Source organism: Pseudomonas sp. GW821-FHT10C09, assembly GCF_059415465.1.
In genome coordinates, this window is the sequence record NZ_JBWKNG010000031.1 from 1 (window position 1) to 57341 (window position 57341).

A 57341-nucleotide genomic window follows, 5' to 3' on the forward strand; every position below is an offset into this window, starting at 1 on the left:
CGATGCCAGAGGTCTGGCATCGGATTTTCGATGAAGCCTTGCTGAGACTCAAATACTTAAGTGAACAGCATTACGCCCTTGCAGCGGGGCTTTTTATTGCCTGCAAAAATCAGGAAATCGAAGGATGCAGCGCCGCGATCATGTCCACTTCCACCGGCGCGTTTTTCGGCAACTGGTAAACACCCACCGTCGTGCGCGTATGTTTGCCGGCATCACCCAACACATGGGTGAAGACATCCGAGGCGCCGTTGGCCACCTCACTGAGGTCGACGAAATCGAACGTGGATTTCACATAAACGGTGACACGAAGCAGTGCCTTGACGTTATCCAGTGAACCAACGGCCTCGCGGATCAATGCCAGACCGCGTATCGCGCTGATGCTCGCGGCCTCTTGCGCATCGGCCAGATTGAGCTCCAGGCCCACCCGGCCCGGGTACTGGATTTTGCCGTTCATGCGCGGCACCAGGCCACTGACATACAGCTCATCGTCATGCCGAAGCAGTGGCGCGTAATGCCCCCCGGCCGCGTTCTCGTCGTAGATATCGAAGCCGTGCTCTTTCGCCATCTCGAGGAAACGTTCGTCGCGGGTTATTTGCTTAATCATCACTTGTTCCTCTTGATCCACCATGCAAACGCGATTTTGATGGTAGAGACAGACGCTTCTCTTGATCAGGGCAAGTTCGTATAGAATCCAGCGAACTTTACTGCCAGGGAGACCAGTAAAATGCAGGCTCAGCGCGCTGTGATCGCCGCCATCGAGTTCCAGCCGGGAGTGCCGCTGGTGCAGCAGATTGTCGATCAGCTGTCCGAGGCAATCCGCCAGGGAGGCCTGCCGCACGGGGCCAAGTTGCCGCCGATTCGCGAGCTCTCCGAGTTGATGAACGTCGGAAAATCCACCGTTGTGGACGCCCTCGACCGATTGCGGGCCAAGGGGCTGGTGGTCTCACGCCAGGGCTCGGGACATTACGTCCACCGGGCAAGCACCCAGCCCCCAACCGCTATTGCCCCGGATCTGCAACCGCAAGACACCCTCAGCCGTGTCCGCCGTGCGATTCTTTTGGATAACGGCGCGCTACGTCCCGGCTGTGGATTTCTGCCCGGTTCCTGGCTGCCCGCCGAAGATCTGCTCAAAGCCGTGCGCGGCACCCTTCGCGCGACATCGCTGCGCATGGGCGAATACGGTGAGGTCGGTGGTTATCGGCCGCTGCGCGAGGCATTGCGGGTCAAGTTATCGGGCTTTGGCATCGAAGTGCCGGTGGAACAAATCATCACCACCGCCAATACCATGCAGGCCATCGACCAACTGATGCGCCTGTTGATAAAACCCGGCGATACGGTGCTGCTCGACGATCCGTGCTACTTCAACCTGCACACCAATCTGGCGTTGCACGGCGCCAAGGTCATCACCGTTCCCCGCGATTGCAACGGGCTGGATCTGGAGGCGTTCGAGCACAGGCTGATCGCCCATCGCCCTGTGCTCTACATGACCAACAGCACCCTGCATAACCCGACCGGGCACTCGTTTTCGGCGGCGCAGGTGTATCGCCTGCTGGAGTTGAGTCACCGCTACGGTTTGCACATTGTTGAAGATGACCTGTATGGCGATCTCCAGCAACGACGCACCCCGCGCCTGGCTGCGAGCGGGCTGGACAATGTCAGTTACGTGTCCGGTTTCTCCAAGACCCTGACCGCCAACAGCCGGGTCAGCTACGCCGTGTTGTCACCGCAACTGGCGGCCCGGATGATCAACCTGAAGATGAGCATCGGCGGCGTGACCTCGGAACTGGCGGAACAGATCATCTGCACCATGCTCAGCAATGGCAGCTACGCCAAACACATCCGGCGCACGGTGGATCGCTTGTATGAATCGAGCAGTCGCGTGGCGCGCTGGCTGGTGGAGGCTGGGTGCTCGGTGTCGTCGGTGCCGGGTGAAGGGCTGTTCATCTGGGCTCGTTTGCCCAACGGGTTGAATGCCGAAACCCTTGCCGACAAAGGCCTCAAGAATGATCTGGTGCTGGCGCCCGGGGGTATGTTGAGCAAAGCGGCCGACGCCAATGGTTTTCTGCGCTTCAATGTTGCGCATAGTGATGATCCGCAGATGCGGGAGCGGTTTTTCCGGTTGCTTGATAGATGAGGTTCCCGACAGACCGAGGTGCGGCCTTCGCGAGCAGGCTCGCTCCCACATTGGACCGCGTTTCCCCAGCTGGAATGCGGTCTAGTGTGGGAGCGAGCCTGCTCGCGAAGGGGGCGACACGGACCAAAAGAAGCCCCCAACAAAAAGCCCCGCACTTCTCTCGAAGGCGGGGCTTTTGTTTACAGCATCCGACGCTTACGGCGCGTACGTCAGCAGCAGCTCGGTCGGCACTTTGAAGTCCAGGGACATCATCACGCTCAACGCGGTAATGGTGAAGATCGAGAACACGAACAGCTTGCGTGCCCAGACCGTATCATCCACTGCCTTGTAACCGGTCCAGGCCATGTACAACCAGTACATGCCCATGGCCGCGGCGACGGCGAGGTAGCTCATGCCGGCATAACCGCTGAAGGTCAGCATCAAGGTCGCCACGAGGAAGGCCAGGATGTAGATCAGGATGTGCTTCTTGGCCACCTGGATCCCGCGCTTCACTGGCAGCACCGGAATCGATGCGGCCAGGTAATCGTTGAAGCGGAAGATCGCGATGGCGTAGGAATGCGGCATCTGCCACAGGCTGAACATCACCAGCAACGTCAGTGCGGCCATGTCGAAGCTGTTGGTCACAGCGACATAGCCAATCACCGGCGGCATGGCGCCCGACAGACTGCCCACCAGCGTGCCGTGAACCGACTTGCGCTTGAGGTACAGGCTGTAGAAGCCGACGTAGATGACGAAACCGATCACTGCGAACAGCGCGGCCAACGGGTTGGCCACCTTGTACAACAACGCAACGCCGGCAACACCCAGGACGGTCGCAAAGGCCAGGGCCAGTTTCAGGGAGATCAAGCCCTGGACCAGCACCCGGTTCTTGGTGCGCTCCATCTTCAGGTCGATGTCGCGGTCGATGCAGTTGTTGAACACGCAACCGGAAGCCACCACCAGGGACGTGCCGATCATGGCGGCCAGGAAAATGGCCAGATCGACATGCCCTTTCGAGGCCAGGAAAAATCCGCCCGCCACAGAAAGCACGTTACCGAAAATGATCCCCGGTTTGGTGATTTGGATAAAGTGCTTAAAGGACATCCGGACTTTCCTCAGTGCGCCATCATGACGGTGTGGATGCTGAACATGATCCACAGCGACAGGCCTACCAACAGGACGATTACCAGTGCAGCGAAGACAAACGCGATCACGTTGTTACGCTGGGCAGCGGAGCGGTCCAGGTGGAGGAAGTACACCAGGTGCACGAGCACCTGGATCACTGCGAAGGCCAGTACGATCCACAGGGTCATGGCTTTCGGCAGCGACGGGTACATCACCAGGCCGAAAGGAATGATCGTCAGGATCACAGACAGGATGAAGCCGATGGCGTAGGACTTGACGCTGCCGTGGCTGTCGTCGTGGCCGTGGCCATCGTGGGAGTGTGCGTTAGCCATTACAGGGTCCCCATCAGGTAAACAACGGTGAATACGCAGATCCACACCACGTCCAGGAAGTGCCAGAACAGGCTCAGGCAGCTCAGACGGGTCTTGTTGGTCGCCGTCAGGCCGTTTTTCTGCACCTGATACATCATGATCGCCATCCAGATCAGACCGCTGGTCACGTGCAGACCGTGGGTACCGACCAGGGTGAAGAACCCGGACAGGAAGCCGCTGCGGTTAGGACCGTAGCCTTCGGAGATCAGCATGTGGAACTCGTTGATCTCCATGCCGATGAAGCCCAGGCCGAACAGGAAGGTGATGGCCAACCAGCCCAATACCGCCTTCTTGTTGCCCTTGAACAACGCCAGCATGGCGAAGCCGTAGGTGATCGAACTGAACAACAGGCAGGCGGTTTCGCCCAGCACGTATGGCAGCTCGAAGATGTCGTGGCCCGACGGGCCACCCGCTACGTTGTTAACCAGTACCGCGTACACCGCGAAGATCGACGCAAACAGAATGCAGTCGGTCATCAGGTAGAGCCAGAAACCGAATACGGTCATCTCGCCCGAGTCGTGGTGATGGTCATCGTGCCCATGTCCATCGACATGGGTGTGTCCAGCATTGGTCACTAAGTTCGACATGGTTTAAGCCTGTTCCAACGAGGTTTCAACACGGGTGGCAGTGGCCGGGATTTTCCCTGCGGCTACCAGACGTTTGCGCTGCTCGGCTTCGGTGCGCTCGATCACGTCGACCGGCACCATGTAGCCCTGGTCATCACGGGCAGCGTGGATCACGAAGTAGATCACGGCGCCGGCGAGGCCGAAGATGGCCATCCACCAGATGTGCCAGATCATCGCGAAACCGAACACGGTCAACAGAGCACCCATGACCAGGCCGGTCGCGGTGTTGTTTGGCATGTGGATCGGCTCGTACTTGACCGAAGTCTGGTACGCAGTACCGTCTTCCTTGGCTTCAGTGAACGGGTCGATGCAGTCGGCTTTTGGCAGTACGGCAAAGTTGTAGAACGGTGGTGGCGACGAGGTCGACCATTCCAGCGTGTGGGCATTCCACGGGTCACCGTGTTCGCACATGTTTTCCGGCTTGTTACGGTCACGAACACTGACGTACAGCTGGATCAACTGGCAGGCAATCCCGCAGGCGATCATGACCGCACCGAACATTGCAACGTACAGGTACGGCACCCACTCAGGGTTGGTGGTGGCGTTCAGACGACGGGTCATGCCCATGAAGCCCAATGCATAGAGCGGCATGAACGCGACGAAGAAGCCCGAGATCCAGAACCAGAACGCTGCCTTGCCCCAACCTTCGTGCAGCTTGAAGCCGAACGCTTTAGGGAAGTAGAAGCCGAAACCAGCGATGTAGCCGAATACGGCGCCGCCGATGATCACGTTGTGGAAGTGAGCAATTACAAACAGGCTGTTGTGCAGAACGAAGTCAGCACCCGGGATGGCCAGCAGTACGCCGGTCATGCCGCCGATGGCGAAGGTCACCATGAAGCCCAGGGTCCACAGAACCTGGCTGGTCATGCGCAGACGGCCCTGGTAGATGGTGAACAGCCAGTTGAATAGCTTCACCCCCGTCGGGATCGAGATCAGCATCGTCGCCAGACCGAAGAAGGCGTTGACGTTGGCACCCGAACCCATGGTGAAGAAGTGGTGCAGCCAAACCATGAAGCCCAGGATCGAGATCGCGCCCGAGGCGTAGATCATCGAGTGGTGGCCGAACAGTTTCTTGCCCGAGAACGCCGAGATGACTTCGGAGAAGATCCCGAACGCCGGCAGAATCAGGATGTAAACCTCGGGGTGACCCCACGCCCAGAACAGGTTGACGTACATCATTGGATTGCCACCAAGTTCATTGGTGAAAATGTGGAAATCCATGTAACGGTCAAGCGTCAGCAAAGCCAGGGTAGCGGTCAGGATCGGGAAGGAAGCGACGATCAGCACGTTGGCCCAGGTGCAGGTCCAGGTGAAGATCGGCATGTCCATCAGTTTCATGCCCGGGGTACGCATTTTCAGCACGGTGGCCAGGAAGTTGACCCCGGTCAGCGTCGTACCTAGCCCGGATAGCTGTAGCGCCCAGATGTAGTAGTCCACACCCACGCCAGGGCTGTAGCCCAGTTCCGACAGCGGTGGATACGCAACCCAACCGGTACGGGCGAATTCGCCGACACCCAGGGACACGTTCACCAGCACGACGCCAGACATCAGCAGCCAGAAGCTCAGGGAGTTCAGGAACGGGTAGGCAACGTCACGCGCGCCGATCTGCAGCGGCACTGCAAGGTTCATCAGGCCGGTGAAGAATGGCATCGCCATGAAGATGATCATGATCACACCGTGAGCGGTGAAGATCTGGTCATAGTGTTCAGGCGGCAGGTAGCCAGGCGAACCCTCGGTGGACAAGGCCAACTGGGTACGCATCATGATGGCGTCGGCAAAACCGCGCAGCAGCATGACCATGGCGACGATGATGTACATCACGCCGATTTTCTTATGGTCGACCGAAGTCAGCCACTCGGACCACAGGTAGGTCCATTTCTTGAAATAGGTGATTGCAGCGAATACGCCCAGACCGCCGAGGGCGATCATGGCGATGGTCACCATCACGATCGGCTCGTGGAACGGGACCGCTTCCCAACTTAATTTACCAAACATCGTTTACTCCTCTGCCCCGGCAGCTGAATGCGAACTCATGTCCATCCCTTCCATCTGGGCCACTTCTTTCTCTTTCTTCTCGTGGTCCACTTTCGGACCCGGTTTCATGCCTTCGTACTTGTCGACGATGGTCTGGAACAGGTTCGGCGTGAACGAGGAGTAGAGCGCTACTGGATTGTTCTGGCTTGGTTTGGAAAGGGCTTCGTATTCAGCTTTTTCAAGCTGTTTAGGTGCCTTCTTGACATCACTGACCCAGGCATCGAAGTCCGCCTGAGAGGTGGCGATTGCTTTGAACTTCATGCCGGTGAAACCCGCGCCGCTGTAGTTGGCGGAGATCCCGTCGAATTCAGCATTCTGATTGGCGATCAGGTGCAGCTTGGTCTGCATGCCCGCCATCGCGTAGATCTGACCGCCCAGGCCCGGAATGAAGAACGAGTTCATCACGGTGTCGGAGGTGATCTGGAAGTTGATTGGCGTGTTGGCCGGGAAGACGATCTTGTTGACCGTGGCAATGCCTTGTTCCGGGTAGATGAACAGCCACTTCCAGTCCATCGATACCACTTGGATGGTGATCGGCTTGACGTCGGATTCCAGAGGTTTGTACGGATCCAGAGCGTGGGTCGACTTGTAGGTGACGTAACCCAGGGCAATGATGATCAGGACTGGAATGGCCCACACCGCGATTTCAATCTTGGTGGAGTGCGACCACTTCGGCGTGTAGACGGCGTCAGTGTTGGAGGCGCGATATTTCCAGGCGAACAGGAAGGTCATGACGATGACCGGTACCACGACAAGAAGCATCAGCAGCGTTGCGGTGATGATCAGGTTTCGCTCGTCCAGGCCAACCTGGCCCTTGGGATCGAGCAAGGTCATGTTGCAGCCTGACAGCAACAATGTGCCAATCAGCGGCAATAAGCCTAGTAGTCTGGGGTACCTGTTTTTACTCATCTCACGACCTCTAAAGCAGCTTGCGCAATGCAGTTGGGTTTTGATCGCCAACACTTCACCCTGCCAAGGGTTGGCATTTTTCTTGGATTGAATAAGGGCCGCCCGTCGCGCGTCAGACGCTGCTCGACAAATCCTGGGACAGCGGTAAGTTCTTATTCGAATTCGTGGTCAAAGGCCTTGTTACAGACCAATTCCATTTGGTGCGGATAGTTGGAAGGCTCCGACACCTGGGAGTCGCATGAGGCGTTCAAGCCTCTCGACGCCCTACTTTCTGCTCATGCTGAGCAGTGCCGGGAATTCAGTGCGGGCGATTGTAGATATGTAACGATTCATAAACCATGTCTCATCCCGAAATAATTTTTATCCATTCCAGCAACAATCATTAACGGATTTCGCAAAAGTCCGGCATGGTATCGAAATCGATTCTCAACAAAAACACCAAAATTAGTAGGTCTACCTTGCGCAGTTCAGACAGCTTCGGGGCTGCTGCGCCCTCCCACGACACTGCTCAACCCCCTATGAGACAAGGGCTAGGGCAATTCGCCAGCCCCTGTTAAAACTGCCTGTTCCTGCATTGCCGGGGCCAGATGATGAGCCGCCGCAACAGACCAATTTTGTTGCCCGCCCCCATGCCAATTCAGCGCCTTGAAATGCCTTGCGACACTCGCGCTGTGACAACATGTCGCACACGTGTCGCACCCGTGCTTGTCACGCATCACGGTCTTTTTACCTGGCCTCTGAAAATGCAAAACGCCCCGGCCCCCTCAACGAGGGCCGGGGCGTTTTCATGGACTACCCAGCAGTGCGGCGAAGCGCCTCAGCGCAGCGCTTTACGGTTACGCGAGGTGAGCAACGGCACCAGAATCACGATCAGCACGAACGCTACCAGCGCCCATTGTGCCAGCGACAGACCGAGGATCGGCGGGTACGGCGTGGAGCAGAAGCCATCCACCTGGAAGCCCAGCGGGAAGATCTTCGCCAGCGGCAGACCATCGACAATCGGCTGCAGCACATCAATGCCGCAGCTGACCGCCGGGTAGAACTGGGTGTAGACGTGATGCCCGGCCACCGCTGTGCCTGCCAGGGCACTGATGACCACCAGCGTCTCGAACACGGTAATGCTGCGACGGGTGCGCGTGGCCGCGCCGATGAAGGCAAACACTGCGATAAACAACAACGCGTAGCGCTGGAGAATGCACAGCGGGCATGGCGCCTCGCCCAGCACAATTTGCATGTACAGCGCGCCGCCGATCAGCGCCAGGCAGATGATGCCCAGTAACACCAGATAGCGCCGTTCGCGCCCCAATCGCATTGTTTCCTCGCTCATCGCGTTTCCCTTTTAGATAGCAGTTGCCGCCAGTCTACACGCAGGCCCCGACGTTTGAGAGCCTGGCGCGTGCCGGTGGATTTGGGGGAATAAACGATAAGCCGGTTAAGAAGGGATTAACTTTGGAAGCAGTTTTTAAGAATTAAGACCGAGGTGCGGCCATTCGCGAGCAGGCTCGCTCCCACAGTTGACCGCATTCCTCTGAGAGAACTCGGTCAAGTGTGGGAGCGGGCTTGCTCGCGAAGCAGGCGACTCGGTCTCCCGAGTCGCCCCAATGAATTACTCCAACGCCGAAGCCGGCCCGAAGAACTCATAACGGCTCTGCTTCTCCGGAACCCCCAACGCCTTGAGGTGGCGCTTGATCGCCGCCATGAACCCTTTCGGCCCCAGGAAGTAAGCATCCAGGTCTCGCTGCTCGGGCAACCACTCGCCCAGTTGCTCCCGGCTCAACAACCCGACCTTGTCCGCTGCCGGACTCACACCATCATCTTCGGCGTAGCAATAGAAGCGCTTGAGTTGCGGATGACGCTCAGCCATCCCGTCGATCCAGTCACGGAAGGCATGCACGCTGCCGTTGCGCGCGCAGTGGATAAAATGCACCGGGCGCTCAGTGGCCAACGCGGCTTCGAGCATCGCCAGTGTCGGAGTAATGCCGACACCGCCGCTGATCAGCACCAGCGGCTTATCGCTGGCCGTCAGGGTGAATTCACCCGATGGCGGGAACAACTGGATGCTCGACCCGACATGCAGCTGATCGTGCAAATGGTTGGACGCCCGCCCACCGGTTTCACGCTTGACGCTGATGCGGTACTCGCCTTTGTTGGCCAGCGCCGACAGTGAGTAGTTGCGACGGATCTCTTCGCCGTCGAGGATCAGTTTCATGCCGATGTACTGGCCAGGCTCTGCCTCAAGAATCGGGCCTTTGTCAGCAGGTTCGAAGTAGAACGAGGTGATTTCCGCGCTTTCTTCAACCTTGGCCGTGACGATGAATTCCCGCGCCCCGCGCCAGCCACCGGGCGCCTGTTCTTTCTGATCGTAGATACTGGTTTCGGCACCGATCAGAATCTCGGCGAGTTGCCCATAAGCCGCACCCCAGGCCGCGATGACTTCAGGGGTGGCGATTTCTTCGCCCAGTACCTCGGCGATGGCACGCAGCAGGCAGGTGCCGACAATCGGGTAGTGTTCCGGCAGGATCTGCAGGGCCACGTGCTTGTTGATGATTTTGGCCACCAGGTCGCCCAACTGGTCGAGCTGGTCGATGTGCCGCGCGTACATCAACACACCGTTGGCCAGCGCGCGCGGCTGATCACCGCTGGCCTGGTGGGCCTGGTTGAACAGCGGGCGCACTTCCGGGTATTCGGAGAGCATCATGCGATAGAAGTGAGTAATCAGCGCTTCGCCGCCGCTTTCCAGCAACGGTACGGTGGATTTGACGATGGCACGGTCTTGAACGCTAAGCATAAGGACGACTCCGGAGCTTGATGTGTATTTCCTTAGACTTATCAGTTTCCATGCCAAGTATTAAAACCATGTAAATCAATAGGTTGAAAACATAGTAGTCATATCGACACACGCTGATTTATAGTCATGTCGACTACACGGAGTCACTATGACTGCAAAATCTCTGCTCACCGCCCTGCTGCCCCTGGTCTCTGACCTGTCCCGCGAACTGCCCGAAGGCGAGCGTTATCGACGCTTGCTCGAAGCCATGCGCGCCCTGCTCCCCTGCGATGCCGCAGCCCTGCTGCGCCTTGATGGCGAATGGTTGGTGCCGCTGGCCGTCGACGGCTTGAGCACGGACACCCTGGGCCGGCGCTTTAAAATCAGCGAGCACCCACGATTCGAGGCCTTGCTCAGCAGTCACGGCCCGACCCGCTTCGCCGCCGACAGCGACTTGCCCGACCCTTACGACGGACTGGTCGAGGGTCTCGACGATCATCTGGAAGTCCATGACTGCATGGGTTGCCCGCTGTTTATCGACGAGCGTCCATGGGGCTTGTTGACCCTCGACGCCCTCGACCCGGAACAATTCGAACCGATCGAGCTGGATGCCCTGCAAGCCTTTGCCAGCCTCGCCGCGGCCACGGTCAACGCCGCCGAGCGCATCGAACGCCTGGCCAACCGCGCCGAAGACGAACACCAGCGCGCCGAGGTTTACCGTCAGGCCAGCGGCCAGCAGAACCGCGAGATGATCGGCCAGAGCAAGACCCACAAACGCCTGGTGGAAGAGATCAACCTGGTGGGCGGCAGCGACCTGACCGTACTGATCACCGGCGAAACCGGGGTCGGCAAGGAACTGGTCGCGCAGGCGATTCACGCCGCCTCCGCCCGGGCTGACAAACCGATCATCAGCCTCAACTGCGCGGCGCTGCCGGACACTCTCGTGGAGAGCGAATTGTTTGGTCATGTGCGTGGCGCGTTCACCGGCGCGATGAATGATCGTCGCGGCAAGTTCGAACTGGCCAATGGCGGCACGCTGTTTCTCGATGAGGTCGGTGAGCTGTCGCTGACGGTACAAGCCAAGCTGCTGCGCGTTCTGCAAAGCGGTCAGTTGCAACGCCTGGGTTCGGACAAGGAACACACGGTTGACGTGCGCCTGATCGCGGCGACCAACCGCGACCTGGCCGAAGAAGTGCGCAACGGTCGCTACCGTGCCGACTTCTACCATCGCTTGAGCGTTTACCCGTTGCTGGTGCCAGCACTGCGCGATCGCGGGCGGGATGTATTGCTGCTCAGCGGCTTCTTCCTGGAACAAAACCGTTCGCGCATGGGCCTCAACAGTCTGCGTTTGAACAGCGATGCGCAGGCTGCCTTGCTGGCCTATAACTGGCCGGGGAACGTGCGGGAGCTGGAGCATTTGATTGGTCGCAGCGCGCTTAAAGCGCTGGGTAACTGCAAGGATCGCCCGAAGATTCTCAGCTTGAGTGCGGCAGACCTGGAGTTGCCTACCGGCGGTGATGAGGTGCTTACCGAACAACCCGTCGTCAGCGCCGTGACATTGGTGGCCGGTGATCTGCGTGAAGCCACGGAGAATTATCAGCGGCAATTGATCAGCGCTTGCCTGGAGCGGCATCACAACAACTGGGCGAGCGCGGCGCGTGAGCTGGGGCTGGACCGGGCGAATCTTGGGCGCATGGCCAAGCGATTGGGGATGAAGTGACGGCCCCTTCGCGAGCAGGCTCGCTCCCACACTGGACCGCGTCGTACGCCGATCAAATGTGGGAGCGAGCCTGCTCGCGAAGGCGGCAAACGGTTCATCCGAATTTCTAAAGCCTGCCCGCTACAAGTCGATAACCCGATATCGATAGTTTTTGGCAATCCCGCGATCGCCCATCACCTTTTTCCAGAAGGTACATATGTCTTCCAACAAAGCCCGCGCAGATTCACTTTCGCTTCTGCTGTTTACCTTGCGCAGCGGCAAGCTGATGGCGATCAACCTGCTCAAAGTCAGCGAAATCATTCCTTGCCCGCCGCTGACCCGGCTGCCGGAGTCGCATCCCCACGTCAAAGGCATCGCCACCCTGCGCGGTGCTTCGTTGTCGGTGATCGACCTGAGCCGTGCCATCGGCGAGCGCCCGCTGGAAGACCCGAACGGTGGCTGCCTGATCGTCACCGACGTCAGCCGCTCCAAGCAGGGCCTGCATGTTCAGGCCGTGAGCAAGATCGTCCACTGCCTGACCACCGACATTCGTCCGCCACCCTTTGGTTCCGGCGGTGTGCGTTCGTACATCACCGGCGTAACCTCGGTAGACGGCACGCTGGTGCAAGTGCTGGACATCGAAAAAGTCATCCACGGCATCGCCCCGGCACAGATCGAAACGGCCCCGACCGAGCTGAGCATGGAAGACGCCGAAGTCCTGGGCAGCGCGCGCATTCTGGTGGTCGATGACAGCCAGGTCGCCCTGCAACAATCCGTGCACACCCTGCGCAACCTCGGCCTGCAATGCCACACCGCCCGCAGCGCCAAGGAAGCCATCGACTGCCTGCTCGACCTGCAAGGCACGGCCCAGCAGATCAACCTGATCGTCTCGGACATCGAAATGTCGGAGATGGACGGCTACGCCTTCACCCGCACCCTGCGCGAAACACCGGACTTCTCGCACCTGTACGTGCTGCTGCACACCTCCCTGGACAGTGCGATGAACAGCGAAAAAGCGCGTCTGGCCGGGGCTAACGCGGTGCTGACCAAGTTCTCTTCACCTGAACTGACCAAATGCCTGATCGAGGCGGCCAGGGCTGTCGCTGAACAAGGTCATTAAGAGGTGGCCGAGGACTTTTGCTATTTGATGCGGCGCAACCTCGCCGAGGCTGTGCCGGCGATCACCTGGCCTGAAGGCATCGTCCTCAGCCAATACCGCCCTGAATTGGCAGCAGCCGTCCATCACTTGATGGAATTGGGTTATCAGGAAGGTGGTGGCCGCGTGCCGGCGCTGGAGGTGTGGCAACAGCGCTTTGAAACCGACCCCGAATACGATCCCGCCCTGTGTTTCATTGCGCTGGATGCCGACGGTATCGCTGGTGTGTGCCAGTGCTGGACCAGCGCCTACATCAAGAACCTGGTGGTCCACCCGCGCGCGCAACGCCTCGGGCTGGGCCGCGCCTTGTTGCAGCAGGCGTTTCACGTATTTCAGCAACGTCGGGAAGGGTTTGTTGACTTGAAGGTGCTGGAAGACAACCTTCGGGCACAGCGGCTGTATGAAAGTTCCGGGATGTATGTGGTCCGCCGGGAACCGGTTCCAGCCTGATACACCGCCTTCGTCGGAACACCGCCCGGAGCAGGCTCGCTCCCACACTTGATCTGCGTACAACACAGATCGCCTGTGGGAGCGAGCCTGCTCGCGAAGGGGCCAGCATTAACAATATCAACCCTTCAGGCATACTCGGCCAATCAAGCCAACGGAAGCCCGAACCATGAAAGCCGCACCCCTGATCGCCCTCTGTCTCACCGCCCTCGCCTCCCAGGCCCACGCCTCCAGCCCCGACGCCTGGGCCGCCTACGACAAAGCCGTCCTCACCAGCTGCACCAAAGCCAGCGGCCTGAAAAACGCCAAGCCCGTCGGCACCCCTGCACAATTCGATGATCGGGTCGACTACACCGCCCTCCTGCTGCAAGGCCAATACCCGCAAAAACACATGAAAGGTCAGCAAGGCACCGAGCTGTGCCTCTACAACAAGAAGACAAAAACCGCCTACGTGACCGAATGGGACTCCATTCGCCCGACCGCCAAGGCCCAGTGAGTGGCGCATAACTTGCTTCATCGCTAGGCAGTGCGGTGACATTCTGTCGCCGTTTCCTGCCCTCACATGCGGCCCGGCGAGCAATGAATACAAGGTTTTCCTGCGTAGGTTGCGGCAAGTGCTGCAACGACCACCACGTCCCCCTGACCCTGGCGGAAGCCCGCATGTGGGCGGGCGATGGCGGTCAAGTGATCGTGCTGGTCGAGGGTTTTCTGGGTAACGGCCTGGGCCTGCCGGTGCAGCAACGCGAACACGCCGAACGCCGTTCGGTGGTGGTTCGAAGCGGCGCGTCCGAGGCGCACGTGGCAATCACCTTTGCCGCCTATAACGTCGGTCCCTGCCGGAATCTTGACGAAGACAACCGCTGCGGCATCTACGAGCGCCGACCGCTGGTGTGCCGCATCTACCCGGCGGAAATCAACCCGCACATCCTGCTGAACACAGCGACCAAGGATTGCCCGCCCGAATCATGGGAACAGGGCCCGGATCTGATCATCGGCGGTCAATTGGTCGATCAGGAGCTGGCGCAGTTGATCCAGCGTTCTCGTCAGGCGGATCGCGATGACATTCAGGCCAAGGACGCTATTTGCGCGTTGCTGGGGATTCGCACGACTGCGCTGAAGGGTGACGGGTTTACCGCCTATCTGCCGGACATGAACGCGTTTGCCACGGTCATTGATCAGGTGTCAGCGCAACCACTGGCGGCGCCGGAGAGTGACTGGCTGTTTCATGTGTCGGGGGATGACATTGCCGGGCAAGTGCAGGCGGCGGGTGCGCAACTGGTGACTGAAGCACCGGTGAACTATGCGTTTATTTCGTTGCGGGCGGCTTGATCCAAGGGATTAGTTGCCTGTGATGACCCCTTCGCGAGCAAGCCCGCTCCCACATTTGATCTCCATCTGACACAGATTTTGTGTATGTCGACGATCCACTGTGGGAGCGGGCTTGCTCGCGAAAGCGGTAGATCAGGCACCGCAGAAACTGAAACTCAGCGCTTACCCATCGAACGACGAGTACCCGGAGGTGCCGCCCCAGGTGTCTTGGTATGGCCATTCTTCGCGCCATTCTTGTACCAAGGCTGACTGGCGTTCTTCGCGGCCGCCAGATCACCCGGTTTGAACGGGAACTTGAACGCCGGGATTGCGGCTTTGGTTTCGCTGTCTGCGCTGGAGTCGACGCTGTCTGGCAGGTCTGCCTGGTCGTCGCTCAAAGCGTCGGCAACCGGCGGTTGTGTCGGGGAAGTCATGAAAGCTCCGGGTGATGCACATAGAGTCGGGCCCGGTCAGCGAGCCGCGAAAGGCGGCAGTATACCTGTGTCTAGAGCTGCAAGCTTCACACCGCGCGTGAGTCCGTCGGGTTTGTGCTGGCGAACCCACCGCCGCTGAATCTCAAACTGACAGCCCCGTCAGTTAGCAGTCACCTTCCTGACGGGCTGACAGGGTTATAAAGAAGGGTATAAACCTGAAATACCCCAACCTCTCAGCCCGGCGCCCCACTCGCATGCGAATTCAGAAAAAACCCGCCTTGATCGCAGGTCTGCTAATTGCCTTGGCAGCGCTGGGCACCTGGTACCTCGTCAAGCCTGCCACGGCCAAACTCGCCGCCCCGACCGCCATCCCGGTGCGCGTGGTCAACGTCGTTGAGAAAGACGTGCCGCGTTATGTCAGCGGTATCGGGTCGGTGTTGTCCTTGCACAGCGTGGTGGTGCGCCCGCAGATCGACGGCATCCTCACCAAGATCCTGGTCAAGGAAGGTCAACTGGTGAACAAAGGTGACCTGTTGGCCACCATCGACGACCGCTCGATCCGCGCCAGCCTCGATCAGGCCCGCGCTCAACTGGGAGAAAACCAGGCGCAGTTGCAAGTGGCACTGATCAATCTCAAGCGTTACAAACTACTGAGCGTTGATGACGGCGTATCCAAACAGACCTACGACCAACAACAAGCGCTGGTCAATCAGCTCAAGGCCACCGCCCAGGGCAACCAGGCTTCAATCGACGCCGCTCAGGTGCAACTCTCCTACACACAGATTCACTCGCCGGTCACCGGGCGCGTCGGTATTCGTACAGTGGATGAAGGCAACTTCCTGCGCATGACCGACGCCCAGGGCCTGTTCACCGTGACGCAGATCGACCCGATCGCCGTCGAGTTTTCCCTGCCGCAGCACATGTTGCCGACCCTGCAAGGGCTGATCGGCGACCCGCAACGCGCCCAAGTGAAAGCCTACATTGGCGCCGACACCGACGGTGAAACCGGCAACTTGCTGGGCGAAGGTCACTTGACCCTGATCGACAACCAGATCAACGCCAACACCGGGACCATCCGCGCCAAGGCCGAATTCAACAACGCCGGGCAGAAACTCTGGCCGGGCCTGCTGGTGACGGTGAAAATCCAGACAGCCCTGGAGAAAGATGCGCTGGTGGTACCGCCCACCGTCGTACAACGCGGCCTCGATCAACACTTCGTGTATCGGGTCAACGGCGACAAAGTGGAAACCGTGACCGTGCAGGTGGTTGCCCAAGGCAGCGGTCAGGACATCATCAAAGGCGTGAAACCGGGCGATGTGCTGGTCAGTGATGGCCAGTCACGGCTCAAACCGGGGTCGACCGTGCAGGTCATGACCGAGCCGCCGCAAGTGGTGCAATCGGAGCCGAAGCCATGAAGGGCCATGGCTCGGTCTCTGCCTGGTGCATCGATCACCCGGTCGCCACCATCCTGCTGACCTTTGCGCTGGTGCTGCTCGGAGCCATCGCCTTCCCGCGCCTGCCGATTGCGCCGTTGCCGGAAGCCGAATTCCCGACCATTCAGGTGGCCGCGCAATTGCCCGGTGCCAGCCCGGAAACCATGGCGTCGTCGGTGGCTACGCCGCTTGAAGTGCAATTCAGCGCCATCCCCGGCGTGACCCAGATGACGTCGAGCAGCGCCTTGGGTTCGACCAACCTGACCCTGCAGTTCACCCTCGACAAAAGCATCGACACCGCCGCCCAGGAAGTCCAGGCCGCGATCAACACCGCCGCCGGCAAGCTGCCCAAGGACATGCCGACGCTGCCGACCTGGCGCAAGGTCAACCCGGCCGACAGCCCGGTGCTGATCCTCAGCGTCAACTCCACGCAAATGCCCGGCACTGAACTCAGCGACCTGGTGGAAACCCTGCTCTCGCGTCAGATCAGTCAGATCGATGGCGTAGGCCAAATCAACATCACCGGTCAGCAACGTCCGGCGATTCGCGTTCAAGCCTCGGCGGACAAACTCGCGGCTATCGGCCTGACGCTGGCGGACATTCGCCTGGCGATCCAGAACACCAGCCTCAACCTGGCCAAAGGTGCGTTGTACGGTGAGTCGAGCATTTCCACGCTGTCGACCAACGACCAGTTGTTTCACCCCGAGGAATACAGCCAACTCATCGTTTCCTACAAGGACGGCGCCCCGGTTCATCTGCGGGATGTCGCCAAAGTCGTCAACGGTTCGGAAGATGCCTACGTTCAGGCCTGGGCCGGCGATAAACCCGGGGTGAACCTGGTGATCTCCCGGCAACCGGGCGCGAACATCGTCGAGACCGTGGATCGCATTCAAGCCGCGCTGCCGGCGCTTGAAGCCATGCTCCCCGCCTCAGTGCAGGTCAAGGTGCTGGTCGACCGCACCCAGACCATTCGCGCGTCTTTGCACGAAGTGGAAATCACCCTGTTGATCGCGATCATGCTGGTGGTGGCGGTGATGGCGCTGTTCCTGCGCCAATGGTCGGCGACGATGATTGTGTCCGCGGTGCTGGGCGTGTCCCTGACCGCCAGTTTCGCCCTGATGTACATCATGGGCTTCAGCCTGAACAACCTGACCCTGGTGGCGATTGTGGTGGCCGTGGGGTTTGTGGTCGACGATGCGATTGTGGTGGTGGAGAACATTCACCGACACCTTGAGGCCGGTGACGGTATGCGCGAAGCGGCGATCAAGGGTGCGGGCGAGATTGGTTTTACCGTGGTCTCGATCAGTTTCTCGCTGGTGGCGGCGTTCATTCCGCTGCTGTTCATGGGCGGCGTGGTCGGGCGGCTGTTCAAGGAGTTCGCCCTGACAGCCACTTCAACCATCATGATTTCGGTGGTGGTCTCACTGACCCTGGCGCCGACGCTGGCCGCGCTGTTCATGCGTGCGCCGGTGCATCACGCCCACAGCAAACCGACGTTCGGCGAACGCTTGGTGGCCGGCTATGAAAAACTGCTGCGCCGCGCCCTCGCCCATCAGAAATTGATGATAGGTGTGTTCGGTCTTTCCCTGTGCCTGGCCATCGTCGGTTACATCTTCATTCCGAAAGGTTTCTTCCCGGTGCAGGACACCGGTTTTGTCCTCGGCACGACCGAAGCTGCCGCCGATATTTCCTACGGCGACATGGTGAAAAAACACCTGGCGATGGCCGAAATCGTCGCAGCGGATCCCGCAGTTGCAGCGTTTTCCCACTCTGTCGGGGTGTCGGGCAGTAACCAGACGATCGCCAACGGTCGCTTCTGGATCTCCCTGAAAAAACGCGGCGACCGCGACGTTTCGGCCAGCCAGTTCATCGACCGGATTCGCCCGCAACTGATGAAGGTCCCGGGCATCGTGCTGTACCTGCGCGCCGGGCAAGATATCAACCTCAGCTCTGGCCCTAGCCGTGCACAGTACCAATACGTACTCAAGAGCAACGATGGCGCGACCCTCAGCACCTGGACCCAGCGGCTGACGGAAAAACTGCGCAGCAACCCGGCGTTCCGCGACATTTCCAACGACCTGCAACTGGGCGGCAGCATCACCCACATCAGCATCGACCGCAGCGCGGCGGCGCGCTTCGGCTTGACCGCCAGTGACGTCGACGAAGCGCTTTACGATGCGTTTGGTCAGCGCCAGGTCAATGAGTTCCAGACCCAGATCAACCAGTACAACGTGATTCTGGAGCTGGACACCAAGCAACGCGGCAAGGCCGAAAGCCTGAATTATTTTTACCTGCGCTCACCGCTCAGCGGGGAAATGGTACCGCTGTCGGCGCTGGCCAAATTTGACGCGCCTACGGTCGGCCCGCTGTCCATCGCCCACGACGGCATGTTCCCGGCCGCTAACTTGTCGTTCAACCTGGCGCCCGGCGTCGCACTGGGCGATGCAGTGATCATGCTCAACCAGGCCAAGGCCGACATCGGCATGCCAGCGGCCATGAGCGGCAACTTCCAGGGCGCGGCCCAGGCGTTCCAGAGTTCGCTGGCCAGCCAGCCGTGGCTGATCCTGGCGGCGCTGGTGGCGGTGTACATCATTCTTGGCGTGCTCTATGAGAGCTTCGTCCATCCGCTGACCATCATTTCGACGCTGCCGTCGGCGGGGCTCGGGGCGGTGATCATGCTGTGGATCTGCGGCCAGGACTTTTCGATCATGGCGTTGATCGGGCTGGTGCTACTGATCGGCATCGTGAAGAAGAACGGCATCCTGATGATCGACTTCGCGCTGGACGCCCAGCGCAACCGTGGCTTGCCGCCGGAAGAAGCGATCTTCCAGGCCTGTATCACGCGGTTCCGGCCGATCATCATGACCACCCTCGCCGCCCTGCTCGGTGCGCTGCCGCTGATGCTCGGCTACGGCACCGGCGCCGAACTGCGCCAGCCATTGGGGATCGCGGTAGTCGGCGGCTTGCTGGTGAGCCAGGCGCTGACGCTGTTCACCACTCCAGTCATATACTTGTGGCTTGAGCGGCTATTTCACAGGCCCAAACCTTCGCCCGTACCGGCGTTGGCGACCACAGACTGAGGCGGGGTCATGCGCGTTCTGATTATCGAAGACGAAGAAAAAACCGCGGACTATTTGCACCGCGGCCTGACGGAACAGGGTTACACCGTGGACGTGGCGCGCGAAGGCGTTGAAGGCCTGCACCTGGCGCTGGAAAGTGACTACGCGGTGATCGTCCTCGACGTCATGCTGCCGGGCCTCGACGGCTTCGGCGTGCTGCGCGCCTTGCGTGCGCGCAAGCAAACCCCGGTGATCATGCTCACCGCCCGCGAGCGCGTCGAAGATCGCATCAAAGGCTTGCGCGACGGCGCTGACGATTACCTCGGCAAGCCGTTTTCCTTCCTTGAACTGGTGGCGCGCCTGCAAGCGTTGACCCGGCGCAGCGGCGGTCACGAACCGGTGCAAGTGAGCATCGCCGACCTGTGGATAGATTTGATCAGCCGCAAAGCGACCCGCGCCGGCACACGCCTGGACCTGACCGCCAAAGAGTTTTCTCTGCTCAGCGTGTTGGCCCGTCGGCAAGGCGAAATCCTCTCGAAAACCGCGATTGCCGAGATGGTCTGGGACATCAATTTCGACAGCGACGCCAACGTCGTCGAAGTCGCGATCAAGCGTCTGCGGGCCAAGCTCGACGGGCCGTTCGACGAAAAACTGCTGCACACGATTCGTGGCATGGGTTATGTGCTGGAGAGCCGTGGTGTCCAGTAACTCCATCGCACTGCGCCTGAGCGGGATGTTTACGCTGGTGGCGCTGCTGGTGTTTTTGTTGATCGGCTGGGCGTTGTATCAGCAGGTCGACAAGGGCCTGGGCCTGCTGCCCGAAGCCGAGCTGGATGCGCGCTACAGCGTGCTCGAATCCACCGTCGGCCGGTACGGCACGCCCGAGCATTGGGTGAAGATCAACAACAAGCTCAAGCTGCTTGGCGAGGAAGACAAGCGCATCAGTTTCTGGATTATCAGCGGCGATGCGCACTACGAATATGGCAACCCGACGCCGCAGATTCGCGCCTTCGCCGAAGGGCCACTGGGCATGCGCGACTTGCAGCTGCCGGATCATCCTTATCCGCTGAAAGTGCTGGTGAGCCAGTTCCCGGCCAAGGATCAACGCCCCCCGCTGCGCTTCATGATCGGCATCGACACCGAGACGTTTTTCGAGACGCAGCATCACCTGCTGATCGCGCTGATCAGCCTGGCGATTGTCGGCGTGTTGCTGGCGTCTGCGCTGGGGTATTGGGTGGCGCGCATCGGTCTCAAACCCTTGATCAAGTTGTCCCAGGAAGCCCAGCGGCTAGCCCCGCCGCTGCGTTCCGGGCGCTTGCGTTTATCGTCGTTGCCGCCAGAGTTGAATCAGTTCGTCAATTCGTTCAACTCCACGCTGGAGCGGGTCGAGCAGGCGTATTCGCGGCTGGAGTCGTTCAACGCCGACGTCGCCCATGAACTCCGTTCGCCGCTGACCAACCTGATCGGCCAGACCCAGGTCGCGCTGACACGCGGGCGCTCCGCCGAGCACTATTTTGAAGTGCTGCAATCGAACCTCGAAGAACTGGAACGGCTGCGCTCGATCATCAACGACATGCTGTTCCTCGCCAGCGCGGATCAGGGCAGCAAGGCCACCAAACTGACGTCCACGTCGCTCGCCGATGAAGTGGCGACGACGCTGGAGTACCTGGATTTCATTCTTGAGGATGCGCAGGTTCAGGTGCAGGTCAGCGGCGATGCGCAGGTGCGGATCGAGATCGCGCATCTGCGTCGGGCGTTGATCAATTTGCTGAGCAACGCGGTGCAGCACACCGAACCCGGGCAAGTGATTCAGGTGCGAATCGAGGTTGAGGAACATCAGGTGAGCATTGGTGTGGCCAACCCTGGATCGCCGATTGCCAGCGAGCATTTACCGCGGTTGTTTGAACGCTTTTATCGGGTGGATGCGTCGCGCAGCAACAGCGGAAACAACCATGGATTGGGACTGGCGATCGTCAAGGCGATTGCGCTGATGCATGGCGGCGATGTGTTTGTGCGCAGCGACCACGGCATGAATACCTTCGGCATTCACCTCCCCGTTTAGACCATCCTCCCTCGCCACAGAAACCCACTCCTCCATGAATCACTGTTGCTTCTGGCGCAACAGTCCTTTCTTCGATTGGCTCTGTTTCCTATCGGCCAAGATCCTTATCTTTGCCCGCACCAAACAGCACTTGCCAAGCAAGAAGGTTTAAAAGATGTCCAACATTACGGGTATTGCCAGCGCTTTCGTTTTGTCCTCATTGTTTCTGTCTCCGTTCGCAATCGCGGAAGAGTCGCAGACGTTCGTCGCGCAAAATGCCGCACGCGCCGCCGCCTACGATCAGTATCAGAGCGACATGACGGCCAAGGCTCAAGACGCCGCGCAAACCCCTCAAGCGTCCACTTCTGCCACCCGGCAACGGGTTGAGAAAGACAGCTGATTCATCGAACTACAGTTTCCCTCGACACTTTTCATCGGCTCTTCCCTTTGAAAAGTTGTCTTCAAAGCCGCTGCTATCAGCGGCTTTTTTTCATTGGGGCTGGCGCAAGTGCGTTCCCGCCCAATGTCTTCTAAGCTTGAATAAGTAAAGGCCAGCGTGTTTTGCTGGCCTTTTTTATGCTCTTCAAGCAGACAGTCGCCCCATGCCAGTGAGCCACCCCCAACACCTTTCAGGCAAGACCGGTCGACCTGAGCTCATGGTGATGCTTGGCAGCTTGCTGACGGTGATCGCGATTCTCAGCATCGTCGCGTTTCTGCTAATCCGCGAACACGCTAACGCCCAGCAGGCCGCTACCCGCAGCGCAACCACCATCGCGCAGTTGATCGACGCTGACGTGCTGCGCACCGTTGAGCTTTACGATTTGACCCTGCAGGGCCTGATAGCCGCCTCGCAGCGTGAAGACCTGAAACAGGTTTCCCCACAGATTCGCCATCTGGTGCTGTTCGATCGCTCCACCACCGCGCGCTTCAAGGGCGACATTCTGTTGTTGGACAAACACGGGGAAGTGCTCGCCGACTCATCGCTGATCGAGCCCAAACCCGGCAACTTCGCGGACCGCGACTATTTTCTCGCCCATGCGTTTAACAGCGACACCGGCATGTTCATCAGCCGGCCGTTCAAGCCGCGCTGCGATTGCGACGACAGCGAGGAATGGCGGATCAGCTTCAGCCGACGCATCTCCTCGTCGACTGGCGAGTTTCTCGGCGTCGCCGTGGCATCGATGCGCCTCGCGTACTTCGAACAATTGTTCAACAGCCTGGACATTGGCAACGACAGCACCCTGAGCATCATCAATGACGACGGCATTCTGCTCGCGCAAAAGCCACATCTGATCAACGACCCCGTCGGCAAGAATTTCGCCAATCGGCCCAATGTCATGCGCATCCTGCGTGAAGGCGCGGGCAGTTTCGACAGTGTGTCGAGCGTCGATCATCTACAACGCCTGTACACCTTTTCCAGGGTCGGCAACCTGCCGTTGACGGTCATCGTCGCCCTCTCCGGCAACGAAGTGTTCGCGACCTGGAAACGTACGGCGATTGTCATCAGCGGTGCCACTGGCGTGCTGTGCATCGGCCTGCTCTGGCTGACCTGGTTGCTGTGCCGCGAGCTACGCCTGCGCCATCACGCCGAACAGGAACTGGCGCTGTTGGCCGCCACCGATGCCCTGACCGGTGTCGCCAACCGCCGGACCCTGGATCAGACCCTGCGCCATGAGTGGTTTCGCGCTCAACGCTCGGGTAAGCCGCTGTCGGTGCTGATGGTCGATGCAGACCATTTCAAGGCGTTCAACGATCGCCATGGCCATCAGGGTGGCGATGACGCGTTGCGGGCCGTGGCCAAGGTGATTTGCGCCAATGTACGGCGGCCCGGGGATCTGGTGGCGCGGTATGGCGGTGAGGAGTTTTCGGTGATCCTCGCGGAAACGGACAACGCGGGCGCACGGCAGATTGCCGAAAAAATCCGCGTGGCGGTGGAGCAAATGCCGTTGGTGGCGGGTGCTGAAACACCGATTACTGTCAGTATCGGGATCAGTACCTGGACGACGGAAAAGGAAATCAGTCTGGAGCAATTGCTGTTTATGGCGGACAAGGCGCTGTATCAGGCCAAGGAAGGTGGGCGCAATCGGGTGGTGGCTGCGCAGTGAGTCCTTCTTTGTGGCGACTGGCCCCTTCGCGAGCAGGCTCGCTCCCACATTGGAATGCGACCAACTGTGGGAGCGAGCCTGCTCGCGAAGGGGCCCGCTTGACCACCACATAATTTGAGGCATAAAAAAAGGCCACCCGAAGGCAGCCTTTAAAAACTAGAGAGGTTTTTTGCTTACACGGCCGCGACGGGACGCATGTAAGAGATCGGTGCAGTGCTGGCGTCTTCGAAAGTCACGACTTCCCAAGCATCTGTCTGCTCAATCAACTTGCGCAGCAGCTGGTTGTTCAATGCATGTCCGGACTTAAAGCCCTTGAACTCACCAATCAGGCTATTGCCCAGCAGGTAGAGGTCACCAATTGCATCGAGGATCTTGTGCTTCACGAATTCGTCTTCATAGCGAAGGCCGTCTTCGTTCAGTACACCATCCGCGTCGACCACAATAGCGTTTTCAACACTGCCGCCGAGTGCGAGGTTGTGCTTGCGCAGGTACTCGATGTCACTCATGAAACCAAAGGTACGGGCGCGGCTGACTTCTTTTACGAACGAAGTGCTGGAAAAATCCACGCTTGCACTTTGTGTGCGGTCACGGAAAACCGGGTGATCGAAATCGATCTCGAAGCTCACCTTGAAACCTTCGAAAGGGACGAAAGTGGCGCGCTTGTCGCCATCTTCCACTGTCACTTCCCGCAGGATCCGGATGAACTTCTTGGCTGCGTCCTGTTCTTCCAGGCCGGCCGACTGAATCAGGAATACGAAAGGTCCAGCGCTACCATCCATGATCGGTACTTCGGACGCGGAGAGCTCGACGTAGGCGTTATCGATGCCCAGGCCAGCCATGGCCGAGAGCAAGTGCTCCACCGTGTCCACTTTGACGTCACCGTTAACCAGTGTGGTCGACATAGTGGTTTCGCCAACGTTTTCTGCGCGAGCAGGAATCTGCACCACAGGATCGAGGTCAGCACGACAAAACACGATGCCGGTGTCGATAGGCGCGGGCTTGAGGGTCAGGTATACCTTCTCCCCGGAGTGCAGGCCTACACCTGTGGCACGGATAATATTTTTCAGTGTGCGTTGTTTAATCATGGCTTGGGCCGCTTCAGCGCAAATTGCGAACTGGTATCAACAAAGGCTGGCGATGATAGCAGACCAGACCTTTGCTGAACACCAATCAACTTCATAGCCCTGATACATTCCATCAATCAGCCTGACGACGCAGGAAAGCCGGGATGTCCAGGTAGTCCAGATCATCTTGCGGATTCATCTTCGCGGCAGTCGCAGCACCGGCCTGAGCCTGGTTGCGCATGACGGTCGGACGGTCCAGGTCACGGTAGTTCACCGCTGGCTGTTCCTGACGAGCGGGCGCCGATTGTTGCGGCTGGGAGGCCATCGAGGTGTGAACGGTGTTGTCGATGACCTTTACAGGCTTCTCGATTTTCGCGCCCAGACCGGTAGCAACTACAGTCACGTGCAACTCGTCGCGCATGTCCGGATCGATAACGGTACCGACCTTGACCATGGCGTGCTCGGAAGCGAAGGCTTCGATGATGCTACCCACGTCGGAGTACTCACCCAGGGACAGGTCAGGACCGGCGGTGATGTTCACCAGGATGCCGCGTGCGCCTTGCAGGTTCACGTCTTCGAGCAACGGGTTGCGAATGGCCGCTTCGGTGGCCTCGCGTGCACGGTTCGGACCGCTGGCGCAGCCAGTGCCCATCATCGCCATGCCCATTTCGCTCATCACGGTACGGACGTCGGCAAAGTCGACGTTGATCATGCCAGGACGCTTGATGATGTCGGAGATACCGCGAACGGCACCGGCCAGTACATCGTCAGCCTTGGCGAATGCGGACAGCAGGCTTGCGTCCTTGCCAAGAATGGTCAGCAGTTTCTCGTTGGGAATGGTGATCAACGAGTCGACGCTTTCAGACAGCAGACGGATGCCTTCGTCGGCGATCTGCATGCGCTTGCGACCTTCGAACGGGAACGGACGAGTCACCACCGCAACGGTGAGGATCCCCATTTCCTTGGCCACTTCGGCAATGATTGGTGCCGCACCGGTACCGGTACCGCCGCCCATGCCAGTGGTGATGAACACCATGTTGGTGCCCTGCAGGACTTCGGCAATGCGCTCACGGTCTTCGAGAGCGGCCTGACGACCTACTTCAGGGTTGGCGCCGGCGCCCAGACCTTTGGTCACACCGGTACCCAGTTGCAGGATGGTCCGCGCGCCGATGGATTTCAGCGCCTGGGCATCAGTGTTGGCGCAGATGAATTCAACGCCTTCAATGTTGCTCTTGACCATGTGGTTGACAGCGTTGCCGCCGCCTCCGCCAACACCGATAACTTTAATAACCGGGCTTGCGGGGATGTTGTCTACGAGTTCGAACATTTTCCCTCTCCTTTACGTTCTCTAGTTTTTTCGCCTACTGCGTGTATCTACAACGGTGCTGCGATAAATCTTTAGAAGTTGCCTTGTACCCAGCTCTTGATGCGGTCGAGCAAGGCGGCTTTCGGTTCTTCATTGCTGTAGCTGTCGCGGCTGCTGATGCCCGAGAACGAAATCCCGTCGGACTGCTTTTGCAGGCCGTACATCAACAGGCCAACGCCGGTGGAATAAATCGGGTTGCGGACCACATCGTCCAGGCCCTTGACGCCATGCGGCACGCCCAGGCGGACCGGCATATGGAAGATTTCCTCGGCCAATTCGGTGGCGCCTTCCATTTTCGACGTACCGCCGGTCAGCACGATGCCGGCCGGGATCAGGTCTTCGTAGCCGCTGCGACGCAGCTCGGCCTGGATCAGCGTGAACAGCTCGTCGTAACGCGGCTCTACCACCTCGGCCAGGGCCTGGCGGGACAGCTCGCGCGGTGGACGGTCGCCAACGCTTGGCACCTTGATGGTTTCACCGGCACCGGCCAGTTTGGCCAGGGCGCAGGCGTAGCGAATCTTGATTTCTTCGGCGTACTGGGTCGGAGTGCGCAACGCCATGGCGATGTCGTTGGTCACCTGATCGCCCGCAATCGGGATCACCGCGGTGTGGCGGATCGCGCCTTCGGTGAAGATGGCGATGTCGGTGGTACCGCCGCCGATGTCCACCAGGCACACGCCCAGCTCTTTCTCGTCGTCGGTCAGGACCGAGTAGGCCGAGGCCAGTTGCTCGAGAATGATGTCGTCGATTTCCAGGCCGCAGCGGCGCACGCACTTTTCAATGTTCTGTGCGGCGTTGACGGCGCAGGTGACCACGTGAACCTTGGCTTCCAGACGCACGCCGGACATGCCCAGTGGCTCACGAACGCCTTCCTGGTTATCGATCACGTAATCCTGCGGCAGGGTGTGCAGCACGCGCTGGTCAGCCGGGATCGCCACAGCCTGGGCAGCGTCGAGGACGCGCTCAAGGTCGGCCGAGCTGACTTCACGATCACGAATCGCCACGATGCCGTGGGAGTTCAGGCTGCGGATGTGATTGCCGGCCACGCCGACAAACGCCGAATGAATGCGGCAACCGGCCATCAGCTGCGCTTCTTCGATAGCGCGCTGGATCGACTGAACGGTGGACTCGATGTTCACCACCACGCCTTTCTTCAGGCCACGGGACGGATGGGTACCGATCCCGACGATTTCCAGCGTGCCGTCGTCCGCAACCTCGCCGACCAGCGCCACCACCTTGGAGGTGCCGATATCGAGACCGACGATCATTTTGCCGCTTTGCACGTTTGCCATGGGTCCTGCCTCTTCTTAATTCTTCGCGACAGCGGGTTGGGCTGTCGTGGGCGCTACAGGTTCCCGCCAGCCAACAGCGAGGCCGTTGGCGTAGCGCAGATCGATGCGCGCAATGTTCGTAATCTGTTCTTTAAGCGTCTTGTCGTAGATGGCAATGAAACGGCGCATCTTCTCCACCAGGTTGCCGCGTCCCAGCAGCAGTTCGATTCCCGGGCCGGCACTGCCGGCGCCGGTGGTCAGGAACCAGCTGCCTCGTTCACGCAACTCCAGGCGTGCAATCGAGAAACCCAATGGCCTGAGCATCTGGCTCAGCACCTGGTATTGCTGCATCACTTGCTGCTGGGCCCGTTGTGGGCCGAACAGCTGTGGCAAGTGTTCGTAGTTCGCCAGCTCACGCGGGGTGAACGCCTGGCCCTGGTTGTTCAACAGCGATTCATCGCCCCAACGGGCCACCGGCAGTTGTTCTTCCAGGCGGATCACCACTTGATCCGGCCACACCCGACGCACTTCGGCGTGGGCAATCCATGGCATCGTCTCAAGCTCGGTGCGCATGCTCTCAAGGTCAATGGTGAAGAAGCTCGACGCCACGTACGGGGCGATCCGCTGCTGCACGGCTTGCTGGCTGATGTAACTCAAATCACCCTGCACGTTGATCTTGGTGATCGGCCGGTCGGCGTACGGCAGCAAACGCTGCGCGCCTTCGTAAGTGCCAAACCCCAGTGCAACCAACAGCACCGGCCAGAACAACGCTTTGAGAAAACCAAAATTGGCTTTCGGCAGGCGCATCGACATCGGCTCTTTGGCCACCATTCGGCTGGCACCCCGTGGCACCGGCTTGCGGCCGGGTGCGGGTGGAGGCTGATGTCTTAGCTGCGCGCCTTGCATGGTCTTAACCTCTAACCTCGAAACTGGCTGCCAGAATCGCCAGAACCAGTTGCTGGAAATCCAGGCCGGCGGCACGGGCCGCCATCGGCACCAGGCTGTGATCGGTCATGCCCGGCGCGGTGTTCACTTCCAGGAACCAGAACTGCCCGTCGGCGTCCTGCATCACGTCTGCCCTGCCCCAACCGGCGATACCCAGCGCCTCGCAGGCTTTCGCCGTGAGGTCCATGAGTTCCTTTTCCTTGGTGCTGTCGAGCCCGCACGGAATGCGGTACTGGGTATCGTTGGCGATGTACTTGGCGTCGTAGTCGTAGAAGCTGTGCGTCGTGCCCAGGGCAATCGGAGGCAACACCTGGTCACGCAGGGTGGCGATGGTGAACTCCGGACCGTGAATCCATTGCTCGACCAACACTTGCGAATCGTAGGTACTGGCCGCTTTCCAGGCGTCGATCAACTCGGACGCGGAACTCACTTTGGCCATACCGATACTTGAACCTTCATGCGCCGGTTTGACGATCAAAGGGAAGCCCAGTTCCGTCGCTGCCGAAATACAATCAGCCTCGCTGCTCAAGACGGCGTGACGCGGTGTCGGAATACCCAGGCTGTGCCAGACCTGCTTGGTGCGCAGTTTGTCCATGGCCAGCGCCGACGCCAGAATGCCGCTGCCGGTGTACGGAATGCCCAGGCATTCGAGCAGGCCCTGCATGCTGCCGTCTTCACCGCCACGACCGTGGAGAATGATGAAGGCGCGGTCGATCTTTTCGTTGAGCAAACGCTGCAACAGGTCGTCGCCGACGTCGAGGCCGAACGCGTCCACACCGGCACTTTGCAGTGCAGCGAGGACCGCGTTACCGGACTTCAGCGAAACCTCACGCTCGGCACTCTTGCCGCCGAACAGCACGGCGACGCGGCCGAAGTCTTTCGGCGCGACGGTGGAGACGAGGTTGGCATAAGCAGCAGTCATTTCAACTTCCCCACGGCAGGTGCAGCAACGGCACCGGCGAACAACGGACTGTTCAACAGTTTTGGCGCGAGACCGCCGATATCACCGGCGCCCTGGCACAGCAGGATGTCGCCGGCACGCAGCAGCGGCTTGACCAGCGGCGCGAGGTCGACACCGCGCTCGATGTAGATCGGGTCCAGCTGACCGCGCTGGCGGATGCTGTTGCACAACTTGCGGCTGTCCGCGCCCGGAATCGGCTCTTCGCCGGCCGGATACACTTCCATCAGCAGCAGCACGTTGGCATCGGCCAGTACATTGACGAAATCGTCGTACAGGTCGCGGGTGCGGCTGTAACGGTGCGGCTGGTAAACCATCACCAGACGGCGCTCCGGCCAGCCACCGCGTACGGCCTTGATCACGGCAGCGACTTCGGTCGGGTGGTGACCGTAGTCGTCGACCAGCATCACGTTGCCGCCTTCGACCGGCAGTTCGCCGTAGACCTGGAAGCGTCGGCCAACACCCTGGAACCCGGACAGGCCCTGGACGATGGCTTCATCGCTGACACCCTCGTCAGAGGCGATGCAGATGGTCGCCAGCGCGTTCAATACGTTGTGGTTGCCCGGCATGTTCACCGAGACATCCAACGGCTCGCGCTCAGGGCGCAGCACGGTGAAGAAGGTCTGCATGCCCTGTTGACGCACATTGATCGCGCGCACATCGCAGTCATCGCCGAAGCCGTACGTGACGGTCGGGCGCTTGACCAGGGGAAGGATTTCACGCACCACCGGATCGTCCAGGCACACCACGGCCAGACCGTAGAACGGCAGGTTGTGGAGGAACTCGACGAAGGTTTTCTTCAGTTTGTTGAAGTCACCGTCGTAGGTCGCCATGTGATCGGCGTCGATGTTGGTGACCACGGCCACCAGCGGCTGCAAGTGCAGGAAACTGGCATCGCTTTCGTCGGCTTCGGCGATCAGGTAACGGCTGGTGCCAAGCTGGGCATTGGTGCCCGCGGCATTCAGGCGGCCACCGATGACGAACGTCGGGTCCAGGCCACCGGCCGCGAACACCGAAGCGATCAGGCTGGTGGTGGTGGTTTTACCGTGGGTACCGGCGACGGCAATACCGTGGCGGTAGCGCATCAGCTCGGCCAGCATCTCGGCACGTGGTACCACCGGAATACGGCGTTCCAGCGCAGTCGCGACTTCCGGGTTGGAGGTGTTGACGGCGCTCGACACCACCAGCACATCGGCAGCGGCAGCGTTTTCGGCGCGGTGACCGATAAAGATCTGCGCGCCGAAAGATTCCAGGCGCTCGGTGACCGGCGACGCCTTCAGGTCGGAACCGGACACGTCATAGCCCAGGTTCAACAACACCTCGGCAATCCCGCACATGCCCACGCCGCCGATACCGACGAAGTGGATTTTACGGATGCGGCGCATTTCCGGTTGCGGCATGGCTTTCTGATTCTCAACCATGGGCCACCTCCAGGCAGGTATCGACCACGTTACGGGTGGCATCGGGTTTGGCCAGGCGGCGTGCCGCGGTAGCCATATCGTTGAGTCGTTGTGGTTGCATCAGGACCTCTGTCAGGCGAGCGGCAAGATCCGCTGCGCCAGTCGTTCTTTGCGGCATCAGGAAGGCAGCGCCTTCACGGGCCAAATAATCGGCGTTGCGGGTCTGGTGATCGTCGATCGCGTGGGGCAAAGGCACCAGCATCGAGGGCAGACCGGCGGCGGCCAGTTCACTGATGGTCAGCGCGCCTGCGCGGCACACCACCAGGTCGGCCCAGCCATAGGCTTGGGCCATGTCTTTGATGAAAGGCTGCACTTGCGCCTCGACGCCAGCCGCGCGATAGCGCTCTGCAGTCACTTCATCGTGGTTTTTACCGGCCTGATGAAACACTTCCGGACGCAGGTCGGAGGCGACTTGCGACAAGGCTTCAGGCAGCAATTTGTTCAACGGTTCTGCGCCCAGGCTTCCGCCCAGGATCAGCAAACGCGCCTTGCGACCGGCCAGGGCGGGTCGTGCCGTTTCGAGGAACAGCTCGGTGCGCACCGGGTTACCGGTGGTCCGACGGCTGTCCGACAGGGTAAAGGTGTCGGGGAACGCTTCACAGACTCGGGCGGCCAACGGCACCAGCAACCGATTGGCGGTACCGGCCACGGCGTTCTGTTCGTGAACGATCACCGGCACACCGGCCAGTTTGGCGGCAACACCGCCAGGCCCGGTCACGTAACCACCGAAGCCGACCACGCACACTGGCCGCAACTGACGAATGATCGCCCGCGCCTGCCAGACGGATTTGAGCAACATGAACGGTGCCTTGAGCAGGGACAATTTGCCCTTGCCGCGCAAGCCGCTGGCGTTGATCCGATGCAGCTCGATACCGGCCATCGGCACCAGGTCGTTCTCGATACCACGCGGCGTTCCGAGCCAATGCACGGTGTAACCGCGGGCCTGGAATTCGCGAGCGCAAGCCAGTGCCGGGAACACGTGGCCCCCGGTGCCGCCCGCCATGATCAATACGTTAGCGCCCATGGGGTGGCTCCTCGGCGAAGTCACTCTCATGGAACTCCATCTCTTCACTGCCGAGGTGAGTTCGACTCTCCCACTCGATACGCAGCAACAAGCCGAGACAGGCACCGCAAATCACCAACGAACTGCCGCCGTAACTGAGGAACGGCAGGGTCAGGCCTTTGGTCGGCAGCAGGCCGACGTTCACACCGATGTTGATCAGGAACTGACCAATCCACAGGAACGACAGGCCGTACGCGATGTAAGCGGCGAAGAACTGCTTGGCCTTCTCGGCCCAATAACCGATGTACATGCCACGAATACAGACAAACACGAACAGTGCCACGGTGCACAACGAGCCCACGGCGCCCAGCTCTTCAGCCAGCACCGAGAACACGAAGTCGGTGTGGGCTTCCGGCAGGTAGAACTGTTTCTGCACGCTGTTGCCCAGGCCAACGCCCAGCCATTCGCCGCGACCAAACGCGATTAATGCCTGAGACAACTGATAGCCGGCGCCGAACTGGTCGGCCCATGGGTCGGCAAAGTTGGTCAGACGCGCCATACGATACGGCTGCACTTGAATCAACAGCACCACTGCCGCGACGGCCAGAACCACCATCAAGGAAAACCGGAACAGCCCCACCCCGCCCAGGAACAACATCGCCGCCGCTGCCCCCATCATCACGACGGTGGCACCGAAGTCCGGTTCCATCAGCAACAGGCCGGCCATTGGCAGCAGCACGATGAACGGCTTGAAGAAGCCCATCCAGCTTTCTCGCACTTCTTTCTGGCGACGCACCAGATAGCCGGCGAGGTAGATCACCACGAACACCTTGGCGATCTCGGAAGGCTGAACGTTGAAGAAGCTGAAGCCGATCCAGCGCATCGAACCGTTCACTTCACGGCCGATCCCCGGAATGATCACCATCACCAGCAAACCGAATGCACCCAGCAGCATCAGCCAGCCCAGGCGTTGCCAGGTGGCGATCGGGATCATCATGGTGATGACGCAGGCACCCAGACCCAGAACGATATAGATAAGGTGGCGGATCATGTAATACAGGGCACTGCCCGATTGCACCGCGGCGACTTCGGTCGAGGCCGATGCAATCATGACCAGCCCCAGGCCGATCAAGGCCAGGCAACCGGCGAGCATCGGGAAGTCGAGGTCGACCCCGCGCCCGGTGATGATCGGCGATGGATAAGGCTTGATGATGTTCATCAGGCTCATGCCAATTCCTCCACAGCGCGGACGAACTGATGACCACGATCTTCGTAATTTTTAAACATGTCGAAACTGGCGCAGGCCGGTGACAGCAGCACCACGTCACCGGGGTGGGCTGCTGCGCGGCATTGCTCCACGGCTTCGACCAGCGAACCGGCGCGGATCAGCGGCACGCCATCGCCGATGGCCTGGCCGATCTTGTCGGAGTCACGGCCCATCAGGATCACGGCGCGGCAGTTGGCAGCCACCGGATCACGCAGGTCATTGAACTCGGCACCCTTGCCGTCGCCACCGGCGATCAGCACGATCTTGCCGTCGATGTCCGCGCCCAAACCTTCGATGGCCGCCAGCGCGGCACCGACGTTGGTGGCCTTGGAATCGTTGTAGTAGCCGACGCCGTCCAGATCACGCACCCACTGGCAGCGATGCTCGAGGCCGGCAAAACTGCGCAGGGCCGTGAGCATGGCGTCGAATGGCAGACCGACAGCATGGCCCAGCGCCAATGCCGCCAGGGCGTTGGACTGGTTGTGGGCGCCACGAATTTTCAACTCGCGCACCGGCATCAGGTTCTGGAATTCGAAGGCCAGGTATTTCTCGCCCTCTTCTTCACGGATACCGAAGGCCTTGAAATCAGGTTTGCTCAAACCGAAGGTCCAGCAAGGCTGGCCCTCGCCCATCAACGGACGGCTCAGGGCGTCCTGACGGTTGACCACAAACTGTCTGGCGCCACGGAAGATCCGGTGCTTGGCCAGATGATAGGCCGGCAGACCGCTGTAACGGTCCATGTGGTCTTCGCTGACATTGAGCACAGTCGCCACTTCGGCGTTCAGTTGATCGGTGGTTTCCAGCTGGAAACTCGACAGCTCCATCACGTACAGCTCGATGTCATCGCCCAGCAGGTCCAGCGCCGGCGTACCGAGGTTGCCGCCGACCGCCACACGTTTGCCCGCCGCAACGGCCATCTCGCCGACCAGGGTGGTGACGGTGCTTTTTGCGTTGGAACCGCTGATGGCGACAATCGGCGCCTTCGCGTTACGCGCGAACAGCTCGATGTCACCGGACAATTTCACGCCACGGGCGGCGGCAGCTTGCAGGGCCGGGGTCGCCAGCGCCAGGCCGGGGCTCACGTAGAGCTCATCGGCACGGCACAGGAACTCGACGTCCAGCTCGCCACAACGCACTTCCACGTGCGGATAGTCACGCTTGAGCGTGGCCAGTTCCGGTGGATTTTCCCGCGTATCGGCCACGGCAAACGACGTGCCCCGGTTCGCCAGGAAGCGAACCAGGGACATGCCGCTCTTGCCGAGGCCGACAACGATGCGGAAGTGGTCAGAAGCGATCAGAGACACGAGTTTCTACCTCAGCTTCAGGGTGGCAAGGCCGACCAGTACGAGAATCACGGTGATGATCCAGAAACGGACGATCACGCGTGGCTCAGGCCAGCCCTTGAGTTCAAAGTGGTGGTGAATCGGTGCCATGCGGAACACGCGGCGACCGGTCATCTTGAAAGAAGCCACCTGGATGACCACCGACAGGGTCTCCATCACGAACACGCCGCCCATGATGAACAGGACGATTTCCTGACGGACGATCACCGCGATAGTGCCCAGTGCCGCGCCGAGCGCCAGTGCGCCGACGTCGCCCATGAACACCTGGGCCGGATAGGTGTTGAACCAGAGGAAGCCGAGGCCCGCACCGATCAGCGCGCCGCAGAACACGATCAGTTCACCCGCGCCCGGTACATAAGGAATCAGCAGGTATTCAGCGAATTTCACGTTACCCGACAGGTAGCAGAAGATCCCCAGGCCGCCACCGACCATCACGGTCGGCATGATTGCCAGGCCATCAAGGCCGTCAGTCAGGTTGACCGCGTTGCTCGAGCCGACGATCACGAAGTAGGTCAGGACGATAAAGCCTGCACCCAGCGGAATGCTGTAATCCTTGAGCATCGGCAGGATCAGGGTGGTTTCCACCGGGGTGGCGGCGGTCATATAAAGGAAGATCGCAGCGCCCAGGCCGAACACCGACTGCCAGAAGTACTTCCAGCGACTCGGCAAGCCACGGGAGTTCTTCTCGATCACTTTGCGATAATCGTCGACCCAGCCAATGGCACCGAACAGCAAAGTTACCAGCAGCACCGTCCAGACATAACGGTTGCTCAGGTCAGCCCAGAGCAAGGTGCTGACGCCGATGGACGACAGAATCAGCGCGCCGCCCATGGTCGGTGTACCCGACTTGGACAAGTGCGACTGTGGACCGTCGTTGCGAACGGATTGACCGATCTGACGGTTCTGCAAAGTGCGGATCATCCACGGGCCATAGCACAGCGACAGGACCAGCGCGGTCAGCACACCGAGAATCCCGCGCAGGGTCAGGTACTGGAAGACCGCGAAGCCTTTGTAGAACTGTTGCAGATACTCCGCTAGCAGCAGCAGCATTAATGTTTCTCCAGACTGGACCCGCACAAAGCGGCGACGATGTTTTCCATCGCAGCGCTGCGCGAGCCCTTGATCAAAATGGTGGTGTTGGTGTCTTGCTCGGCGCCCAGGGCCTTGATCAGTTCAGACTGAGTGCTGAAGTGAAAGGCCTGTGGACCGAAAGCGTTTACGGCGTGAACCATCATCGGTCCGACGGCATACAGCGCGGATACTTTGCCGCGGGCGTATTCGCCCACATCGCGGTGCCCCTGCTCCGCCCAATCGCCCAACTCGCCGATATCCCCGAGCACCAGGACGGTGCGGCCGGAAAAGCCGGCGAGTATATCAACGGCGGCGCACATGGAGGTCGGGTTTGCGTTGTACGTGTCATCAATCACGCGCATGCCGTTGGTGGCCAATTGCGCGACGGTGCGGCCCTTGACCGGTTGCACGGCGCCCAGGCCCGTGGCGATGCCGAACAGCGACACGCCCAAGGCATGCGCGGCAGCGGCAGCGGCCATGGCGTTGGCAACGTTATGCGTGCCGAACAGGTTCAATTGAACGCGCTCCACACCTTCAGGCGTGTGCAGGTTGAACGCCGGGCAACCGCGAGCGTCGCGGTCCAGGTCGCTGGCGTAGAAATCGGCGCTGAGGTTGCTCAGGGCGAACGTCAGCACTTTGCGACCGGCCGCGCGGGTCTTCCAGATTTCAAAAGCCTTGTCGTCGAGATTAAGAACGGCGATGCCATCGGCCTCGAGCCCTTCGATAATTTCGCCTTTGGCTTCAACGATTTTTTCCGGCCCGCCAAACTCGCCCACGTGCGCAGTCCCTGCGTTGTTGAGGATGGCCACGTGGGGTTTGGTCATGCCCACGGTGTAGGCAATTTCGCCCAGGCGCGAAGCACCGAGTTCGATCACGGCGGCTGTGTGTTCCGGCGCGAGTTCGAGCAAGGTCAGCGGCACGCCGAGGTCGTTGTTCAGGTTGCCACGGGTCGCCAGCACCGGACCGCGCGTGCGCAGAATGCTCGCGAGCATTTCCTTGACCGTGGTCTTGCCGCTGGAACCGGTGATGGCTGCGACCGGGTGGGTGAACGCCGCACGGTTCAGCGCGCCCAGTTGGCCGAGCGCCTGACGGGTGTCCTTGACCAGCAGTTGTGGCAACGCGCTGTCCGCGACTTCACGCTCGACCAGTGCGGCTACGGCGCCATTGTTGGCCACGTCGTTCAGGTAGTCATGACCGTCGAAACGCGGGCCGGTCAGGGCAATAAACAGCTGGCCGGGCTTGATCGCACGGCTGTCGATGCTGACGCCATCGAACGTGGCATCGGCAACGAGCAGTTGGCCATTCAATGCGCCGGTCAGTTCGCTCAGTTTCAAGGCTTTAAGCATGAGCCACCTCCCATGCGGTCAGGGCATGATCGGCCTCGACCAGATCGGAGAAGTCGTGACGCTCGCCGTTGATTTCCTGATAGTCCTCGTGACCTTTGCCGGCCAGGACAATCACGTCATCCGCCGAAGCACCAGCGATCAACTGGGCAATCGCCTGGCCACGGCCGGCCACGAACGTCACTTTATCCACAGCCGTGAAGCCGGCGCGGATGTCATCGAAGATCACTGACGGGTCTTCGGTGCGCGGGTTGTCATCGGTGACCAGTACGCCGTCGGCCAGACGCTCGACCACTTCGGCCATCAGCGGACGCTTGCCGCGATCACGATCACCGCCGCAGCCGAACAGGCACAGCAAGCGACCCTTGGCGTGTGGACGCAGGGCCATCAATACTTTTTCCAGCGCATCCGGGGTGTGGGCGTAATCGACCACCACCAGCGGCTGAGTACCGCCACCGAGGCGCTGCATACGACCGGCCGGGCCTTCGAGCTTCGGCAGGACGTTGAGGATTTCGTCCAGCGCATAATCCAGACCGAGCAACGCGCCGACTGCGGCCAGCACGTTGCTCAGGTTGAAGCGACCGAGCAAGGTGCTGCGCAAATGGTGCTCGCCCTGCGGCGTCACCAATGTGGCGCGCACGCCTTCGTCGTCGAATTGCGCTTCCCGGCAAAACAGGTAGGCGCTGCTGTCTTCGAGGCTGTAGGTGATCAAACGCGACTCACGCTTTTCGGCGGCCAGTTGCCGGCCAAAGTCGTCGTCGAGATTCACCACCCGGCACTTCAAATCGTTCCAGGCAAACAGCTTGGCCTTGGCTTCGCCGTAGGCCTGCATGGTGCCGTGGTAATCGAGGTGATCGCGGGACAGGTTGGTCATCACCGCGACATCAAACGCCAGCGCTGTGACGCGGCCCTGATCCAGGCCATGGGACGAGACTTCCATGGCGACCGCTTTGGCGCCGGCCTTTTTCAGGTCGGCCAGGGTCGCTTGCACGGCGATTGGATTCGGCGTGGTGTGCAGGCCGCTTTCCAGCGCGCCGTAGAAACCGGAGCCCAACGTGCCGACGATGCCGCAGTGTTGGCCAAGCAGATCAAGCGCCTGGGCAACCAATTGGGTCACGCTGGTTTTGCCGTTGGTGCCGGTCACGCCCACCAGGTTCAAGTGACGGCTCGGGTCGCCATAAAAGCGCCCGGCGATGTCCGACAGCTGTGCGGCCAGGCCTTTGACCGGAATCATCGGCACGTCGGTGATCGGCAATACGGTCGAGCCTTCGACTTCATACGCCACAGCGGCAGCGCCGCGTTGCAGCGCGTCGGCGATGTGGGCACGACCGTCGAAACGCCCGCCAGGGACAGCGAGAAACAAGTCGCCAGCGCGCACGTTGCGGCTGTCGAGCGCCAATTCGCGGATCAACAGATCGCGGCCAGCGTGGGCGAAAATTTTATTCAGACTTAGAGACATCAGCCGCGCCCTCCATTGGCTTTCAGCGGAACAACGGGGGTGGCGTTCGCGGTTTGCGTCGGCGGCAGGTTGTCCGGCGTGATGTTCATCAGGCGCAGCGTCCCGGACATCACTTTGCTGAACACCGGCGCCGAGACCAGACCACCGAAGTAACCGGCCTTGGTCGGTTCATCGATCACCACGACGATGGCGTAACGCGGATCGCTCATCGGGCCGAAGCCGGCGAACAGCGAGCGGTAAGAGTTCTCGGCGTAGCCCTTGGTGCCCACCGACGTTTTACGTGCAGTACCCGACTTGCCGGCCACGTGGTACGCCGGCACCTGTGCACGGAACACACCGCGCGGCGCTTCGATTACCTGGGTCAGCATGCCTTGCATGGTTTTTGCGACGGCTTCCGGCAGCACTTGCGTGGTCTGCGGCGGCGTGTCGGTTTTGATCAGGGTCAGCGGTGCGAGGCGACCGTTGTTGGCCAGCGCCGAGAAGGCGTGTACCAACTGGATCGCGGTCACGGAAATACCGTAGCCGTAGGACAGCGTGGCGGTTTCTGCCTTGCGCCATTCGCGGTAGTTCGGCAGGTTGCCGACGCGTTCGCCCGGGAAGCCGAGGCCGGTGTCCTGGCCGAGACCGACTTTTTGCGCCAGACGGAAAATGGTTTCGCCACCGATATCGAACGCGACCTTACTCATGCCGACGTTACTGGAATTGATCAGAATCCCGGTCAGGTCGAGCACCGGGCCTTCGGTCTTCGATACGTCCTTGATGGTGTATTTGCCGATCTGCAAGGAGCCTGGGTACACCTCGACGGTGTCGCTCGGTTTCCAGCGGCCGGTTTCAATCGCGGCGCTCATCGAGATCGCTTTCATGGTCGAACCTGGTTCGAACACGTCGATCATCGCGCGGTTACGCATCATCGCCGGTTGCAAGTTGCGACGGTTGTTCGGGTTGTAAGTCGGCTGGTTGACCATGGCGAGGATCTCGCCGGTCTTCACGTCCATGATCACCAGGCTGCCGGCCTTCGCGCCGTTCTCGATGATCGCGTTACGCAGTTCGCGGTTGGCCAGGTATTGCAGGCGCAGGTCAATGGACAACGCCAAGGGCTTGCCGGCCTTGGCGTTTTTGGTGACCTGGACATCCTTGATCAGCCTTCCGCGCCGGTCCTTGATGACCTGACGCTTGCCGGCGACCCCGGCGAGCCATTCGTCATAAGCCAGTTCGACACCTTCACGACCGTGGTCATCGATGTCGGTAAATCCGACCATGTGCGCGGTCACTTCACCGGCCGGGTAGAAACGCCGGAACTCTTCAATGCCGTAGACGCCCGGCACTTTCAGGTCGAGCACCGACTGTCCCTGCTCGGGGGTCAGCCCGCGCACCAGATAAATGAATTCTTTGTTGGCCTGGGCTTCGAGACGTTCAGCCAGGGCTTTCGGGTCCTGACCCAGCGCCGCCGCCAGTGCCGGCCACTTTTCCTTGGCCGTTTGCATTTCCTTGGCGTTGGCCCACAGCGTGGTGACCGGCGTACTCACGGCCAAAGGCTCGCCGTTACGGTCGGTGATCAGGCCACGGTGAGCGGGAATCGGAATATGACGAACACTGCGCGCATCGCCCTGACCTTTAAGGAAGGCACGGTCGATGACTTGCAGGTCGATGATGCGCCAGGAAATCGCCGCGACCATGATGCCGAGCAACCCCAGTACCACGCGGAAACGCCATGGGAACATTGCCCCTTCGAGTTTCATCATGGCGTCACCATCTGCACTTCAGCGGCGCCAGGAATGCGCATCTTCAGCTGTTCGGTGGCCAGCACTTCGATACGGCTGTGGGCGGTCCAGGTACTTTGCTCGAGAATCAGACGGCCCCACTCGGCCTGCGCCTTGTCGCGCACGCTCAACTCGTTGTACAGCGAGTTCAACAGTTGACGGTTCCAGTGGGCGCTGTACGACACGCCGATCGCCGAAACGAGCACGGCCACAAACAGCAGCAGCATGAAAAAGCTGCCGCCGGGCAGTGGCTTGGCGAAAAGCTTGCTCACCGCAGCTTCTCCGCCACGCGCATGACGGCGCTACGGGAACGTGGGTTGGCTTTGAGTTCGGCCTCGGAGGCGGACTGCGCTTTGCCATGGATTTTGATGATCGGTTCGAAGGCGACGTGACGTACCGGCAAGTTGCGCGGCAGATTGTCGGCTTCACCTTTAACCAGTTTGCGCATGAACAGTTTGACGATGCGGTCTTCCAGCGAGTGGAAGCTGATAACGACCAGGCGGCCGCCGACTTCCAGGCATTCCAAAGCCGCTTCGAGGCCGGCTTCCAGATCGCCCAATTCGTTGTTGACGTGAATGCGCAGGCCCTGGAACGCACGGGTCGCCGGGTTCTTGCCCTTTTCCCATGCCGGATTGGCGACTTTCAGGACTTCGGCCAGGTCGGCGGTGCGTTCGAACGGCTTGATGTCGCGGCGCTCGGCCACGGCACGGGCCATACGACCGGAGAAACGTTCTTCGCCGTACTCTTTGAACACACGAGCGATTTCTTCCACCGGCGCGGTGTTGACGAACTCGGCAGCGCTGATCCCGCGGGACGGGTCCATGCGCATGTCCAGCGGGCCGTCATTGAGGAAACTGAAGCCACGCTCAGGGTCGTCGAGCTGCGGCGAAGACACGCCGAGGTCGAGCAAAACGCCGCTGACCTTGCCGGCCAGACTGCGGTCGGCGACTTCCGAACCGAGCTCGGCAAAGCTGCGCTGCACAACGACAAAGCGGCCGTCTTCGGCCGCTAGCGTCTGCCCGGTGGCAATGGCTTGAGGATCCTTGTCAAATCCGAGCAACCGGCCATCAGGACCCAGCTGACTCAAGATCAGCCGGCTGTGACCGCCGCGCCCGAACGTACCGTCCAGATAGCAGCCATCAGGACGTACGGCGAGAGCCTCGACGGCTTCGTCAAGCAGTACGGTGATGTGGTTAAAGCCGCTATCAATAGTCACAGGATCAAATCACGCAGTTCATCAGGCATGGCGCCCGGTTGTTGAATAGCAGCCAGGTCAGCGGCAGAAACCGCATCCCAGGCATCCTCGTCCCATAATTGGAACTTGTTCAGTTGGCCTACCAACATCGCGCGCTTATCCAACTTGGCATATTCACGAAGACGCGGTGGAACCAGAAAACGACCACTGCCATCGAGCTCGAGGTCGACGGCATTACCAATCAGTAAGCGTTGCAGGCGGCGGTTCTCTTCGCGAAGCGAAGGCAGTGCGCGCAGTTTGGTTTCAATAATTTCCCACTCATCGAGCGGGTAAACACACAAACATGGATCAACGGCATCGATTGTGACGATTAACTGACCGGAACTACGCGAAACGAGCTCGTCACGGTACCGGCTCGGCATGGCGAGACGGCCCTTTGCATCGAGACTGATAGCGTTAGCTCCGCGAAACACGTCAGCGTTTCTCCAAATTTTAGCGTTTTACGCTCAAAAAACCCACTTCATGCCACTTTCCGCCACTTGCGCACACTATAGGAATGCGGCCACCGCACCGTCAAGGCGCGGATTAAAGGAAAACCCTTACAGAACTGAGATTTAGGAGCACAGAAGGAGGTGTTACGGGAATCTGACGTGTCATTCCACTCAATAACTTGAATCAGCACGGATGGCTGCGCTCGAAAGTTAAAGTAGTTTGTTAAGAGTAAGATTTTTTTGGTATTACGAGAGGGCTTCTGCTGATGATTCTGAACGGAGGGAAACTGCCATCACTGGCGCCCTGTTCAACGATTCAAACAGGGAGGGGAAAAAGGTGGAGAGTCGATCTGTAAGCCGGGTTCTGTCTTGAACAGTCATTCGTCTACGATGGCCATCACTGGACATCTTTAGCAACCTACCCGGTCCCAGCGCGGGCCACGCCTTGGGACCCTATTTGGTCTTGCTCCAAGTGGGGTTTACCTAGCCACGAACTGTTGCCAGACGTGCGGTGCGCTCTTACCGCACCTTTTCACCCTTACCGGCGCCGAAGCGCTTAGGCGGTTATTTTCTGTGGCACTTTCCGTAGGCTCACGCCTCCCAGGCATTACCTGGCACTTCGCCCTATGGAGCCCGGACTTTCCTCCCCCCCCTAATTTTCATAGAGGGCAGCGACTGTCCGATCGACTCTCCGCCGCGAAGGTTAACGGCAGAGCGGCCGAAGAACAAGCGCTAAACGCCTTTCGCTGCTCCTGCACGTCGGGTTTTACTCGCCCTTCTGCTTATCCAGTGCGACCTGATACAGCACATTCTTGCGCTCGCCGGTGATTTGCGCCGCCAAGGCTGCCGCACGCTTGAGCGGCATCTCCTCCAGCAACAGGTCAAGGATGCGCATCGCTTCGCTGCTGACGGCGTCCTCGGTCTCGGGCGCAGCCCAGCCAGCCACCAGCACCACACACTCGCCGCGCTGCTGATTGCTGTCCGACTCGACGAACTCGCGCAACTCGGCCAATGGCAGGCCTTTAAGGGTTTCAAAAGTTTTGGTGATTTCCCGAGCCAGCAACGCCTGACGCTCCCCACCGAACACCAACTCCATGTCCTGCAGGCATTCCAGGATGCGGTGCGGCGCTTCGTAGAAAATCAGCGTGCGTGGTTCTTCCTTTACCAGCTCGAGACGAGCGCGACGACCGACAGCCTTGGCCGGCAGGAAGCCCTCAAAAATAAACCGGTCGGATGGCAAACCCGCCGCCGACAGCGCGGCGATCAATGCGCAGGCTCCCGGCACCGGCACCACATTGATCCCCGCAGCACGGGCCTGACGCACCAGGTGATAACCGGGATCGGAAATCAGCGGCGTACCGGCATCCGAAATCAACGCCACGTCATCGCCTGCCAACAGACGCGTGATAAAGCGGCTACCTTCATCCCGCTCGTTGTGCTCGTGACAGGCGGCCAACGGTGTCGGGATGCCAAAATGCTGCATCAAACGCTGGGAGTGACGCGTGTCTTCGGCAGCAATCAACGCGACGTCGCGCAGGATCTTCAGTGCACGCGCACTGATGTCGTCCAGGTTGCCGATGGGCGTCGCCACCACATAAAGCGAGCCAGCAGCGGAATTCAAAGCACCTGGAGCAGTCAAAGCGCACACCTCATGATCGGTAAAAGGCGACATTGTAGCGCGTAGTGGCGCTTGCGATACGCCTGGCCCCTGCCGGGTTTCGACGGCATTTGTGCAGTGCTGCAACATTTACACGAGCTAAATTGATCGATTCACGCCAGTAACATCGCGCCCCGGCCAGTGCTTGGGTACAATTCCACGCTAATTTGATCGAGTAACAGGAACATTACATGATCGCTTGCCTGCGGCTGTTCACTGCCCTCTGCCTCGCTGCCTTGCTGGCGGCTTGCGCCAGCTCGCCCTCTTCCAGCCTTGGCGAACTTCCACGGACCCCGGATGCCAGCATCGAGCAATTGCTCGAGCAGGCGAATCAAAGCAAAGATCCGGAAAAAGCCGCCCTGTTGCGCCTGAGCGCAGCAGACGTGGCCTACCGCCAAGGGAATGCCGGCCAGTCCGCGCAAATCCTGCAGTTGGTTCCGGTCGAGCAACTCAAGCCAGGCCCACAAGTCTTCGCCAGCACGCTGGCGGCGGAACTGGCGATGGTGCGCAACCAACCCAAAGCGGCGCTGACTGCCTTGAGCCATCCGAGCCTGCAACACCTGAGTGAATTGCCCGTCGAGCAACAGGTTCGCACCGGCACTGTTCACGCCCGCGCCCTTGAAGCCGATGGCCAGACGCTGGCCGCCGCACGGGAGCGTATTTTCATCGCGCCAATGCTGAGCGGTGAAGCGGCCAGCAAAAACCACGAAGCGATCTGGACCCTGATCGCCTCGCTGCCTACCGAGCAACTGCAACCCACCACCTCCGACGATCTCGGCGGCTGGATGAGCCTGGCGCTGGCGGTGAAATCGGCTGGCACGCTGGAACAACAGCAAGCCGCGATTGATAACTGGCGCGCGCAAAACCCTAAACACCCCGCCGCCGTTCATCTGCCGCAGGCACTGACCAACCTCAAGGAACTGGCCAGCCAGCCCCTGAACAAGATCGCCCTGCTGCTGCCACAGGATGGTCCGCTGGCCTCGGTCGGCAAAGCGCTGCGTGAAGGCTTCATGGCGGCTCACTACCAGGCGCAACAAGCCGGGCAGAAGCCACCGGCCATCGAGTTTTATGACAGCTCGAAGCTGACGTCGATGGACGAGTTCTATCGCAAGGCCCAGGCCGATGGCGTGCAACTGGTGGTTGGCCCGCTGGAAAAACCGCTGGTCAAACAACTCAGCTCGCGTCCGCAACTGCCCATCACGACGTTGGCGCTGAACTACAGCGAAGGCGAACAAGGCCCGGCTCAACTGTTCCAGTTTGGCCTCGCAGCTGAAGACGAAGCCCGCGAAGTGTCCCGCCGTGCTCGTGCCGACGGCCTGCATCGCGCCGCGATCATGGTGCCGAAAGGCGAATGGGGCGATCGCGTACTGCGCGCATTCAGCCAGGACTGGCAAGCCAACGGTGGCACCATCGTTGCCACCGAACGCGTAGACCAACCGGTTCAACTGGCCCAGCAGATTGCCGACATGTTCCAGCTGCGCCAGAGCGAAGGCCGCGCGAAAAGCCTGCAAAGCACCGTTGGCTCGCAGGTAGCAGCCCAGCCTTCGCGTCGTCAGGACATCGAGTTCATCTTCCTGGCCGCGACACCGCAACAGGCCCAGCAGATCAAACCGACCCTGAACTTCCAGTACGCAGGCGATGTGCCGGTTTACGCCACTTCCCACGTGTTCAGCGCAAGTGGCGACGTCAACCAGTACAACGACATGAACGGCATTCGCTTCTGCGAAACCCCATGGTTGCTGGACGCCAATGACCCACTGCGCAAACAAGTGACGGCGCAATGGCCACAAGCCGGCGGCAGCCTCGGTCGCCTGTACGCCATGGGCGTCGATGCCTACCGCCTGGCGCCACGCCTGGGCCAACTCAAGGCCTTGCCGGACAGCCGCATCTCGGGCCAATCGGGTAGCCTGGGCATGACTCAGAACCAACGCGTCGTGCGCCAGTTGCCATGGGCCCAGTTCGTTAACGGTCAGGTTCAACGCCTGCCGGACACCCCGAACTGATGCCTGACAGGTCACGCCGGCAAAGCGGTCAAGATGCCGAGCGCCATGCGCTCGAGCATCTTCAACAACACGGTCTGCGCCTGCTGGCGCAGAACTGGTTGTGTAAACGCGGCGAGCTTGATCTGGTCATGCTTGATGGCGATACAGTAGTATTCGTTGAAGTTCGCTACAGAAAAAACACCCAATGGGGTGGCGCGCTCGATAGCATCGATGAGCGCAAACGGCAGAAACTGATTTTCGCCGCGCAATATTTTCTTCAGCGCGAGTCGCGTTGGGCCAATTCCCCTTGCCGTTTCGACGTGGTTGCCATCGACAGCAACCTTGATCAGTTGAACTGGATTCAGAATGCCTTCGACAGCTGATCGCTTGCGCCCCGAACCGGACACCTACACCCAACACTTTTGCTCTTTGCTTTGCGGGCTGCACATTCATGTGCCGAGTAGCCGCGCTAATTAAGGTCACACAGATGGACATGCAATCCCGAATTCGCCAGCTTTTTCAGGCCAGTATCGACACCAAGCAAATGGCGATGGACGTACTTGCACCGCACATCGAGCAAGCCAGCCAAGTGATGGTCAACGCCCTGCTCAATGAGGGCAAAATGCTTTCCTGCGGTAACGGCGGTTCCGCCGGCGACGCCCAGCACTTTTCGTCGGAGCTGCTCAACCGTTTCGAGCGTGAACGCCCGAGCCTGCCAGCCATCGCGCTGACCACCGACAGCTCGACCATCACCTCGATTGCCAATGACTACAGCTACAACGAAATCTTCTCCAAACAGATCCGCGCCCTCGGCCAGCCAGGCGACGTATTGCTGGCGATTTCCACCAGTGGCAACTCGGCAAACATAATTCAGGCGATCCAGGCCGCACATGATCGCGAAATGATTGTCGTAGCATTGACCGGTCGCGATGGCGGCGGCATGGCGTCGCTGCTTTTGCCCGAGGATGTCGAGATTCGCGTACCGGCCAATGTCACCGCACGTATTCAGGAAGTCCACCTGCTGGCGATCCATTGCCTTTGCGATCTGATCGACAGCCAACTGTTCGGGAGTGAAGAATGACCCCTAATCGCCTAGGCCTGATGGCCTTGACCCTGTGCCTGATCGGCATCAGCGGCTGCACCTCGGTGGTTAACGCCAGCCGTGAAGCGCCGATTGAAGATGACCGTGGCACGCGCACCTTCGGCAGCAAGATCGACGACTCCCTGATCGATACCAAAGTCGGGGTCAACGTGGCCAAGGCCGACCCGGCCCTGGACAAGGATTCGCACATTGTCGTCACCAGCTTCAACGGTGTGGTGCTGCTCGCCGGGCAGACGCCTCGTGAAGACCTCAAGGCCAAGGCCGAGCAGGCCGCTGCCGCTGTGCAACGGGTAAAAACCGTGCACAACGAATTGCAGATCCTGCCGCCCTCCTCGCTGCTGGCTCGCCAGAATGACGCGTGGCTGACCACCAAGATCAAGACCCAGATGCTCGCAGATGCCAACATTCCCGGTTCGCGCATCAAGGTGGTGACCGAGAACGGTATCGTCTACTTGCTGGGCCTGCTGACCAAACAGGAAGCGACTCAGGCAACCAACCTGGTACAAGGCGTTTCCGGCGTGCAGAAGATTGTGAAGCTGTTTGAGTACATCGACTGATACCCAAACCGCAGGCACAAAAAAGGCGATCCATCCGGATCGCCTTTTTTATTACTTCACCACTTTCAAACTGGGTCGACCGCTGGGACGCGGCGGCTCGCTGTCGGGTGGCGGAATATCATCATCCGGCTCGATCTCTTCCTCGTCTTCCATAGGCGATTCCAGATCGAACACCATGCCCTGACCGTTCTCCCGGGCGTAAATACCCAGGATCGATGCGATAGGCACGTACAGGGTGTGCGGCACGCCACCAAAGCGCCCTTCGAAGCTGACCGCCTCATTGTCCATGTGCAAATGACGCACGGCTTGTGGCGACACGTTCAAGACGATTTGCCCGTCACTGGCAAAACCCTGAGGCACCTGCACCGACGGATATTCCGAATTGACCAGCATGTGCGGGGTGCAATCGTTGTCCACAATCCACTCGTAGAGCGCGCGGACCAGATAAGGTCGACTGGAGTTCATAGCGGCTCCTTAAGCCTTAGCGCATATCGCGTTCGACACCAGACAGACTTGCCTGGAAAGCCTCACGCGCAAACGAGCGCTCCATATAATCAAGCAGCGGCTTGGCAGGCCGCGGCAGTTCAATACCCAAAATCGGCAAGCGCCAGAGTATGGGTAGTAGGCAGCAATCCACCAGACTTTGTTCCTCGCTGAGGAAAAACGGCTTGTCGGCGAACAACGGCGACACGCCCGTCAGGCTCTCGCGTAGCTCTTTACGAGCGACGACGCGGGCTGCTTCCTTGGTCTTCGAATCCAGGATCAGATCCACCAGGCCACACCAGTCGCGCTGAATACGATGAATCAGCAGACGGCTGTTGGCACGCGCCACAGGATAAACCGGCAGTAACGGCGGGTGCGGGTAACGCTCATCCAGATATTCCATCACCACGGTCGACTCCCACAACGCCAGGTCACGATCGACCAGGGTGGGCAGGCTTCCGTAAGGGTTCACCTCAATCAGTTTAGGCGGCTGACGACCAGCTTCCACGTAAATGATCTCGGCGCTGACACCCTTCTCTGCAAGTACGATACGCACTCGGTGGGAATAGTGGTCGGCGGGGTCGGAGTAACAGGCCAACCGATTGGTCACGCCCATGGCGGTCCTCCTCGCTTGTTGAAATTATCGAAAGCGGAAAAACGAGCGCGCCCAGAGGACGCCTCCCGTAACGCCTGGATCACCCAGACTCGTTACACCTTCAGAGGCGCCCTTGGGCGCGCGCGATTAACAGCAACTGCTTGAATCTTTATCAGTGCACATCTTTCCAGTATTCGCGCTTGAGCAGATAAGCGAACACGAAGAAGAACGCCAGGTACAGCAAGACGTAAGTACCAATGCGCTGATGTTGCAACTTAACCGGGTTAGCCGAGTAAGCCAGGAAGGTTACCAGATTCTTGACCTTCTCATCGAACTGCTCTTCGGTCAGGGCTCCGGTCTTCGGCACGATGGTCATTTGATCACAGGCTTCGTGAGTCAAAGGCGTACCAGTCAGCGGGTCATATTGCTTCTTGCCGTCTTCGACGATCTGAACCTGCTTGCAACCGATAACCTGACGGCCTTGCAGGCCCGCCAGGACATTAGGCATGCCGACGTTCGGGAAGACCTTGTTGTTCACGCCCCATGGACGCGACGGATCTTCGTAGAACGACTTCAGGTAGCCATAGAGCCAGTCAGTACCGCGAACACGAGCCACCAGCGTCAGGTCAGGCGGCGCCGCGCCGAACCAGGCCTTGGCGTCTGCCGGCTGCATGCCGATGCTCATGTGGTCGCCAATCTTGGCGCCAGTGAACACCAGGTTCGACAGCATCAGATCATGGGGAATACCCAGGTCATCGGCAACGCGCTCATAGCGCTGGAACTTGGCGCTGTGGCAGCCCATGCAATAGTTGGCAAAGGTACGTGCGCCATCTTGCATGGCAGCCTTGTCGGAAACGTCGATGTCGACCTTTTCCAGCTCAGGACCACCGTGTTCAGCCGCGAAGGACAGGACAGGCAAAGCAGCAAAAATCAGCGCTAAAAATAACTTTTTCATCAGCCAGTCACCCTTTCCGGAACCGGTTTGGTCTTCTCGAGCCTGGTGTAGAACGGCATCAGAATGAAGTAGGCGAAGTACAGGAAGGTACATACCTGCGACAGCAACGTCCGCTCAGGAGTCGGGGCCAACACGCCCAGCACACCCAGGATCACGAACGAAATGCAGAACACCCACAGCCAGGCCTTGCTCAGCCAGCCTTTGTAGCGCATCGACTTGACGGGGCTACGGTCCAGCCACGGCAGGACGAACAGCATGGCAATCGACGCACCCATGGCGATAACACCCATGAGCTTGTCCGGGATGGCCCGCAAAATTGCGTAGAACGGAGTGAAGTACCAGACCGGAGCGATGTGCTCTGGGGTCTTGAAGGCGTTCGCCACTTCGAAGTTCGGCTTCTCGAGGAAGTAACCGCCCATTTCCGGGAAGAAGAACACGATCGAGCAGAAGATGAACAGGAACACCACCACGCCGACGATATCTTTCACGGTGTAGTACGGGTGGAAGGCAATGCCGTCCAGCGGTACGCCGTTTTCGTCCTTGTGTTTCTTGATGTCCACGCCGTCCGGGTTGTTCGAACCGACTTCGTGCAATGCCAGAACGTGCAGCACCACCAGACCGAGGATCACGATCGGCAACGCAACAACGTGCAGGGCGAAGAAGCGGTTCAGGGTAATACCGGAAATCAGGTAGTCACCACGGATCCACTGGGTCAGGTCGTTACCGATGACCGGGATCGCACCGAACAGCGAGATGATCACCTGGGCACCCCAATAGGACATTTGGCCCCACGGCAGCAGGTAGCCCATGAAGGCTTCAGCCATCAGCGCCAGGTAGATCAGCATGCCAAAGACCCACACCAGCTCACGCGGCTTCTGGTACGAACCGTAGAGCAAGCCACGGAACATGTGCAGATAAACCACGATGAAGAACGCCGAAGCGCCGGTGGAGTGCAGCAGACGCAGGATCGAGCCGTACTCGACGTCGCGCATGATGTATTCGACGGAAGCAAATGCCTCTTCTGCCGACGGGGTGTAGCTCATGGTCAGCCAGACACCGGTGACGATCTGGTTGACCAGAACGAGCAGCGCCAGAGAACCAAAGAAATAGAAGAAGTTGAAGTTCTTCGGGGCGTAGTACTTGCTGAGATGGTCTTCCCACATTTTGGTCGCGGGAAAGCGCGCATCAACCCAATCCATGAACTTGCTCATCACGCTTTCTCCGTATCGACGCCAATGACAATGATGTCGTTGGTCTCATAGGAATGCGGGGGAACTGGCAGGTTCAAAGGCGCAGGTTGCGACTTGTAGACGCGGCCAGCCAGATCGTAGTGGGAACCGTGGCACGGGCAGAAATAGCCGCCCACCCAGTCCTTGCCCAGATCAGCAGGTGCCACTTCGGGACGGAAGGTCGGCGAGCAACCCAGGTGCGTGCAGATACCGATCAGCAGCAGAATTTCTGGCTTGATCGAACGCAGTTCCGGATCGACATACGTAGGTTGCGTGGAGTTCTTGGAATCCGGATCGGAGAGCTGGCCCTCGATCTTCTTCAGATTCCCCAGGATTTCCTCGGTACGGCGGACAATGAATACCGGCTGGCCGCGCCACTCAGCAATCATCTGCTGGCCTGGCTCGATTTTGCTGACATTCACTTTCACCGGTGCACCTGCGGCTTTCGCCTTGGCACTGGGAAACCATGACCCCACGAACGGGACCGCAGCCCCCACCGCTCCTGCAGCACCCACCACGGATGTGGCTGCTACCAAGAAGCGACGCCGGCCTGCATTCACGCCGTCATTGCTCATTCAGTCCTCTCCCATCAGCTTTTGTGGCCTGTTAAATCAGGCATCTACTAAGTAAATCTATGTACTTATAAAAATTTTGCCGAATGGTAATGAAAAGCCCCAATTCTGACAAGGTAATTACCCAAGGGCTCCACTGCCAAGCCTTGCAGTATAGGGGCTCTACGGCTGTGGCAAGTTGTCACAGCGCAATTCTTTGATAAATCGCACGCATAAAAAAACGCCCAGCTCCGTGAGGAGGCTGGGCGTTCTTTTTTGAACGTGAAAGCGAATTAACGCTTCGAGTACTGCGGACGCTTACGCGCTTTACGCAGACCGACTTTCTTACGTTCAACTTCACGAGCATCGCGAGTAACGAAGCCAGCTTTGCGCAGAGCGCCACGCAGGGTTTCGTCGTACTGCATCAGTGCGCGAGTGATACCGTGGCGGATTGCGCCAGCTTGACCACTTACACCACCGCCGATCACGGTGACGTAGATGTCGAACTTCTCGACAGTCTCAGTCAATTCCAGCGGCTGACGAACTACCATGCGGGCAGTTTCGCGGCCGAAGAAATTATCCAGCGAACGGTTGTTGATGGAGATGTTACCAGTACCCGGACGCAGGAAAACGCGTGCGGTTGCGGTCTTGCGACGGCCAGTGCCGTAATTTTGAGTCGCCGACATAATGAACTATTCCGTTAAAACTTCAGTTCTTGGGGCTGCTGAGCAGTATGAGGGTGTACAGCGCCCGCATAGACTTTCAGCTTACGATACATGTCGCGACCCAGCGGGTTCTTAGGCAGCATGCCTTTGACCGCGGTCTCGATCACGCGCTCAGGGGCTTTAGCGATCAGCTTTTCGAAGTTGATCGACTTGATGCCGCCCGGGAAACCGGAGTGGGAGTAGTAGATCTTGTCGGTGGTTTTAGCACCAGTCACACGAATCTGCTCGGCATTGATAACGACGATGTAGTCGCCGGTGTCAACGTGAGGAGTGTACTCAGCTTTATGCTTGCCACGCAGACGGCTCGCGATTTCGGTGGCCAGACGACCCAGGGTCTGACCTGCAGCGTCGACGACAAACCAGTCGTGCTGTACTGTTTCCGGTTTAGCAGTAAAAGTTTTCATTCTTTATAGCCTCAGGGGCCGCCCTGTAAATTAGACGGCGGATCTTACTGAATAGTGCGTACTTTGACAAGTCAAAGGCAGCCGGATACAGACGCTTTCGGGGGCTCGGGTCGGCGCGTCCGTTCAACGGCAAGATTCTTCGGCGGCGGCGCATCACTTCCACTGCAGAAAGAGGTGCGCAATTATGCAGATTGCGAAAAATAATTCAACCTGCTTTTATGATTGTTTTGCCCAAGGAGTACCTGATGGACTATCGCCAGCTAGGCAGAACCAATCTGAACGTGAGCGCCATCTGCCTCGGAACCATGACCTGGGGCGAGCAAAACAGCGAGGCTGAAGCCTTCGCGCAGATTGAACGGGCCAAAAGTGCCGGGATCAATTTCATCGACACCGCCGAAATGTACCCGGTGCCGCCCAAGGCCGAAACCTACGCCACCACCGAGCGTTACATCGGCAATTACTTCAAAAGTCGCGGCGATCGCGCCGACTGGATCCTCGCCAGCAAGATCGCCGGCCCCGGCAACACCATCGACTACATCCGCGACAAAAACCTGCGCCACAACCGCCAGCACATCACCGAAGCCGTGGATGCGAGCCTGAAACGCCTGCAAACCGACTACATCGACCTCTACCAACTGCACTGGCCGGAACGGAGCACCAATTTCTTCGGACAGCTGGGCTACAAGCACAAGAGCGAAGCCAACCTCACGCCGCTGGAAGACACCCTCGAAGCGCTGGACGAGCAGGTCAAGGCCGGCAAGATTCGCCACATCGGCCTGTCCAATGAAACCCCGTGGGGCACCATGCGCTTCCTCGCCCTGGCCGAAGCCCGTGGCTGGCCGCGCGCCGTGTCGATCCAGAACCCGTACAACCTGCTCAACCGCAGCTTCGAAGTCGGCCTGGCAGAAATTGCCATTCGCGAACAATGCGGCTTGCTCGCTTATTCGCCGCTGGCGTTCGGTTTCCTGTCGGGCAAGTACGAAGGTGGCGCCCGCCCACCAAAAGGCCGCCTGAGCCTCTACAGCCGCTTCAGCCGCTATTTCAACCCACAGTCTGAAGCAGCGTGCAGCCGCTACGTGGCACTGGCCCGTGAACACGGCCTGGACCCGGCGCAGATGGCGCTGGCTTTTGTCACCCAGCAACCGTTCGTCACCAGCAACATCATTGGTGCGACGACGATGGAGCAGCTTGAAAGCAATTTAGCGAGCTTCGAACTGAAACTGTCGGATGAAGTGCTGGAGGGGATTGAGGCGATTCACAAGGATCACCCTAACCCGGCCCCTTGATCGCCTGATAAAAAGCCTTCGCGAGCAGGCTCGCTCCCACAATGGATCTCCCACAATGGATCTGTGTCGATCACAAAATGCTGGTCAGACATAAATCCAAAGTGGGAGCGAGCCTGCTCGCGATAGCGATGTAACAGTCACCGCAGGATCAAAGCGACCGAGCAATAATCTCCTTCATGATTTCATTGGTCCCCGCATAAATCCGCTGCACCCGCGCATCCGCCCACGCCCGGGCAATCGGGTATTCCCACATAAAGCCGTAACCGCCATGCAACTGCACGCACTCGTCGAGCACCTTGCATTGCAGGTCCGTGCCCCAATACTTGGCCATCGCCGCCGTCGGCACGTCCAGCTTGCCTTGCAGGTGCAACTCCAGACAGCGATCGACGAAGACCCGGCCGATCTGAATCTCGGTCGCCATCTCCGCCAGTTTGAAGCGCGTGTTCTGGAAATCGGCAATCGCCTTGCCGAACGCCTTGCGCTCGCGGGTGTAGTCCAGCGTCCATTGCAGCGCTGCTTCTGCCGACGCCAGCCCGCCGATGGCCACGGTGAGGCGCTCTTGCGGCAATTCCTGCATCAGGTAAGCGAAGCCCATCCCGGCCTGTCCCAACAGGTTTTCCTTGGGCACCCGAACGTCCTGGAAGAACAGTTCCGACGTGTCCTGGGCCTTCATCCCGACCTTTTCCAGACGCTTGCCCTTGTCGAAACCGGGTGTATCGGCCTCGACCAGAAACAGACTGGTGCCCTTGGCGCCAGCCTTGGGATCGGTCTTGGCCACGACAATCACCAGGTCCGCCAGAAAGCCGTTGGTGATGAAGGTTTTCGAACCGTTGATGACGTACTCGTCGCCCTCCAGCACCGCCGTGGTTTTCACCCCTTGCAGGTCGGAACCGGCCCCCGGCTCGGTCATGGCGATCGCCGTAACCATCTCGCCGGACACCAGTTTCGGCAGGTACTTGTGCTTCAGCGCCTCACTGCCGTAATGCAGGATGTATGGCGCCACAATGTCCGAATGCAGGGAGAAACCGATCCCGGTCAGCCCCAGGCGCCCGACCTCTTCGATCACCACCGCGCTGTACAAAAAGTCTGCGCCCAATCCGCCGTATTCCTCCGGCAGATGCGAACACAACATCCCCGCCTCCCCTGCCTTGTTCCAGAGTTTGCGGTCGATATAGCCTTGTTTTTCCCACTGTGCGTGAAACGGAACAGCCTCCTTCTCGAGGAACGTTCGCACGCTATCGCGGAAAAGTTCGTGCTCGGAACTGAACAAGGTTCTGGGGATCATGCGGCACCTGTCGTTATTGTTAGAGGAATGGGCCCAGAGAGACTAAGCCTCACATCCGACACAGGACACTGGACACATCAGACAAAAAATAAGACGATCCAGCCGTTTGATGACCACTTTCCCTTATAAAAATAAAGTTGAATTATGTCTAAGCAAGTCTCCACGCCCCTGCGGCGCGTCAGCATCCTGGCGATCGACCGGGTTTTCGCTTCCACCCTCCTGCAAGCCAAAGATTTTTTCCATCTGGCCAGCCTGCGCTATGGAAAACAGCTGGGCCAGGGCCTGACGCCGGCGTTTGAAACCCGGCTGGTCAGCCCCGACGGCAAACCGGTGAACAGCTTCAGCGATGTGATCATCCCGGTAGACGGCGGCCTGGAAAACGCCGACATCATCATCCTCCCCGCCTTCTGGGACGACTTCGAGACGCTCTGCCAACGCTACCCACAGGTACTGCCGTGGCTGCGCGAGCAACATGCCCGCGGTGCGGTGTTGTGTGGCGAGGCGACCGGGGTGTTCTGGCTCGCCGAGGCCGGCCTGCTCAATGGCAAGGAAGCGACCACGTACTGGCGCTTCTTCAACGCGTTCGCCGAGCGCTACCCGCAGGTTCAGCTGAATCAGGACAAGCACCTGACCGACGCCGACAACCTGTATTGCGCCGGCGGCACCACGTCGGCCTGCGACCTCTACATCTACCTGATCGAGCGCTTCTGCGGCGCCAACGTTTCGCAGGCCGTGGCGCGGGATATCCTTTACGAAGTCCAGCGCAGCTATTCCCCGGGACGGATCGGTTTTGGCGGCCAGAAGCTGCACCAGGACGTGATCATCCTGCAGATCCAGCACTGGCTCGAAGAGCACTTCGCCGATAAATTCCGCTTCGAAGACGTGGCCCGCGAGCACGGCATGAGCATCCGCAACTTCATGCGCCGCTTCCAGACCGCGACCGGCGACAAGCCGCTGCATTACCTGCAACGCCTGCGCATCGAAACCGCCAAAGGCCTGCTGTCCGGCAGCCGCAAGAGCATCAAGACCATCAGTTATGAGGTCGGTTACGACGATGCGAGCTTCTTTGCTCGGTTGTTCCGCCAGCACACTGAGTTGTCGCCGAACCAGTATCGGCAGCAGTTTCAGCAGGCTGCCTAAACCTTAGATCCCATCACAATCCAGTTGTGGGAGCGAGCCTGCTCGCGAAGTGGCCGGCACAGTCAACATTGATGTCGCCTGACACTCTGCCTTCGCGAGCAGGCTCGCTCCCACAGGGATTGTGGTGAGCCAAAAGAGGCGCATAAAAAAGGGCCTGCATTTGCAGGCCCTTTTTTTTGTTTCCGAATCGTCCTACGGCTTATGCGCCCGGGACAGGAATTCGTGCGACTGCATCTCCAGCAGACGGCTGAGCGTGCGCTGGAACTCGAAGTTAAGGCGACCGCCGGTGTAGAGGTCTTTGAGCTCGACTTCGGCAGAAATGATCAGCTTGACGTTACGGTCGTAGAACTCGTCGACCATGTTGATAAAGCGACGGGCGATGTCGTCGGTGGTGACGCTCATCTGCTCGACACCGCTGAGCAGCACGGCGTGGAAGATCTTGCCCAGTTCGATGTAATCGTTCTGGCTGCGCGGGCCGTCGCACAGTTCGCGGAAGTCGAACCAGGCCACGTCATCGCACGTACGTACCGCACGGATGGCGCGATTCTCAATCATCAGCACGTCGTTCTCGACCGCTGCCGTGCATTCCGGCGTCAGCGCACGGAAGCTCTTGCGCAAGCTTTCCTGAGCGGCTTCGTCCAGTGGGAAGTGGAACAGTTCCGCTTGCTCAAGGTGACGCAGACGGTAATCGACGCCACTGTCGACGTTGACGATGTCGGTGTTCTGCTTGATCAGTGCGATGGCTGGCAGGAAGCGCGCGCGTTGCAGGCCGTCCTTGTACAGGCCGTCCGGCACGATGTTCGAGGTCGCGACCAGGGTCACGCCGTTCTTGAACAGCTCTTCCATCAGCGTGCCGAGAATCATCGCGTCGGTGATGTCGGAGACGAAGAATTCATCGAAGCAGATCACTCGCGACTCGTCGGAAAAACGCTTGGCGATGATGGTCAGCGGGTTCTTCTCGCCGCCGAGGGTCTTCATCTCTTCGTGCACGCGCTTCATGAAGCGGTGGAAGTGAGTCCGGGTCTTTTCCTTGAACGGCAGCGCTTCGAAGAAGGTGTCGACCAGGTAAGTCTTGCCGCGACCCACGCCGCCCCAGAAGTACAGGCCCTTCACCGGCGCCTGCTCTTTCTTGCCAAACAGTTTGCCGAACAGGCCCGGCTTGCTCTGCGAGGCCGCGACCAGATCGTCGTACAGGCGCTGCAAATGGCGCACGGCAGTTTCCTGCGCGGCGTCATGGAAGAATTCCGGGCGCTTCAGATCAGCTTGATATCGTTCTAGGGGCGTCATAATTCGTTAGCAAGGCAACAAAAACGGGCCGTCACTGTAGCGACGGCCCGGGGGAATGGCAATCGGCCCTTGGTCGGGTCGAGCCGCTGATTTATTCCTGAACCGGCGTCAACGCAACGCGCAGGGCGTCGATGGCGACGTCACGCGCGGCGCTGTCGGCGAATGCCGGGCTGTCTGCCACGCACTCGCCTTCCAGCCAGACGCTAAAGCTCAGGTCTTCGCTGCGCACGTCCAGAGGCTGGCCCGCTTGCAGTTGCTTGGTCACTTGGCCTGCGGTTTTGCCGTCGGCGAAGTTGCGCGACAACAGCAGTTGCTCGCCATCGGCCGCTAGCAGACGGAAGCGGAAACTGCCGTCGTCTTCGCGGAAGCTGACAAAACGTGCAGCTTTCGCGGCTTTTTTCTTGGTGGTGGCGGCGACTTGAGTCTGGGCCACGAAAGAACGCAGGCCGACCGCTTCACGCAATTCGTTGAGGAACGGCG

At 59.6% G+C, this 57341-nt stretch carries 54 protein-coding genes and 1 other RNA gene (1 of these 55 running past the window's edge); 18 read left to right on the top strand and 37 right to left on the bottom strand.

The features are described 5' to 3' along the window. Positions 1-109 precede the first annotated feature (109 nt). Positions 110-604, bottom strand: a complete 495-nt coding sequence (locus AC07N8_RS26095) for a RidA family protein (RefSeq protein WP_483842862.1) — start codon at positions 602-604, stop codon at positions 110-112. A gap of 120 nt (positions 605-724) precedes the next feature. Between AC07N8_RS26095 and AC07N8_RS26100 the strand changes: the two genes are divergently transcribed. Beyond that, entirely contained in the window at positions 725-2134 is a 1410-nt protein-coding gene (locus AC07N8_RS26100; protein WP_493146537.1) for an aminotransferase-like domain-containing protein, read from the top strand. A 195-nt stretch (positions 2135-2329) separates the two neighbouring features. Here the strand turns inward: AC07N8_RS26100 and cyoE are convergent, their stop codons facing one another. From cyoE to hmpA, 7 genes are all read right to left on the bottom strand, one after another. Continuing rightward, positions 2330-3217 (bottom strand): heme o synthase, encoded by an 888-nt coding sequence (gene cyoE / locus AC07N8_RS26105; RefSeq protein WP_027922713.1) that lies wholly within the window; start codon positions 3215-3217, stop codon positions 2330-2332. An 11-nt stretch (positions 3218-3228) separates the two neighbouring features. After that, on the bottom strand, positions 3229-3570 hold the full coding sequence (cyoD, locus tag AC07N8_RS26110; protein WP_027922712.1) for a cytochrome o ubiquinol oxidase subunit IV: 342 nt from the start codon (positions 3568-3570) through the stop codon (positions 3229-3231). After that, the gene (locus AC07N8_RS26115; RefSeq protein ID WP_027922711.1) at positions 3570-4196 is read right to left on the bottom strand and encodes a cytochrome o ubiquinol oxidase subunit III; all 627 of its coding nucleotides are present in this window, start codon (positions 4194-4196) and stop codon (positions 3570-3572) included. The genes cyoD and AC07N8_RS26115 overlap by 1 nt, the downstream gene beginning before the upstream one ends. 3 nt (positions 4197-4199) lie before the next feature. Further along, on the bottom strand, positions 4200-6230 hold the full coding sequence (gene cyoB, locus AC07N8_RS26120; protein ID WP_493146534.1) for a cytochrome o ubiquinol oxidase subunit I: 2031 nt from the start codon (positions 6228-6230) through the stop codon (positions 4200-4202). Positions 6231-6233: 3 nt separating this feature from the next. Further along, positions 6234-7178, bottom strand: coding sequence for a ubiquinol oxidase subunit II (gene cyoA / locus AC07N8_RS26125; protein ID WP_027922709.1), 945 nt, complete (start codon positions 7176-7178; stop codon positions 6234-6236). Between the two features lie 817 nt (positions 7179-7995). Then, on the bottom strand, positions 7996-8505 hold the full coding sequence (locus AC07N8_RS26130; protein WP_123435056.1) for a disulfide bond formation protein B: 510 nt from the start codon (positions 8503-8505) through the stop codon (positions 7996-7998). A 279-nt stretch (positions 8506-8784) separates the two neighbouring features. Then, on the bottom strand, positions 8785-9966 hold the full coding sequence (gene hmpA, locus AC07N8_RS26135) for an NO-inducible flavohemoprotein (protein ID WP_483842859.1): 1182 nt from the start codon (positions 9964-9966) through the stop codon (positions 8785-8787). A gap of 148 nt (positions 9967-10114) precedes the next feature. On the opposite strand from hmpA, the gene norR reads away from it, so the two are divergent. From norR to AC07N8_RS26160, 5 genes are all read left to right on the top strand, one after another. After that, positions 10115-11665 (top strand): nitric oxide reductase transcriptional regulator NorR, encoded by a 1551-nt coding sequence (norR, locus tag AC07N8_RS26140; protein ID WP_493146531.1) that lies wholly within the window; start codon positions 10115-10117, stop codon positions 11663-11665. A 196-nt stretch (positions 11666-11861) separates the two neighbouring features. Beyond that, positions 11862-12764 carry a chemotaxis protein CheV gene (locus tag AC07N8_RS26145; RefSeq protein ID WP_140668481.1) on the top strand — a complete coding sequence of 301 codons (903 nt, stop codon included), beginning with the start codon at positions 11862-11864 and terminating at the stop codon, positions 12762-12764. A 27-nt stretch (positions 12765-12791) separates the two neighbouring features. After that, a complete protein-coding gene (locus AC07N8_RS26150; RefSeq protein WP_493146529.1) occupies positions 12792-13250 on the top strand; it encodes a GNAT family N-acetyltransferase in 459 nt (152 codons plus the stop codon). Between the two features lie 166 nt (positions 13251-13416). Continuing rightward, positions 13417-13743 carry a hypothetical protein gene (locus tag AC07N8_RS26155; RefSeq protein WP_483842856.1) on the top strand — a complete coding sequence of 109 codons (327 nt, stop codon included), beginning with the start codon at positions 13417-13419 and terminating at the stop codon, positions 13741-13743. Positions 13744-13826: 83 nt separating this feature from the next. Continuing rightward, entirely contained in the window at positions 13827-14576 is a 750-nt protein-coding gene (locus AC07N8_RS26160; RefSeq protein WP_483842855.1) for a YkgJ family cysteine cluster protein, read from the top strand. Between the two features lie 155 nt (positions 14577-14731). Here AC07N8_RS26160 and AC07N8_RS26165 read toward each other — a convergent pair whose 3' ends face one another. Then, positions 14732-14989 (bottom strand): hypothetical protein, encoded by a 258-nt coding sequence (locus AC07N8_RS26165; protein WP_007943495.1) that lies wholly within the window; start codon positions 14987-14989, stop codon positions 14732-14734. Positions 14990-15243: 254 nt separating this feature from the next. On the opposite strand from AC07N8_RS26165, the gene AC07N8_RS26170 reads away from it, so the two are divergent. The 6 genes from AC07N8_RS26170 to AC07N8_RS26195 all read left to right on the top strand — a co-directional run bounded on the left by AC07N8_RS26170 (position 15244) and on the right by AC07N8_RS26195 (position 23627). Beyond that, positions 15244-16404 (top strand): efflux RND transporter periplasmic adaptor subunit, encoded by a 1161-nt coding sequence (locus AC07N8_RS26170; protein ID WP_493146526.1) that lies wholly within the window; start codon positions 15244-15246, stop codon positions 16402-16404. Next, positions 16401-19502 carry a multidrug efflux RND transporter permease subunit gene (locus AC07N8_RS26175; RefSeq protein ID WP_493146524.1) on the top strand — a complete coding sequence of 1034 codons (3102 nt, stop codon included), beginning with the start codon at positions 16401-16403 and terminating at the stop codon, positions 19500-19502. Before AC07N8_RS26170 ends, AC07N8_RS26175 begins: the two co-directional genes overlap by 4 nt. Before the next feature lie 9 nt (positions 19503-19511). Further along, positions 19512-20189, top strand: a complete 678-nt coding sequence (locus AC07N8_RS26180) for a heavy metal response regulator transcription factor (protein ID WP_427630013.1) — start codon at positions 19512-19514, stop codon at positions 20187-20189. After that, positions 20179-21543: a heavy metal sensor histidine kinase gene (locus AC07N8_RS26185; RefSeq protein ID WP_493146522.1), complete on the top strand. Its 1365-nt coding sequence runs from the start codon at positions 20179-20181 to the stop codon at positions 21541-21543. The genes AC07N8_RS26180 and AC07N8_RS26185 overlap by 11 nt, the downstream gene beginning before the upstream one ends. 154 nt (positions 21544-21697) lie before the next feature. Further along, positions 21698-21922 carry a hypothetical protein gene (locus AC07N8_RS26190; RefSeq protein ID WP_483842851.1) on the top strand — a complete coding sequence of 75 codons (225 nt, stop codon included), beginning with the start codon at positions 21698-21700 and terminating at the stop codon, positions 21920-21922. Between the two features lie 256 nt (positions 21923-22178). Next, positions 22179-23627, top strand: coding sequence for a sensor domain-containing diguanylate cyclase (locus AC07N8_RS26195; protein ID WP_483842850.1), 1449 nt, complete (start codon positions 22179-22181; stop codon positions 23625-23627). A 173-nt stretch (positions 23628-23800) separates the two neighbouring features. Here AC07N8_RS26195 and lpxC read toward each other — a convergent pair whose 3' ends face one another. The 18 genes from lpxC to rsmI form a co-directional block, all read right to left on the bottom strand. Continuing rightward, positions 23801-24712: a UDP-3-O-acyl-N-acetylglucosamine deacetylase gene (gene lpxC, locus AC07N8_RS26200; RefSeq protein WP_008060300.1), complete on the bottom strand. Its 912-nt coding sequence runs from the start codon at positions 24710-24712 to the stop codon at positions 23801-23803. 112 nt (positions 24713-24824) lie between these two features. Next, a complete protein-coding gene (ftsZ, locus tag AC07N8_RS26205) occupies positions 24825-26018 on the bottom strand; it encodes a cell division protein FtsZ (RefSeq protein WP_007943486.1) in 1194 nt (397 codons plus the stop codon). A 71-nt stretch (positions 26019-26089) separates the two neighbouring features. After that, positions 26090-27349 carry a cell division protein FtsA gene (gene ftsA, locus AC07N8_RS26210; protein ID WP_123435068.1) on the bottom strand — a complete coding sequence of 420 codons (1260 nt, stop codon included), beginning with the start codon at positions 27347-27349 and terminating at the stop codon, positions 26090-26092. Positions 27350-27364: 15 nt separating this feature from the next. Beyond that, positions 27365-28234, bottom strand: coding sequence for a cell division protein FtsQ/DivIB (locus AC07N8_RS26215; protein ID WP_027922694.1), 870 nt, complete (start codon positions 28232-28234; stop codon positions 27365-27367). Between the two features lie 4 nt (positions 28235-28238). After that, positions 28239-29195 carry a D-alanine--D-alanine ligase gene (locus AC07N8_RS26220; RefSeq protein ID WP_483842849.1) on the bottom strand — a complete coding sequence of 319 codons (957 nt, stop codon included), beginning with the start codon at positions 29193-29195 and terminating at the stop codon, positions 28239-28241. Further along, the gene (gene murC / locus AC07N8_RS26225) at positions 29192-30652 is read right to left on the bottom strand and encodes a UDP-N-acetylmuramate--L-alanine ligase (RefSeq protein ID WP_483842848.1); all 1461 of its coding nucleotides are present in this window, start codon (positions 30650-30652) and stop codon (positions 29192-29194) included. The genes AC07N8_RS26220 and murC overlap by 4 nt, the downstream gene beginning before the upstream one ends. Then, positions 30645-31715: an undecaprenyldiphospho-muramoylpentapeptide beta-N-acetylglucosaminyltransferase gene (gene murG / locus AC07N8_RS26230; protein WP_493146517.1), complete on the bottom strand. Its 1071-nt coding sequence runs from the start codon at positions 31713-31715 to the stop codon at positions 30645-30647. The genes murC and murG overlap by 8 nt, the downstream gene beginning before the upstream one ends. After that, positions 31705-32922, bottom strand: a complete 1218-nt coding sequence (ftsW, locus tag AC07N8_RS26235) for a putative lipid II flippase FtsW (protein ID WP_483842846.1) — start codon at positions 32920-32922, stop codon at positions 31705-31707. Before ftsW ends, murG begins: the two co-directional genes overlap by 11 nt. Next, positions 32919-34265: a UDP-N-acetylmuramoyl-L-alanine--D-glutamate ligase gene (murD, locus tag AC07N8_RS26240; protein WP_493146515.1), complete on the bottom strand. Its 1347-nt coding sequence runs from the start codon at positions 34263-34265 to the stop codon at positions 32919-32921. The genes ftsW and murD overlap by 4 nt, the downstream gene beginning before the upstream one ends. 6 nt (positions 34266-34271) lie before the next feature. Further along, entirely contained in the window at positions 34272-35354 is a 1083-nt protein-coding gene (mraY, locus tag AC07N8_RS26245; RefSeq protein ID WP_123435073.1) for a phospho-N-acetylmuramoyl-pentapeptide-transferase, read from the bottom strand. Then, positions 35354-36721, bottom strand: a complete 1368-nt coding sequence (locus AC07N8_RS26250) for a UDP-N-acetylmuramoyl-tripeptide--D-alanyl-D-alanine ligase (protein WP_493146513.1) — start codon at positions 36719-36721, stop codon at positions 35354-35356. The genes mraY and AC07N8_RS26250 overlap by 1 nt, the downstream gene beginning before the upstream one ends. Beyond that, positions 36714-38177 (bottom strand): UDP-N-acetylmuramoyl-L-alanyl-D-glutamate--2,6-diaminopimelate ligase, encoded by a 1464-nt coding sequence (locus AC07N8_RS26255; RefSeq protein ID WP_483842843.1) that lies wholly within the window; start codon positions 38175-38177, stop codon positions 36714-36716. Before AC07N8_RS26255 ends, AC07N8_RS26250 begins: the two co-directional genes overlap by 8 nt. Next, the gene (locus tag AC07N8_RS26260; RefSeq protein ID WP_193560087.1) at positions 38177-39916 is read right to left on the bottom strand and encodes a peptidoglycan D,D-transpeptidase FtsI family protein; all 1740 of its coding nucleotides are present in this window, start codon (positions 39914-39916) and stop codon (positions 38177-38179) included. The genes AC07N8_RS26255 and AC07N8_RS26260 overlap by 1 nt, the downstream gene beginning before the upstream one ends. Next, complete coding sequence (gene ftsL, locus AC07N8_RS26265; RefSeq protein ID WP_027922684.1) at positions 39916-40209, bottom strand: cell division protein FtsL; 294 nt, start codon at positions 40207-40209, stop codon at positions 39916-39918. Before ftsL ends, AC07N8_RS26260 begins: the two co-directional genes overlap by 1 nt. Beyond that, a complete protein-coding gene (rsmH, locus tag AC07N8_RS26270; protein ID WP_483842842.1) occupies positions 40206-41153 on the bottom strand; it encodes a 16S rRNA (cytosine(1402)-N(4))-methyltransferase RsmH in 948 nt (315 codons plus the stop codon). The genes ftsL and rsmH overlap by 4 nt, the downstream gene beginning before the upstream one ends. Beyond that, positions 41150-41605: a division/cell wall cluster transcriptional repressor MraZ gene (gene mraZ / locus AC07N8_RS26275; protein ID WP_008147486.1), complete on the bottom strand. Its 456-nt coding sequence runs from the start codon at positions 41603-41605 to the stop codon at positions 41150-41152. The genes rsmH and mraZ overlap by 4 nt, the downstream gene beginning before the upstream one ends. A 355-nt stretch (positions 41606-41960) precedes the next feature. Further along, an RNA gene (rnpB, locus tag AC07N8_RS26280) (RNase P RNA component class A) lies at positions 41961-42314 on the bottom strand. A 75-nt stretch (positions 42315-42389) separates the two neighbouring features. Then, positions 42390-43295: a 16S rRNA (cytidine(1402)-2'-O)-methyltransferase gene (gene rsmI / locus AC07N8_RS26285; protein WP_483842841.1), complete on the bottom strand. Its 906-nt coding sequence runs from the start codon at positions 43293-43295 to the stop codon at positions 42390-42392. Between the two features lie 176 nt (positions 43296-43471). Here rsmI and AC07N8_RS26290 point away from each other — a divergent pair, with 176 nt between their 5' ends. The 4 genes from AC07N8_RS26290 to AC07N8_RS26305 all read left to right on the top strand — a co-directional run bounded on the left by AC07N8_RS26290 (position 43472) and on the right by AC07N8_RS26305 (position 46921). Next, on the top strand, positions 43472-45283 hold the full coding sequence (locus tag AC07N8_RS26290; RefSeq protein ID WP_493146509.1) for a penicillin-binding protein activator: 1812 nt from the start codon (positions 43472-43474) through the stop codon (positions 45281-45283). Next, positions 45283-45645, top strand: coding sequence for a YraN family protein (locus AC07N8_RS26295; RefSeq protein WP_483842923.1), 363 nt, complete (start codon positions 45283-45285; stop codon positions 45643-45645). The genes AC07N8_RS26290 and AC07N8_RS26295 overlap by 1 nt, the downstream gene beginning before the upstream one ends. A gap of 104 nt (positions 45646-45749) precedes the next feature. Next, entirely contained in the window at positions 45750-46343 is a 594-nt protein-coding gene (locus AC07N8_RS26300) for a phosphoheptose isomerase (RefSeq protein ID WP_008025961.1), read from the top strand. Then, a complete protein-coding gene (locus tag AC07N8_RS26305) occupies positions 46340-46921 on the top strand; it encodes a BON domain-containing protein (RefSeq protein ID WP_123435079.1) in 582 nt (193 codons plus the stop codon). Before AC07N8_RS26300 ends, AC07N8_RS26305 begins: the two co-directional genes overlap by 4 nt. A gap of 51 nt (positions 46922-46972) precedes the next feature. Here AC07N8_RS26305 and AC07N8_RS26310 read toward each other — a convergent pair whose 3' ends face one another. The 7 genes from AC07N8_RS26310 to rplM all read right to left on the bottom strand — a co-directional run bounded on the left by AC07N8_RS26310 (position 46973) and on the right by rplM (position 51863). Next, positions 46973-47386, bottom strand: a complete 414-nt coding sequence (locus tag AC07N8_RS26310; protein ID WP_007943725.1) for a ClpXP protease specificity-enhancing factor — start codon at positions 47384-47386, stop codon at positions 46973-46975. 16 nt (positions 47387-47402) lie between these two features. Beyond that, positions 47403-48020 (bottom strand): glutathione S-transferase N-terminal domain-containing protein, encoded by a 618-nt coding sequence (locus AC07N8_RS26315; protein ID WP_027922678.1) that lies wholly within the window; start codon positions 48018-48020, stop codon positions 47403-47405. A 151-nt stretch (positions 48021-48171) separates the two neighbouring features. Then, complete coding sequence (locus tag AC07N8_RS26320) at positions 48172-48954, bottom strand: cytochrome c1 (protein ID WP_483842839.1); 783 nt, start codon at positions 48952-48954, stop codon at positions 48172-48174. Further along, on the bottom strand, positions 48954-50165 hold the full coding sequence (locus AC07N8_RS26325; RefSeq protein ID WP_483842838.1) for a cytochrome b: 1212 nt from the start codon (positions 50163-50165) through the stop codon (positions 48954-48956). The genes AC07N8_RS26320 and AC07N8_RS26325 overlap by 1 nt, the downstream gene beginning before the upstream one ends. After that, positions 50165-50758 carry a ubiquinol-cytochrome c reductase iron-sulfur subunit gene (gene petA / locus AC07N8_RS26330; RefSeq protein ID WP_046026711.1) on the bottom strand — a complete coding sequence of 198 codons (594 nt, stop codon included), beginning with the start codon at positions 50756-50758 and terminating at the stop codon, positions 50165-50167. The genes AC07N8_RS26325 and petA overlap by 1 nt, the downstream gene beginning before the upstream one ends. Positions 50759-51027: 269 nt before the next feature. Continuing rightward, positions 51028-51420, bottom strand: a complete 393-nt coding sequence (gene rpsI / locus AC07N8_RS26335) for a 30S ribosomal protein S9 (RefSeq protein ID WP_002555064.1) — start codon at positions 51418-51420, stop codon at positions 51028-51030. 14 nt (positions 51421-51434) lie between these two features. Then, positions 51435-51863 carry a 50S ribosomal protein L13 gene (rplM, locus tag AC07N8_RS26340; protein ID WP_046048262.1) on the bottom strand — a complete coding sequence of 143 codons (429 nt, stop codon included), beginning with the start codon at positions 51861-51863 and terminating at the stop codon, positions 51435-51437. A gap of 245 nt (positions 51864-52108) precedes the next feature. Here rplM and AC07N8_RS26345 point away from each other — a divergent pair, with 245 nt between their 5' ends. Then, positions 52109-53149: an NADP(H)-dependent aldo-keto reductase gene (locus AC07N8_RS26345; protein WP_140668506.1), complete on the top strand. Its 1041-nt coding sequence runs from the start codon at positions 52109-52111 to the stop codon at positions 53147-53149. Positions 53150-53297: 148 nt separating this feature from the next. Here the strand turns inward: AC07N8_RS26345 and AC07N8_RS26350 are convergent, their stop codons facing one another. Beyond that, entirely contained in the window at positions 53298-54434 is a 1137-nt protein-coding gene (locus AC07N8_RS26350; protein WP_493146504.1) for an acyl-CoA dehydrogenase family protein, read from the bottom strand. A 243-nt stretch (positions 54435-54677) separates the two neighbouring features. Between AC07N8_RS26350 and AC07N8_RS26355 the strand changes: the two genes are divergently transcribed. Further along, positions 54678-55574, top strand: a complete 897-nt coding sequence (locus tag AC07N8_RS26355) for a GlxA family transcriptional regulator (protein ID WP_483842922.1) — start codon at positions 54678-54680, stop codon at positions 55572-55574. A gap of 192 nt (positions 55575-55766) precedes the next feature. On the opposite strand, the gene zapE is transcribed toward AC07N8_RS26355, so the two are convergent. Then, entirely contained in the window at positions 55767-56861 is a 1095-nt protein-coding gene (gene zapE / locus AC07N8_RS26360; protein ID WP_027922671.1) for a cell division protein ZapE, read from the bottom strand. A gap of 91 nt (positions 56862-56952) precedes the next feature. Next, positions 56953-57341: the 3' portion of a tryptophan--tRNA ligase gene (locus AC07N8_RS26365; protein WP_046026716.1), read on the bottom strand. The gene runs 967 nt beyond the window's last position; 389 of the gene's 1356 nt are visible here — the last part of the coding sequence; the start codon falls outside the window, past its right edge; its stop codon occupies positions 56953-56955.

Excerpts from the sequence above, each read along its gene's own strand:
- AC07N8_RS26095 (WP_483842862.1), bottom strand. The coding sequence starts at position 604 with ATGATTAAGCAAATAACCCGCGACGAACGTTTCCTCGAGATGGCGAAA.
- AC07N8_RS26100 (WP_493146537.1), top strand. The coding sequence starts at position 725 with ATGCAGGCTCAGCGCGCTGTGATCGCCGCCATCGAGTTCCAGCCGGGA.
- cyoE (WP_027922713.1), bottom strand. The coding sequence starts at position 3,217 with ATGTCCTTTAAGCACTTTATCCAAATCACCAAACCGGGGATCATTTTC.
- cyoD (WP_027922712.1), bottom strand. The coding sequence starts at position 3,570 with ATGGCTAACGCACACTCCCACGATGGCCACGGCCACGACGACAGCCAC.
- AC07N8_RS26115 (WP_027922711.1), bottom strand. The coding sequence starts at position 4,196 with ATGTCGAACTTAGTGACCAATGCTGGACACACCCATGTCGATGGACAT.
- cyoB (WP_493146534.1), bottom strand. The coding sequence starts at position 6,230 with ATGTTTGGTAAATTAAGTTGGGAAGCGGTCCCGTTCCACGAGCCGATC.
- cyoA (WP_027922709.1), bottom strand. The coding sequence starts at position 7,178 with ATGAGTAAAAACAGGTACCCCAGACTACTAGGCTTATTGCCGCTGATT.
- AC07N8_RS26130 (WP_123435056.1), bottom strand. The coding sequence starts at position 8,505 with ATGAGCGAGGAAACAATGCGATTGGGGCGCGAACGGCGCTATCTGGTG.
- hmpA (WP_483842859.1), bottom strand. The coding sequence starts at position 9,966 with ATGCTTAGCGTTCAAGACCGTGCCATCGTCAAATCCACCGTACCGTTG.
- norR (WP_493146531.1), top strand. The coding sequence starts at position 10,115 with ATGACTGCAAAATCTCTGCTCACCGCCCTGCTGCCCCTGGTCTCTGAC.
- AC07N8_RS26145 (WP_140668481.1), top strand. The coding sequence starts at position 11,862 with ATGTCTTCCAACAAAGCCCGCGCAGATTCACTTTCGCTTCTGCTGTTT.
- AC07N8_RS26150 (WP_493146529.1), top strand. The coding sequence starts at position 12,792 with ATGCGGCGCAACCTCGCCGAGGCTGTGCCGGCGATCACCTGGCCTGAA.
- AC07N8_RS26155 (WP_483842856.1), top strand. The coding sequence starts at position 13,417 with ATGAAAGCCGCACCCCTGATCGCCCTCTGTCTCACCGCCCTCGCCTCC.
- AC07N8_RS26160 (WP_483842855.1), top strand. The coding sequence starts at position 13,827 with ATGAATACAAGGTTTTCCTGCGTAGGTTGCGGCAAGTGCTGCAACGAC.
- AC07N8_RS26165 (WP_007943495.1), bottom strand. The coding sequence starts at position 14,989 with ATGACTTCCCCGACACAACCGCCGGTTGCCGACGCTTTGAGCGACGAC.
- AC07N8_RS26170 (WP_493146526.1), top strand. The coding sequence starts at position 15,244 with ATGCGAATTCAGAAAAAACCCGCCTTGATCGCAGGTCTGCTAATTGCC.
- AC07N8_RS26175 (WP_493146524.1), top strand. The coding sequence starts at position 16,401 with ATGAAGGGCCATGGCTCGGTCTCTGCCTGGTGCATCGATCACCCGGTC.
- AC07N8_RS26180 (WP_427630013.1), top strand. The coding sequence starts at position 19,512 with ATGCGCGTTCTGATTATCGAAGACGAAGAAAAAACCGCGGACTATTTG.
- AC07N8_RS26190 (WP_483842851.1), top strand. The coding sequence starts at position 21,698 with ATGTCCAACATTACGGGTATTGCCAGCGCTTTCGTTTTGTCCTCATTG.
- AC07N8_RS26195 (WP_483842850.1), top strand. The coding sequence starts at position 22,179 with ATGGTGATGCTTGGCAGCTTGCTGACGGTGATCGCGATTCTCAGCATC.
- lpxC (WP_008060300.1), bottom strand. The coding sequence starts at position 24,712 with ATGATTAAACAACGCACACTGAAAAATATTATCCGTGCCACAGGTGTA.
- ftsZ (WP_007943486.1), bottom strand. The coding sequence starts at position 26,018 with ATGTTCGAACTCGTAGACAACATCCCCGCAAGCCCGGTTATTAAAGTT.
- ftsA (WP_123435068.1), bottom strand. The coding sequence starts at position 27,349 with ATGGCAAACGTGCAAAGCGGCAAAATGATCGTCGGTCTCGATATCGGC.
- AC07N8_RS26215 (WP_027922694.1), bottom strand. The coding sequence starts at position 28,234 with ATGCAAGGCGCGCAGCTAAGACATCAGCCTCCACCCGCACCCGGCCGC.
- AC07N8_RS26220 (WP_483842849.1), bottom strand. The coding sequence starts at position 29,195 with ATGACTGCTGCTTATGCCAACCTCGTCTCCACCGTCGCGCCGAAAGAC.
- murC (WP_483842848.1), bottom strand. The coding sequence starts at position 30,652 with ATGGTTGAGAATCAGAAAGCCATGCCGCAACCGGAAATGCGCCGCATC.
- murG (WP_493146517.1), bottom strand. The coding sequence starts at position 31,715 with ATGGGCGCTAACGTATTGATCATGGCGGGCGGCACCGGGGGCCACGTG.
- ftsW (WP_483842846.1), bottom strand. The coding sequence starts at position 32,922 with ATGAGCCTGATGAACATCATCAAGCCTTATCCATCGCCGATCATCACC.
- mraY (WP_123435073.1), bottom strand. The coding sequence starts at position 35,354 with ATGCTGCTGCTGCTAGCGGAGTATCTGCAACAGTTCTACAAAGGCTTC.
- AC07N8_RS26250 (WP_493146513.1), bottom strand. The coding sequence starts at position 36,721 with ATGCTTAAAGCCTTGAAACTGAGCGAACTGACCGGCGCATTGAATGGC.
- AC07N8_RS26255 (WP_483842843.1), bottom strand. The coding sequence starts at position 38,177 with ATGTCTCTAAGTCTGAATAAAATTTTCGCCCACGCTGGCCGCGATCTG.
- AC07N8_RS26260 (WP_193560087.1), bottom strand. The coding sequence starts at position 39,916 with ATGAAACTCGAAGGGGCAATGTTCCCATGGCGTTTCCGCGTGGTACTG.
- rsmI (WP_483842841.1), bottom strand. The coding sequence starts at position 43,295 with ATGTCGCCTTTTACCGATCATGAGGTGTGCGCTTTGACTGCTCCAGGT.
- AC07N8_RS26290 (WP_493146509.1), top strand. The coding sequence starts at position 43,472 with ATGATCGCTTGCCTGCGGCTGTTCACTGCCCTCTGCCTCGCTGCCTTG.
- AC07N8_RS26295 (WP_483842923.1), top strand. The coding sequence starts at position 45,283 with ATGCCTGACAGGTCACGCCGGCAAAGCGGTCAAGATGCCGAGCGCCAT.
- AC07N8_RS26300 (WP_008025961.1), top strand. The coding sequence starts at position 45,750 with ATGGACATGCAATCCCGAATTCGCCAGCTTTTTCAGGCCAGTATCGAC.
- AC07N8_RS26305 (WP_123435079.1), top strand. The coding sequence starts at position 46,340 with ATGACCCCTAATCGCCTAGGCCTGATGGCCTTGACCCTGTGCCTGATC.
- AC07N8_RS26310 (WP_007943725.1), bottom strand. The coding sequence starts at position 47,386 with ATGAACTCCAGTCGACCTTATCTGGTCCGCGCGCTCTACGAGTGGATT.
- AC07N8_RS26315 (WP_027922678.1), bottom strand. The coding sequence starts at position 48,020 with ATGGGCGTGACCAATCGGTTGGCCTGTTACTCCGACCCCGCCGACCAC.
- AC07N8_RS26320 (WP_483842839.1), bottom strand. The coding sequence starts at position 48,954 with ATGAAAAAGTTATTTTTAGCGCTGATTTTTGCTGCTTTGCCTGTCCTG.
- AC07N8_RS26325 (WP_483842838.1), bottom strand. The coding sequence starts at position 50,165 with ATGAGCAAGTTCATGGATTGGGTTGATGCGCGCTTTCCCGCGACCAAA.
- petA (WP_046026711.1), bottom strand. The coding sequence starts at position 50,758 with ATGAGCAATGACGGCGTGAATGCAGGCCGGCGTCGCTTCTTGGTAGCA.
- rpsI (WP_002555064.1), bottom strand. The coding sequence starts at position 51,420 with ATGTCGGCGACTCAAAATTACGGCACTGGCCGTCGCAAGACCGCAACC.
- rplM (WP_046048262.1), bottom strand. The coding sequence starts at position 51,863 with ATGAAAACTTTTACTGCTAAACCGGAAACAGTACAGCACGACTGGTTT.
- AC07N8_RS26345 (WP_140668506.1), top strand. The coding sequence starts at position 52,109 with ATGGACTATCGCCAGCTAGGCAGAACCAATCTGAACGTGAGCGCCATC.
- AC07N8_RS26350 (WP_493146504.1), bottom strand. The coding sequence starts at position 54,434 with ATGATCCCCAGAACCTTGTTCAGTTCCGAGCACGAACTTTTCCGCGAT.
- zapE (WP_027922671.1), bottom strand. The coding sequence starts at position 56,861 with ATGACGCCCCTAGAACGATATCAAGCTGATCTGAAGCGCCCGGAATTC.